General features: G+C 37.6%; 46 protein-coding genes and 1 pseudogene. 12 read left to right on the forward strand and 35 right to left on the reverse strand.

What is annotated here, in order from left to right:
* Positions 1-48: 48 nt before the first annotated feature.
* The 9 genes from GHT08_RS06230 to GHT08_RS06270 all read right to left on the reverse strand — a co-directional run bounded on the left by GHT08_RS06230 (position 49) and on the right by GHT08_RS06270 (position 7,355).
* On the reverse strand, positions 49-591 hold the full coding sequence (locus GHT08_RS06230; RefSeq protein WP_163580578.1) for a GNAT family N-acetyltransferase: 543 nt from the start codon (positions 589-591) through the stop codon (positions 49-51).
* Positions 592-609: 18 nt separating this feature from the next.
* Positions 610-906 (reverse strand): AzlD domain-containing protein, encoded by a 297-nt coding sequence (locus GHT08_RS06235; protein ID WP_163580579.1) that lies wholly within the window; start codon positions 904-906, stop codon positions 610-612.
* Positions 903-1,616, reverse strand: a complete 714-nt coding sequence (locus tag GHT08_RS06240) for an AzlC family ABC transporter permease (protein WP_163580580.1) — start codon at positions 1,614-1,616, stop codon at positions 903-905. The genes GHT08_RS06235 and GHT08_RS06240 overlap by 4 nt, the downstream gene beginning before the upstream one ends.
* A gap of 21 nt (positions 1,617-1,637) precedes the next feature.
* Positions 1,638-2,399: a type I methionyl aminopeptidase gene (gene map / locus GHT08_RS06245; protein ID WP_163580581.1), complete on the reverse strand. Its 762-nt coding sequence runs from the start codon at positions 2,397-2,399 to the stop codon at positions 1,638-1,640.
* Between the two features lie 202 nt (positions 2,400-2,601).
* The gene (locus GHT08_RS06250; RefSeq protein WP_018933651.1) at positions 2,602-2,706 is read right to left on the reverse strand and encodes a YjcZ family sporulation protein; all 105 of its coding nucleotides are present in this window, start codon (positions 2,704-2,706) and stop codon (positions 2,602-2,604) included.
* An 87-nt stretch (positions 2,707-2,793) separates the two neighbouring features.
* Positions 2,794-3,549 carry an SDR family NAD(P)-dependent oxidoreductase gene (locus tag GHT08_RS06255; protein WP_163580582.1) on the reverse strand — a complete coding sequence of 252 codons (756 nt, stop codon included), beginning with the start codon at positions 3,547-3,549 and terminating at the stop codon, positions 2,794-2,796.
* A 9-nt stretch (positions 3,550-3,558) separates the two neighbouring features.
* Complete coding sequence (locus GHT08_RS06260; RefSeq protein WP_163580583.1) at positions 3,559-4,695, reverse strand: trans-sulfuration enzyme family protein; 1,137 nt, start codon at positions 4,693-4,695, stop codon at positions 3,559-3,561.
* Between the two features lie 727 nt (positions 4,696-5,422).
* Positions 5,423-6,265, reverse strand: a complete 843-nt coding sequence (locus GHT08_RS06265) for a DegV family protein (RefSeq protein WP_163580584.1) — start codon at positions 6,263-6,265, stop codon at positions 5,423-5,425.
* 85 nt (positions 6,266-6,350) lie between these two features.
* A complete protein-coding gene (locus GHT08_RS06270) occupies positions 6,351-7,355 on the reverse strand; it encodes a DoxX family membrane protein (RefSeq protein WP_163580585.1) in 1,005 nt (334 codons plus the stop codon).
* A 69-nt stretch (positions 7,356-7,424) separates the two neighbouring features.
* On the opposite strand from GHT08_RS06270, the gene GHT08_RS06275 reads away from it, so the two are divergent.
* The gene (locus GHT08_RS06275) at positions 7,425-8,015 is read left to right on the forward strand and encodes an HAD family hydrolase (RefSeq protein WP_163580586.1); all 591 of its coding nucleotides are present in this window, start codon (positions 7,425-7,427) and stop codon (positions 8,013-8,015) included.
* A 90-nt stretch (positions 8,016-8,105) separates the two neighbouring features.
* Here GHT08_RS06275 and qoxD read toward each other — a convergent pair whose 3' ends face one another.
* From qoxD to qoxA, 4 genes are read right to left on the reverse strand one after another with little or no spacing between them, the layout of a single operon-like run.
* Positions 8,106-8,411, reverse strand: coding sequence for a cytochrome aa3 quinol oxidase subunit IV (qoxD, locus tag GHT08_RS06280; RefSeq protein ID WP_018933645.1), 306 nt, complete (start codon positions 8,409-8,411; stop codon positions 8,106-8,108).
* Positions 8,412-9,008 (reverse strand): cytochrome aa3 quinol oxidase subunit III, encoded by a 597-nt coding sequence (gene qoxC / locus GHT08_RS06285; RefSeq protein WP_163580587.1) that lies wholly within the window; start codon positions 9,006-9,008, stop codon positions 8,412-8,414.
* On the reverse strand, positions 9,005-10,951 hold the full coding sequence (qoxB, locus tag GHT08_RS06290; RefSeq protein WP_163580588.1) for a cytochrome aa3 quinol oxidase subunit I: 1,947 nt from the start codon (positions 10,949-10,951) through the stop codon (positions 9,005-9,007). The genes qoxC and qoxB overlap by 4 nt, the downstream gene beginning before the upstream one ends.
* 18 nt (positions 10,952-10,969) lie before the next feature.
* On the reverse strand, positions 10,970-11,986 hold the full coding sequence (qoxA, locus tag GHT08_RS06295) for a cytochrome aa3 quinol oxidase subunit II (RefSeq protein ID WP_163580589.1): 1,017 nt from the start codon (positions 11,984-11,986) through the stop codon (positions 10,970-10,972).
* A 278-nt stretch (positions 11,987-12,264) separates the two neighbouring features.
* On the opposite strand from qoxA, the gene GHT08_RS06300 reads away from it, so the two are divergent.
* From GHT08_RS06300 to GHT08_RS06325, 6 genes are all read left to right on the forward strand, one after another.
* Entirely contained in the window at positions 12,265-12,960 is a 696-nt protein-coding gene (locus GHT08_RS06300) for a response regulator transcription factor (RefSeq protein WP_163580590.1), read from the forward strand.
* Positions 12,950-14,353 carry an ATP-binding protein gene (locus GHT08_RS06305; RefSeq protein WP_163580591.1) on the forward strand — a complete coding sequence of 468 codons (1,404 nt, stop codon included), beginning with the start codon at positions 12,950-12,952 and terminating at the stop codon, positions 14,351-14,353. The genes GHT08_RS06300 and GHT08_RS06305 overlap by 11 nt, the downstream gene beginning before the upstream one ends.
* A 154-nt stretch (positions 14,354-14,507) precedes the next feature.
* Positions 14,508-15,512: a TIGR00341 family protein gene (locus GHT08_RS06310; protein WP_163580592.1), complete on the forward strand. Its 1,005-nt coding sequence runs from the start codon at positions 14,508-14,510 to the stop codon at positions 15,510-15,512.
* A gap of 115 nt (positions 15,513-15,627) precedes the next feature.
* Positions 15,628-16,812 carry a chromate efflux transporter gene (chrA, locus tag GHT08_RS06315; protein WP_163580593.1) on the forward strand — a complete coding sequence of 395 codons (1,185 nt, stop codon included), beginning with the start codon at positions 15,628-15,630 and terminating at the stop codon, positions 16,810-16,812.
* Positions 16,813-16,927: 115 nt separating this feature from the next.
* Positions 16,928-17,845 (forward strand): cation diffusion facilitator family transporter, encoded by a 918-nt coding sequence (locus GHT08_RS06320; RefSeq protein ID WP_163580594.1) that lies wholly within the window; start codon positions 16,928-16,930, stop codon positions 17,843-17,845.
* 18 nt (positions 17,846-17,863) lie between these two features.
* The gene (locus tag GHT08_RS06325) at positions 17,864-18,172 is read left to right on the forward strand and encodes an ArsR/SmtB family transcription factor (RefSeq protein WP_163580595.1); all 309 of its coding nucleotides are present in this window, start codon (positions 17,864-17,866) and stop codon (positions 18,170-18,172) included.
* Positions 18,173-18,787: 615 nt separating this feature from the next.
* Here GHT08_RS06325 and GHT08_RS06330 read toward each other — a convergent pair.
* The 6 genes and pseudogenes from GHT08_RS06330 to GHT08_RS06355 form a co-directional block, all read right to left on the reverse strand.
* Positions 18,788-19,228: a hypothetical protein gene (locus GHT08_RS06330; RefSeq protein WP_163580596.1), complete on the reverse strand. Its 441-nt coding sequence runs from the start codon at positions 19,226-19,228 to the stop codon at positions 18,788-18,790.
* Between the two features lie 68 nt (positions 19,229-19,296).
* Positions 19,297-19,740, reverse strand: coding sequence for a GyrI-like domain-containing protein (locus GHT08_RS06335; protein ID WP_163580597.1), 444 nt, complete (start codon positions 19,738-19,740; stop codon positions 19,297-19,299).
* 609 nt (positions 19,741-20,349) lie between these two features.
* The gene (locus GHT08_RS06340) at positions 20,350-21,765 is read right to left on the reverse strand and encodes a SpoVR family protein (protein WP_163580598.1); all 1,416 of its coding nucleotides are present in this window, start codon (positions 21,763-21,765) and stop codon (positions 20,350-20,352) included.
* A 171-nt stretch (positions 21,766-21,936) separates the two neighbouring features.
* Positions 21,937-23,130: pseudogene (locus GHT08_RS06345) on the reverse strand (protoglobin domain-containing protein); the annotation flags it as partial.
* A gap of 119 nt (positions 23,131-23,249) precedes the next feature.
* Positions 23,250-23,621 (reverse strand): rhodanese-like domain-containing protein, encoded by a 372-nt coding sequence (locus tag GHT08_RS06350; protein ID WP_163580600.1) that lies wholly within the window; start codon positions 23,619-23,621, stop codon positions 23,250-23,252.
* 111 nt (positions 23,622-23,732) lie between these two features.
* Positions 23,733-25,106: a dipeptidase gene (locus GHT08_RS06355; protein ID WP_163580619.1), complete on the reverse strand. Its 1,374-nt coding sequence runs from the start codon at positions 25,104-25,106 to the stop codon at positions 23,733-23,735.
* Positions 25,107-25,297: 191 nt separating this feature from the next.
* Between GHT08_RS06355 and GHT08_RS06360 the strand changes: the two genes are divergently transcribed.
* A complete protein-coding gene (locus GHT08_RS06360) occupies positions 25,298-25,936 on the forward strand; it encodes a DUF1307 domain-containing protein (protein ID WP_163580601.1) in 639 nt (212 codons plus the stop codon).
* Between the two features lie 297 nt (positions 25,937-26,233).
* Here GHT08_RS06360 and GHT08_RS06365 read toward each other — a convergent pair whose 3' ends face one another.
* The 5 genes from GHT08_RS06365 to GHT08_RS06385 form a co-directional block, all read right to left on the reverse strand.
* On the reverse strand, positions 26,234-27,367 hold the full coding sequence (locus tag GHT08_RS06365) for a bifunctional cystathionine gamma-lyase/homocysteine desulfhydrase (protein WP_163580602.1): 1,134 nt from the start codon (positions 27,365-27,367) through the stop codon (positions 26,234-26,236).
* A gap of 133 nt (positions 27,368-27,500) precedes the next feature.
* Positions 27,501-28,415, reverse strand: coding sequence for a PLP-dependent cysteine synthase family protein (locus GHT08_RS06370; protein ID WP_163580603.1), 915 nt, complete (start codon positions 28,413-28,415; stop codon positions 27,501-27,503).
* A gap of 14 nt (positions 28,416-28,429) precedes the next feature.
* Positions 28,430-28,897, reverse strand: coding sequence for an S-ribosylhomocysteine lyase (locus GHT08_RS06375; RefSeq protein ID WP_163580604.1), 468 nt, complete (start codon positions 28,895-28,897; stop codon positions 28,430-28,432).
* 7 nt (positions 28,898-28,904) lie between these two features.
* Complete coding sequence (locus GHT08_RS06380) at positions 28,905-29,552, reverse strand: class I SAM-dependent DNA methyltransferase (protein ID WP_163580605.1); 648 nt, start codon at positions 29,550-29,552, stop codon at positions 28,905-28,907.
* 648 nt (positions 29,553-30,200) lie between these two features.
* On the reverse strand, positions 30,201-30,875 hold the full coding sequence (locus GHT08_RS06385) for a YhcN/YlaJ family sporulation lipoprotein (protein WP_163580606.1): 675 nt from the start codon (positions 30,873-30,875) through the stop codon (positions 30,201-30,203).
* A gap of 180 nt (positions 30,876-31,055) precedes the next feature.
* Here GHT08_RS06385 and GHT08_RS06390 point away from each other — a divergent pair, with 180 nt between their 5' ends.
* Positions 31,056-31,289, forward strand: a complete 234-nt coding sequence (locus GHT08_RS06390; RefSeq protein WP_163580620.1) for a YhdB family protein — start codon at positions 31,056-31,058, stop codon at positions 31,287-31,289.
* 162 nt (positions 31,290-31,451) lie between these two features.
* On the opposite strand, the gene GHT08_RS06395 is transcribed toward GHT08_RS06390, so the two are convergent.
* The 3 genes from GHT08_RS06395 to GHT08_RS06405 all read right to left on the reverse strand — a co-directional run bounded on the left by GHT08_RS06395 (position 31,452) and on the right by GHT08_RS06405 (position 34,735).
* The gene (locus GHT08_RS06395; protein ID WP_163580607.1) at positions 31,452-32,663 is read right to left on the reverse strand and encodes an anti-sigma-I factor RsgI family protein; all 1,212 of its coding nucleotides are present in this window, start codon (positions 32,661-32,663) and stop codon (positions 31,452-31,454) included.
* The gene (gene sigI / locus GHT08_RS06400) at positions 32,660-33,391 is read right to left on the reverse strand and encodes an RNA polymerase sigma-I factor (RefSeq protein ID WP_163580608.1); all 732 of its coding nucleotides are present in this window, start codon (positions 33,389-33,391) and stop codon (positions 32,660-32,662) included. Before sigI ends, GHT08_RS06395 begins: the two co-directional genes overlap by 4 nt.
* 531 nt (positions 33,392-33,922) lie before the next feature.
* A complete protein-coding gene (locus GHT08_RS06405) occupies positions 33,923-34,735 on the reverse strand; it encodes a S1C family serine protease (RefSeq protein ID WP_163580609.1) in 813 nt (270 codons plus the stop codon).
* Between the two features lie 102 nt (positions 34,736-34,837).
* Here GHT08_RS06405 and GHT08_RS06410 point away from each other — a divergent pair, with 102 nt between their 5' ends.
* Complete coding sequence (locus tag GHT08_RS06410) at positions 34,838-35,386, forward strand: beta-class carbonic anhydrase (protein ID WP_163580621.1); 549 nt, start codon at positions 34,838-34,840, stop codon at positions 35,384-35,386.
* Positions 35,387-35,549: 163 nt separating this feature from the next.
* Here the strand turns inward: GHT08_RS06410 and GHT08_RS06415 are convergent, their stop codons facing one another.
* Complete coding sequence (locus GHT08_RS06415) at positions 35,550-36,380, reverse strand: aldo/keto reductase (RefSeq protein ID WP_163580610.1); 831 nt, start codon at positions 36,378-36,380, stop codon at positions 35,550-35,552.
* A gap of 79 nt (positions 36,381-36,459) precedes the next feature.
* On the reverse strand, positions 36,460-37,530 hold the full coding sequence (locus GHT08_RS06420; protein ID WP_163580611.1) for an undecaprenyldiphospho-muramoylpentapeptide beta-N-acetylglucosaminyltransferase: 1,071 nt from the start codon (positions 37,528-37,530) through the stop codon (positions 36,460-36,462).
* A gap of 74 nt (positions 37,531-37,604) precedes the next feature.
* Between GHT08_RS06420 and GHT08_RS06425 the strand changes: the two genes are divergently transcribed.
* The gene (locus GHT08_RS06425) at positions 37,605-38,957 is read left to right on the forward strand and encodes an MATE family efflux transporter (protein ID WP_163580612.1); all 1,353 of its coding nucleotides are present in this window, start codon (positions 37,605-37,607) and stop codon (positions 38,955-38,957) included.
* A gap of 415 nt (positions 38,958-39,372) precedes the next feature.
* Here the strand turns inward: GHT08_RS06425 and GHT08_RS06430 are convergent, their stop codons facing one another.
* The 3 genes from GHT08_RS06430 to GHT08_RS06440 form a co-directional block, all read right to left on the reverse strand.
* Complete coding sequence (locus tag GHT08_RS06430) at positions 39,373-40,797, reverse strand: aldehyde dehydrogenase family protein (protein WP_163580613.1); 1,425 nt, start codon at positions 40,795-40,797, stop codon at positions 39,373-39,375.
* Between the two features lie 111 nt (positions 40,798-40,908).
* The gene (locus tag GHT08_RS06435) at positions 40,909-42,519 is read right to left on the reverse strand and encodes a glycoside hydrolase family 43 protein (RefSeq protein ID WP_163580614.1); all 1,611 of its coding nucleotides are present in this window, start codon (positions 42,517-42,519) and stop codon (positions 40,909-40,911) included.
* Between the two features lie 416 nt (positions 42,520-42,935).
* A complete protein-coding gene (locus GHT08_RS06440; RefSeq protein ID WP_163580615.1) occupies positions 42,936-43,748 on the reverse strand; it encodes a DUF899 domain-containing protein in 813 nt (270 codons plus the stop codon).
* A gap of 666 nt (positions 43,749-44,414) precedes the next feature.
* Here GHT08_RS06440 and GHT08_RS06445 point away from each other — a divergent pair.
* Positions 44,415-45,374: a phosphotransferase family protein gene (locus tag GHT08_RS06445; protein ID WP_163580622.1), complete on the forward strand. Its 960-nt coding sequence runs from the start codon at positions 44,415-44,417 to the stop codon at positions 45,372-45,374.
* Between the two features lie 211 nt (positions 45,375-45,585).
* Here GHT08_RS06445 and GHT08_RS06450 read toward each other — a convergent pair whose 3' ends face one another.
* The 3 genes from GHT08_RS06450 to yhbH all read right to left on the reverse strand — a co-directional run bounded on the left by GHT08_RS06450 (position 45,586) and on the right by yhbH (position 48,966).
* Positions 45,586-46,776, reverse strand: coding sequence for a NupC/NupG family nucleoside CNT transporter (locus GHT08_RS06450; RefSeq protein WP_163580616.1), 1,191 nt, complete (start codon positions 46,774-46,776; stop codon positions 45,586-45,588).
* Between the two features lie 119 nt (positions 46,777-46,895).
* Entirely contained in the window at positions 46,896-47,384 is a 489-nt protein-coding gene (locus tag GHT08_RS06455; protein ID WP_163580617.1) for a DUF4367 domain-containing protein, read from the reverse strand.
* A gap of 427 nt (positions 47,385-47,811) precedes the next feature.
* Entirely contained in the window at positions 47,812-48,966 is a 1,155-nt protein-coding gene (yhbH, locus tag GHT08_RS06460; RefSeq protein WP_163580618.1) for a sporulation protein YhbH, read from the reverse strand.
* Positions 48,967-49,602 lie beyond the last annotated feature (636 nt).

The following is a 49,602-nucleotide window of genomic DNA, read 5'->3' on the forward strand; positions in this document are numbered from 1 at the left end:
TATTTGACATTGTACGCTAGACAACAAAAGGACTGTATCCAAATAAGGTTACAGTCCTCTTGCAATTAATTTATCTAAGAGAGAGTCAATATTCACAAAACCGTATGCTGTTTCCTGATATGTGCCATCACCAATCGTTGTTTGCTCTTGTTCTATTTTCTCAGCGCCAAAATTCAAGTAAAACTGATGAGTAGGATTGTTTGTTAATACCCAAATTAATAATGACTGGTAACCTAGTTCTTTCATTTCTTCCGCGAAAGCTTTTAACAAACGTTTTCCTAGACCTTTTCTTTGAAAGGATGGTAATAAATAAATCGCAAAAATTTCCCCATCATAACCAAAGCGATCAGTTCTTTCCTTGCCTCCTGAAATAAACCCGACAATTTCTCCTTCTTTCTCAATCACTGTCACTGGTTGTTGCTGTCTCGGCAACTTCAGGATGGTTTCCCAATAGATTTGTCGATGTTCAACTGTTGTATTGGATAAATCTTGTTCATTAATTAAATTCTGATAAGTTGCTTTCCAACTATGTACATGAACCTCCGCAATAGCTTGCGCGTCTTCGATACGTGCTTTTCTAATATGATACATGTGTTAACACCCTAACATTTAAATGGTTAAAAGAAACACTGTTAAAATCGCACTTAATACAACTAAAATAACATGAATTCGGAGCCAAGCCAGCAAAATTGCCACAATTCCTGCAACGACACCAATATATGGCTGGTCTGGCACGACTGTCATAATTCCCGGAAATATCAGTGCACCTAATGCTGCATATGGAATGGCTTGTAACCACTTATTCACCCAATCGGGAAATTGAATGAAATCAACGATAAAGGCTGGGATTATTCGGGGAATCACTGTGACAAGCGCCATTCCAATAATAATGACCCAAATCATCATAACTTCTCCTCCTCTAATACGAAAATACCGATAAATGCACCTAGGACAGTACCAACTACAATCCCCCAGCCATCTCCTATGTATGGGCTTACTATATAGTTGATCAACATTGCAACAATACTTATAATCGCAATCCGTTTATATTTTCGTATCGAAGGAATCAGTAATCCAATAAACATTGCATATAGCGCAACACCCATACTCTGACTTAAGTTTTGAGGAATAATATCACCGAGCACGCCACCAAGGAACGAGCCAAAAACCCAAGATAGATAGGAAGTCAGCATAATCGTTCCATAAAAAAAGTATCCATATGCCTGATTTCCCTGTTTTTTATATATAGATGAAACGGAAAAGGTTTCATCGGTTAAGCCCAATGATAAACCAAATTTCCACTTCATTGCATACTGCTTAATTTGATTAATAAAAGATAGGCTCATGACAAAATGACGGAAGTTTAAAACGAACGTCGCAATGATAATCTCCAGAGCACTGACACCAAGACCAATCATACCTGCGCCCATAAACTGAGCTGCACCAGCATAGACAAGGAGACTCATACCAGTAAGTTCCATTAATGTCATCCCAGCCTGCTTCGCTAAAACACCGTAAGCAATTGCTATCGGTAAATACCCTAAAACAATTGGTGATCCAGCAATGAACCCATCTCTTATCTGCATCTTAATTAACTGTTTCCCCTCTAGGCCCATGACAACTTTTACCCCTTTAGCTTATTCTTCGATATTGTCTTGATCTGTTAAAATAATTGGCCCTTCCTTAGAAATCACTAATGTGTGTTCAAATTGTGCGGAACGTTCCCCATCGACCGTACGTGCAGTCCAATTGTTATCATCCATTTTACTTTGCCATACACCTTCATTAATCATCGGCTCGATGGTGATGACCATACCTTCTTTAAGACGCGGTCCCTTGCCAGCCAAACCAAAATGCGGAATTTGTGGATCTTCATGAATCGTCGGACCAATTCCATGCCCTGTAAACTCACGAACTACTGAATAGCCTTCTGCTTCCGCATATTGTTGAATAGCATGACCAATATCACCGATTCGATTTCCTGGCATTGCTTGTTCAATACCTTTATATAGGGAAGTTTTGGTTACTTCTAATAAATTCTTTGTTTTTTCATCTGGTTCACCTACTACATATGTCCATGCAGAATCTGCCAAACCACCATTGAGGTTGACAACCATATCGATCGTCACAATATCACCATTCACTAGCTTTTCATCACGTGGAAAGCCATGGCAAATTTCATCATTTATAGAAGCACAAGTTGCATATGGATAACCGTTGTATCCTTTTTGTTCTGGAGTTGCGCCATGTTCAGCCAAAAAGGAGTCTACAAATACATCGATCTCTTTCGTTGTTACGCCTGGTTTAATTCGCTTTGCAATTTCTTTATGACAACTTGCCAGTAATTTACCAGCTTCGTGCATCATTTCTATTTCACGTTTACTTTTTCTAGTGATCATTTAAAACTTCCTTTCTAAATCCTTTGCCAATTTTCATCTCTATAAAGTTTATCATATTTTGCTGAAAAGATGTGTAAGAAAATACTCAGTAATTTTAATAATAGACAAGCTTAAAACATATTTAAAACCCGCTTCATTCTTGAAATGAAACGGGTCATGTTTTGTCAGGCTAACTATTGAGAAAGCCTATTCTCTTGTTAAATTAGTACGCGCCGTATCCCCAAGAAGCACCAATGATGATTAAGAGAATAAACAACACGACGATTAGCGCAAAACCTGAGCCATAACCATATTGTTGTGCACCCATCTATATCCCTCCTTATAATACTTACACTTATAAACTATGTAAGAGGAGAGAAAATGGTCAGTGTTATGACGGAAAATGGGTGATAACCTACTTAAAAATATCTTTTACACTGTAATATTCCCCGTTCTGTATCGATGGTTCATCTAATAATCGGTCGACTAATACTTTTGCAACTACATCTGTAGCACGGAGTTTATTTTCTGCTTTATAATTTTTAAATTGATCAACATCTACAAATTGACTTGGATCTGCAGAGCGGATTTCACCTTGCATATCAGTGTCCATAATACTTGGATCAAATAAAAAAACTTTATGACCAGTCCCTAACGTTTCTTGTTCCAATGCTACTGTATCCGTATAACGATCTAATCCCGCTTTTGTGCTTCCATACGCGTTCCAGCCGTATACGGAACGATTGGCTGCACCTGAAGTTACATTAGCAATAACCAATGATAAATCTGTGTCACGCCAGGCATCCAGCCATAAATTAGTTACTACCATTGGGGCTAATAAATTGACATGGACATGGTTAGTTAACTGTGTAATGTCTTGTTTCCCTGCTTGTTCAATCGGCGAAACTAATGCTGCATTTTGCACTAACTGCAATGATTCTACTGGCTGCTCCTTCAAAAAGGAAATGATGTTTAGAAACGTTACTTCTGTTTGTTTGATATCAGATAAGTCAACTTGATAATGCTTATAGCTGCCTGGTAAATCAGCATGTTCCAATTCTTGATTTTTTCCTCTGGCAAGTCCAATTACATGAACAGAAGCCTCCATTAGCTGTTTTGCTATCGATGCCCCAAGACCTTTTGACGTACCTGTTATAACGGCATATTTCATAGGATCACCTCATTTTTTTGATTGATCTAAAGCATGTTTCATCGTAGAAATAATATCCGCTGCATCTTCAATTCCAACCGAAATTCTGATTAAGCCTTTTGTTATTCCTAATGCTTGTTGAGACGACTCTGGCAAGTTTCGATGAGAAGTACCAATTGGATAGGATACCGTTGTTTCTACCCCAGCCAATGTCGCCACAGTTTTGACCCAATCTAATGACTCAAAAAAGGTTGCAATATCGGCATTGTTCGTAATGTCAATCGTCACAATAGCTCCATTGCCTTTTTCTGAAACAAATTCCGGGTAATAGACTTTATCTACAGCGGGATGTTCAGCTAATGCTTCTGCTAATTTGGCTGCATTTTTTACATGACGTTCCATACGAACACTTAATGTTTTGAGACCTCTAACTGTTAACCATGCTTCAAATGGACTTAAATTCGAGCCTAAATTGACCATTTTTGTTTTGGCTTTTGCAATCAAATCTTCGTCACCTGCTAACACACCCGCTGTAACATCACTATGTCCACCAAGATATTTGGTTGCACTATGTACAACAAGATTAACTCCCAATGCATAAGGTTGTACTAAATAAGGAGTGGCAAATGTGTTATCTATCATTGTCTTCAAGTTATACTTCTTAGCAGTTTCAACTACCTTATCTATATTTTCAACTCGTAAAAGCGGATTTGTAATCGATTCGGTATATAGTAATACTGTATTTTCTCGAATATTCTGTTCCAGACCATTTTCGAAGGAGACAAAACTTACTTCAATACCAAATGCGGTCAGTTCATTTGCTAGCAATTCATACGTACCACCATATAAGTCTTCTGACGCTATAATATGATCTCCTGCTTTTGCAATTGAAAGAATTCCAACCATGATCGCTGACAGTCCTGAAGAAGAAGCGATTCCTCCTGGTGCTGCCTCTAGTTTTGCTACAGCATGACCTAGTTCATCTGTGTTGGGGTTTCCTACTCTCGTATATAGATATTCTCGTTCACCCTTATAGAAATTTTCAATATCCTCTAAGTTTTCGAAGGTGAAAGCTGATGTTTGATGAATGGGTGTTACTTTTGTTGGTACACTTTCTTGTCTTTTCATTGTTACGTGCACAGATTTCGTGTCAAATCCTTGTCCCATTGTTGCTCGTCCTCTCTATCTAAACATTCTGACTTTTTTCTAATAATAATACTTTAACGCAAAAATCAAGTTTTTCCAATAAGAAAAACCTGATCTTTCCACCTTGCTTTAATGCAGAGTAGATACATACTGCGAAGTAGCGAAAACTGTTTGTTCGAAACTAAATGCACAGTCACCTATGAAGTAATTTTGACATATATCGTGATCATAACCTCCACTCCGGCTGCCCACTTCCCTTTCCGTGGGGGTTGCCCTTCAGCTAACTTTTTCGAGCCAAAATCGCTCGAAAAAGTGGATCTTCAGGTCAAACAATTCCCACAGGAGTGAAAGTGGGCGGCCTTCGTTAAGATATGCTCTACAACACTTATCCGAAATCAGCCAGTCGATTTCTCCACCATATGTAGCATAGGGTGCGACTATGCTACAGGGGCATTTACAGCCGATTAACACTGTGACAAAAGAAAAGTCTAGTTCCATGAGTTCATTTCTTTCTATAATCACAGAACAAAAATAGCGTAGGCAGAATACGGAGACTCCTGTGGGACAGCGAGAGCTGAAGATCCACTTTGTAAAGTGGTTTTCTTTGCAAAGTTAGCTGAAGCCGAGCCCACGGAAAGCGCAGTATTCTGCCGGAGCGGTTTGCATGCACTCTCTAAGTGAAGAATAATTCCTTGTCCTCGTTACTGCGCAGTTTATGGATAACCTGCAGCTATTTAACGCACATAGTTTAGTCCCTTAACCATGCCAAACACATAGTACCGTGACCGGTGTGGACACCTGCTACTGGAACGAGGGTTTGAATGTTAACTTTTAGTTCTGCATGTAGCTTTTCGATTTCATCTTTCCATTTATACGCTTGGTCTTTGACACCTGCGTGTAGGATACAAATTTCTTTTAAATGATATTTTTCCATTGCATCATCCAATAGTTGAAACATTTTTCGTTTCGCTCGCTTTTTAATCCGTACTTTATCTTTAACAACAACCTTTCCATCATCAAAGCCAAGTATTAAGTGAATGTTTAATAATGACGCAAATATTGATTGTGCCGCACTTACTCTACCACTTTTCCTTAGTTGGTCAAAGCTTTGTGGCATCAAGTACATTTGGGCAAACGCTGGATACGATCTTAATTGTTGGACAATATCAGTTACACTATAACCATCTCTTGCCATTTGCACACCATTTTCAATCATTTTGCCTAACGCAAAATCGCCAATTTTCGAATCAATTACTTCCACATCAAAGCCGACCATTTCAGATGCAGAAATCGAGCTTTGATAAGTCCCAGTAAGCTGACTAGAAGCATGAATTGCAATACCAAAATCATACTCCTCTTTTAATCGTTCATATAAGGTAATGAAGTCACCATAGGCTGGTTGACTAGTTTTTGCATCATCACCGTGCTCTTTTAACATTTGATAAAACTCTTCTTTCGTTAAATCCACTTCTTCTTTATATGTTTTACCGTTGATGATTACATTTAAAGGAATAATAAAAATATCATGTTGTTCCGCATATTCTTTATCTAAACCACATGAGCTGTCCGTAATCCATGCTATTTTCTTCAAGACACTCGCCCCTTTTCCTGCACAATGTGTGCAATCGTATTAGCGTCTATTTTACTTGATATCAGTAGTCAAGTAAATCGACAAATTACGCAAAACGGTAATAAATTAAGATAAAAGTAGCTAACACCAAAATAAAGTTTAAGAACACAAAGACAAATTGATCTACTTTTGTCTTATGTATACGAATCGGTGGATCATAAAATGATACTCCTTCAATAATAAAGATAATCAATACAATGTGAATCATAGCATGACCGATAATTTCTGTCATACCAAATAGTAATGTCGTGGAGATAAAGATCAGTGTAACAACCAAACCAAGAATTCGATTTAAAATCCCTACAACTAATAAATATCCAACGACAAATTCAACGAAAGCTGCCATTACAATAAAAACTTCTGGATCAAACCCAAAGGTTGGTACATGATGATTTACGACAATATCCAATGACATTGCCGGGTACACCCATTTTTCAACTGCGACCCAACAAAGACTTAATCCTGTTCCCAAATATAAGAAAGGAAAACCCCAGCCTTCCAGCTTTGTTTTTCCAATAAATAAAACAAAAATAATGGCTAAATAAAAGCCATAATCCAACATGTAAAACCAGCCATAATCTTGCCATACCATAATAAACAGTGCCAGCATGAAAAAGGCGGCCACTTTCGTACCAATATGATGAGGAATTAACAGGGAGACAATGATAATCCCCATTATTATTATTTGCCAGAAAGCTGTTATTTCAAACTCGGGAGCAAACATCGTTCCTGATACTAATTGAATAATGAATGCAATTGCTGTACCATATTTCAGAATATGACGAGAATATTTGCGAATACCATTAAGAAAATTGTCTATCTTCGTTGCATACGGTATTTTCAAAAAATAATCCATTACTTGTGATAAAATAGCTAAAGTAACTGCTACAACAATTGCAAATGTAATGAAAAATGGGGATAGTATTTGTTCAAGCGGAACTTTTTCTGGCTCGACTTCCGCAAACCATTTTACATGTGCAAAGGTAGTAATAGGTGTTGCTAGTAAAAGTGCTATAAAGAATGATACTAGTCCTTTTTTACGTAATAACATTGTGCTGCTCCTTTTAATAGAATGTCTGATGTTAATCATATCATATGGAAGAAAGGAAAGGATTTAATCTTGCATAAATTTCAACTTGTATTAGATATTGGCGGTGTCCTTGCTACCGATTTAGATCTCTTTTGGGAAGAACTCGTTAATCAGGCAGGTCTTCCTTATGATACAATCCGAGCCATTTATAAAACAGAAATTCGTGAACAGCTATGGCAAGGTGATATTTCCGAGCGTGATTTTTGGCAATGGCTCAACTATACTTTCCCCAAAATCAACCTGGAATATTTGCAAATAGTTATGCAGAAAAGCCTAGTCGAACTAGAAGGCATTCAGCATGTCGACAAATGGAGTACTGTAAGTGATATACATATTTTAAGTAATCACCGTTCAGAATGGCTCCAACCTGTTATAGATCGACTTCATCCTTTTTTAACTAGTACCACTGTTTCTGTAGATGTTGGGGTAGCAAAGCCAAACCCTGGAATCTATAATATTTGCAATGACCAATTAGACCCTGATCGACCGATTGTATTTGTTGATAATAAAAAAGAAAACTTGAGTCCTGCAGTTGAATTGGGCTGGCAAACGATTCATGCTGATCCAAGTAATGAATGGATTGCAAAAGTCGATCACTTTGTCCTAAGAAACGTTTTATAAGTTTATAGTTGTCCCTGATAATATACTATCAACTCTTACTAAAAAAGGGCTGCACTGAACCGTAGTGGTTTAGGCAGCCCTGATTATTGCTTAATGTAAGGATGCGTGTCCGGATGTTAATACCCAAATAGAACCGAAAACGATAATTAATGCCAAGATGATACTGTTTACCATATTGACGACATTAATGATCCCTTCTTTCCCTTCTGTCACGTGCATAAACATAAAGAGTTGAATGATCGCCTGAAATAGCGCCATTACTCCGATAACCCACAAAATCACATGGCTGGAGAAATCGGTGTAAAATGCTACAAAAACGGCTAGTAATGTTAGTGCAATCGACAGAATGAAACCAACTAACAGATTCCATGGAAACCCATGATTTTTTGCACTCATTTACATCACCATTCCTTTCAAGTAGACAAATGTGAAAATGAAGATCCACACAACGTCTAAAAAGTGCCAGTATAAACTTGCAATAAATAACTTACTGGATGTTTTTACCGTAATCCCTCGACGAACAAGCTGTACTAGTAATAAACTAATCCAAATAATCCCGAAGGTTACGTGTGCCCCGTGAGTACCTAATAGTGTGAAAAAGGCAGCAGTAAATCCACTTGTTTGAATCGTTGCACCTTCATGAACATAATGAATAAACTCATTAATCTCCATGTACAGGAATCCTGCTCCAAGTAGTAAAGTCACGATCATCCAAATTAGTAATCCTCTTTTATCATGATTACGCATCGAATGAATTGCTAATCCACTTGTGAAACTACTTGTTAACAAAATAAAGGTTTCGATCAAGACATCTTTTAGTATAAAGATGTCTTGACCCGCTGGCCCGCCAGCTGTGTTATGCTCTAATACGAAGTAAGAAGCAAACAATGTGGAGAAAAGAACAATTTCAGCACCAAGGAAGACCCAAAAACCTAAAATATTCATTTGAGTTTGTTCTGATTGATATTCTAACGGTGTTGTATGGGATGTCATTGTAAATCACCTCTCCACTCTCTTTCTTCCTCTTCTAATTCTTCTACAGGTATATGATAACCATCATCATAATCAAAGGTATTAGCAACTAAGCCAACGATAATGCCAATCGAAGCGATAATTGCCAACGTAAACCATTCAAATACTAAGAAAAATCCGACCAGACCAAATGCTGCTGCTAACACAATCGGTGTCCATGAATTACTTGGCATATGAACAGGTTTTAAGTCTGCTTTTTTCAAACCAGTTTTACCTTTTTTCTTCTTATACCAGAAGTCATCTAAGGTTTCTACTTCTGGTACAACCGCAAAATTATAATGTGGTGCTGGCGAAGCTGTTGCCCACTCTAGTGTACGAGCATTCCATGGATCGTTTCCTACATCTCTGGAAGCATAGCGGAAACTCCAGTAGATGTTGTAGCATAATGCTGCAAACCCTGCTGCCATCACTAGTGATCCAATCGCTGAGAAACCTAGCCATGCACCCCATCCAGTACTTTCTGCATAAGTGTACATACGACGGGACATACCGTCTAGTCCGACAAAGAACATTGGCATAAATGTCATATTGAAGCCAATTACAAATAACCAGAAATGCCATTTACCGATTTTTTCGTTAAGCTTGAAGCCGAACATTTTTGGCCACCAGTAGTATAGTGCCGCAAATACCGCGAATACTACTCCTGGAATCAATACATAGTGGAAGTGTGCCACTAAGAACATCGTATTATGGTATTGATAATCTGCCGCTGCCATGGCAAGCATAACACCAGTTACCCCACCAATAGTGAAACATGGAATAAATGCTAATGACCATAACATCGCTGTCGAGAACTCAATCCGACCCTTTCGTAACGTAAATAACCAGTTAAAGATTTTCACACCTGTCGGAATAGCAATCATCATTGTCGTTAGTGAGAAAATTGAGTTCACCGCTGCACTGTTCCCCATTGTATAGAAGTGGTGTACCCAAACTAACATACTTAAAAATGCAATACCGGCTACGGCATAAACCATTGATTTATATCCGTATAAATTTTTCCGTGCAAAGGTTGCAATCACTTCTGAGAACATACCAAATGCCGGTAATACGACAATATATACCTCCGGATGTCCCCATAACCAGAACAGATTGAGCCATAACATCGGATCGCCGCCAGCTGCTACGGTGAAAAAGTGTGTGCCGAATAAACGATCTAATGTCATGTAAAGCAATGCGATTGTTAGGATCGGGAATGCTGCCACGATAATGATCGATGTGATAAATGTGGACCACGTAAATATTGGTAGCTTCATCCAAGACAAACCTGGTGCACGCATTTTAATAATTGTCACGACAAAGTTAATACCTGTTGCTAACGTACCAATTCCGGCTATTTGCAGAGAAAGTGCATAATAGTTATTCCCGACACCAGGCGTGAATTCTTTACCTGCTAATGGAAAGTAAGAAGTCCATCCAGCGTCAGGTGAACCACCAATAACAAATGAAAGGTTAAATAACATCGCCCCTGCAAAGAATATCCAAAAACTGAATGCATTCAATTTCGGAAATGCCACATCGCGTGCTCCAATTTGTAACGGAACAACGACGTTCATAATACCAATCAACATCGGCATCGCCATGAATAGAATCATGATAACACCATGTGTTGTAAATATTTCATCATAATGCTGTGCATCTAAAAGACCCAACTCTGGCCTAGATGTTTGTGCCTTCATTAAAAGTCCATCCACGCCACCTCTGAAGAACATGAGCACTCCAGATAAAATATACATTATACCGATTTTTTTATGATCAACAGTTGTAAACCATTCACTCCACAACCATTTCCATCTTTTTAAATACGTAATTAGAGCAATTAGACCAACCATTGTCAGACCAATTGCAATTTGTGATGCAAAAATTAAAGGATCACCTGTTACAAAAAATTCATCTAATGACATGTTGTTCACCACCTCTTATTAATGATGTGAGTGATCTGTTGTTTCAGACTCACTGTGTTCCAATTCTTCGTGATCGTGTTCATGATCTTCTGTATCTTGCTCCGCGCTATCGACTTCTCGATTCTCGTCTATTTCCTGATATATATCATCATGTTCCCCATGTGTAATCCGATATTTTTCCGGATCAATATATTGTTCAGAACCACCATGTGCATGATCAATCCAATCTAAATGGGTACCATTGAAAGTCATTCGTCCTAATAGACCAGGCTCTAATATTTGACTATAGGTGTCTTCTGTTAATTCATTTGCTGTATTTTTTACATCATTCACCCATTTGTTAAAGTCTTCTCGCGTTTGTGCTTGAACTTCAAATTCCATATGAGCATAACCTTTACCATTAAAGTTAGTATTTCTACCGTAATAAGAACCTGGCTGATCTGCTACCATATATAGGTTTGTTTGCATATTAGCCATCGTGTACTTTTGACCTGCAAGCTCTGGAACCCAGAACGATTGCATGGTACCGGCTGAAGTCATTTTAAATTGAACAGGATGGTCTTCTGGAATATTAATGTAATTAACTGTCTCAATATCCTGATCTGGATAGCTGAATATCCATTTCCAATCAGCTGATGTTACATGAATAACAAGCGGCTCTTCCTCTTCATACCCTTGTGGAACATCCTCGACTTGATAAATGGTCTTCGTTGTTGGAATCATCAAAGCAATAACGATTAGTACTGGGATCGTAAACCAGGTTATCTCAAGAAGATGGTTTCCTTTCTCTTCTTCTGGTTCAAAATCGCCATCGTCCTTGCGAGCTCGGTATTTCCAAACAATATAGCCAAATAACACAAAAACAACGACTACAATGACTAACATAAAGATAATCGAATACACAATTAAATCCGTTAAACTTCTTGCAATCGGCCCTTTAGGATCAAATACAAGTAGTTTTGATTCACAGCCTGCAAGTAAAACAGGAATTAACAATAAAGTGAGAGCATATATGAGCTTCTTCATTGCATTCATGGTGTTTCTCCTTTCGTCTAAAAAACATTTCTATTACTTTACATACCCTTTAGTTTGATAAGTAAGATTACATCTGTTTTACATTGTGACAGCTAAATGTGATGAAAGTATGATAAAGCTACAAATGTCATAATTTGTTCAAAATAATGTGAGTGGAGATCAACCTCTTCCGTCTGTTATCACACTTAACTCGACGTTGTAACATCATCCAGTTTACTAATAGCGAATTTTTCTATACTATTTGAGTAGAGACAAAATTGAAGTTAAGAGGGATAACTATGAAGACGATATTAATTGTCGATGACGAACAACAAATGAGAATGATGTTAACCTTATATTTAAGAAAAGATTTTAAACTAATAGAAGCGGAAAATGGCAATGAAGCAATTGCTGCGTTAAAACAAAATGAGATTGATCTTGTCTTGTTAGATATTATGATGCCTGAATTAGATGGTATAGAAGCGTGTAAGCAAATGAAAAAACATAAGCCAGATGTGCCGATCATCTTACTTACCGCATTAAATGAAACCTCTCAAAAAGTAGAAGGTCTAACAATTGGAGCAGACGATTATGTAGTGAAACCTTTCGAACCAGAGGAATTGATAGCGAGGATTCATGTTCAACTCCGACATTTTCAAAAAGAAGGAGAGCAGGCAACAATCATCCAGTTTAAAGAATTAAAGATTGATCCCGTTTCCCATACTGTTACGGTTAATGGAAAGGAAGTTAAATACAGTCCTAAAGAGTTTGATTTACTTTATTTAATGGCCTCTCATCCAAATCGGGTTTACACCCGAGAACAACTACTGGATTTGATCTGGGGCTTAGATGAGATTGTTGATATTCGAACAGTCGACTCACATGTACGCTATGTAAGAGATAAATTGAAGAAAGCCGGCATCACCAATCAGCCGATAGTAACGGTTTGGGGTGTTGGTTACAAATTTGACTGGGAGGATCACAATGAAACTTAATAGTGTTGTTTTTAAGCTTGGAGCGACCATCTTATTTTTACAACTTATTATTTTAATTCCACTTGGGTATATTATTTTACAGCTTATTTTAAACTACTCGATGAATGAGACGGAGCAACAACTTGTGCAACTGTCAGAAAAATATGCCACACAAGTAAACAGTATCGATGATCCAGAAAATCTTCAATTATTGGAACACCTCGCTGATATGACCGATACAAGTGCGGTGATTCTCGATCAAAATGGGGAAATGGTTTTGCAAACAAACTGGCACGATGATATAACCGATGAAGTACTCGCAAATCCGCAAATAAAACAGCTAAGGGCCGGAGAAACTATTGTAGAAGATTACACGTTTAGCAGTACGACTTATTTAAAAGTAGCCCAACCGATCACAAATCAGGATAATATCCAGGGAAGTGTCGTTTTATTCTCTTCATTCGGACTTATTAGTAATTCGATTCATAATATTATCTTTTTTGTGATTTTGGCAAGTCTCGGAGCAGTTGCCTTAGCAATCGGGTTCACCTTCTTTATTTCGAAAAAATTAGGTGCACCATTAATCGCGATGGAGAAAGTCGCAAAACAAATAGCAGAAAAAAAGAATTTTTCTTTACGTGTTGATTATAAAGCGAATGACGAAATTGGTTCTTTGGCACATGCCATCAACCATTTATCCGAAACATTGGAACGTTATCAAACAAATCGCAATGAATTTTTCTCGAATATTACACATGAACTGAAGACACCGTTAACCTACGTAAAAGGATATGCCAACGCCGTTCGTCACGAGATGTACCAAAGTAAAGAAGAACGGGATGAATTTCTTGAAATTATCGAGAATGAAACAGATCATATTAGTAATTTAATGGACGACCTCACAGACTTATCTAAAATTGAAGAAGGAAAAATTGATCTTAATAAAGAAGATATCAATATGAATAAATTAGCAGAGGAAATGATAAAGCGATCTCAGTTCAGGGCTTCTGAGAAGGGATTATCATTACATCTTGAGATACCCGACAGTACCACCTTTTTATTTGCAGATAAAAACAGACTTGATCAAGTGTTAACCAATTTAGTTGAAAATGCTGTTCGCTACACTGAAAAAGGCAGTATTACACTAGCAGTAAAAGAGGAACGGAATGACGTCATCATGCAGGTGAAAGATACAGGTATTGGGATAAAAAAAGAGGACATACCTTACTTGTTTGAGCGCTTTTACCGTGTAGATAAGTCTCGTTCCCGAGCAAATGGTGGAACCGGATTAGGATTAGCTATCGTAAAAAATCTCGTCGAAATGCATGATGGAGACATACATGTTGATAGTGAATTAAATAAAGGAACAACGATTACCTTACGCTTCCCAAAGGAAGAACAACTAAATGATTAATTACTATACATCAGGTAGAAGATAGAATGAAGCTTGTTTATATAGAAACGGACATTAGAAACTGGTGATTATTTTACCATTTAGCATACCAAATGTCTGCCTCATCATGACCTTAAGGTTGGTTTACACACTCATAATGGAAAGGACGAGCATCATGGAACTTCAGTTGATTGAAGTCTATATCCCTGCCCATCGATTTGAACGATTTCTAAATGAAGTTGAAGAATACCATGTCATCGAGAAATGGTATACGAAAATATCAGAACAAGAACAGTTAGTCAAAATACTAATCGAGAAAAAATATGCAGAGGAGATTTTAGATTTTCTCGAAGTAAATGACCGTGGTCAAGAAAATATACGAGCACTACTCTATAATATTTCGACATATGTACCAAGAATTGAGGTTGACGAGGAAGAAGAAGAAAAAGAAGATCCTGAAGAAAAACAAAAAGAAATTACCCGTGCCAGTCGCCATGAACTGTATAATGTCGTGCAATCATCCAGTACTTCCAGTGTCAATTATTTGTGGATGCTACTATTATCTTCTGTGGTTGCTACAGCTGGGATTGTCAAGGATAGCCCTGCTATTGTTATTGGAGCAATGGTAATCGCACCACTGATCGGTCCTTTTACCGCACTTGCTTTTGCTGCAACATTAGGTGATTATAATTTGATGAAAAGGTCTATTCTAACATGTTTATATGGTTTAGCGATTCCAGTAGGGATAGCAGTTATTTTCGGGTTACTCTTTACTTTGCCGGTTCATAGCGATGAATTTTTGGCACGGACAAACATTGAATTAATGGACATTGTCGTAGCGCTCGCCGCGGGTACTGCAGGTGCGATGTCATTTGCAAAAAGGGTATCAGAAGCACTTGTTGGGGTAATGGTATCTGTGGCATTATTACCACCTGCTGTCGTCTTAGGAATGATGCTAGGAGCTCTAGAATTTCAACAGGCATTAACTCCATTAATTCTCTTAATGGTCAATATAAGTGCGATTCTCTTCTCAGCTATCGTTGTTTTTTGGACGAGTGGCATTGAACCGGTAAATTGGAGCGAAATTCAAGTTGCCCATACATCGAAAACCTATGCGCTTATATTTGTCAGCAGTGTTATTATTATCTTAGCTGTGATGATCATTATTATTCAATTTTAACAATCCCTTCTTTTAGCGCTTCAATCTTTAACAAAAACTTTACAATTCATTTCTTGTTGAGATATCACGGTACTGCTATACTTTACAGAGAAATTTTGATTTCAAGGGGGCTTCTATGACTACAGTTCGCGATTATCTCATCATTTTATGGATTGCAACACGCTTAGGCATTACTTCATTTGGCGGGCCTATTGCACACCTCGGCTATTTCCATGAAGAATACGTGCGCCGGAAGAAGTGGCTCGATGAGAAAGCTTATGCAGATTTAGTTGCATTATGCCAATTCCTTCCTGGTCCTGCTAGCAGTCAAGTAGGTATTGGAGTCGGAATCATTCGTGGTGGTGTATTAGGCGGAATTCTCGCCTTTATTGGCTTTACCTTACCATCTGTCATCGTACTTATTTTATTTGCTTTGGCTTTACATCAGTTTGCTTTTTATGATGCAAGCTTTATTCACGGTTTAAAAATAGTTGCTGTCGCTGTTGTTGCCCATGCCATTATGGGAATGGGTGCTAAATTAACACCGGATTTACCACGAAAAGCGATAGCCTTAAGCGCAGTTGCCATCATGCTCTTATTACAAACAACGATGACACAGGTAATCATCATTTTGCTCGCTGCGGTAATTGGTATTTGCTTTTTTCAAAAACAAGAAAACCAAGAACAACCTGAACATTTACATTTAAGCTTATCTAAGAAAACAGCTATTATTAGTATTTCGTTATTTTTTATTTTATTAGCAACGCTTCCGATAGCTAGCCAAATAACCGATTGGCAATGGTTAGCGATGTTTGACAGCTTTTACCGCTCAGGTGCTCTTGTATTTGGTGGCGGACATGTGGTTTTACCGTTATTAGAGCAAGAATTTGTGCCAACTGGTTGGGTAACCGAACAAGAATTTTTAGCAGGTTATGGGGCTGCACAAGCAGTACCTGGTCCACTCTTTACCTTTGCTGCATACCTTGGAACGGTCATCGGCGGTATACCTGGTGGACTACTTGCAACAGCTGCTATCTTTCTGCCAGCCTTTTTACTGATTATCGGTACTTTACCTTTCTGGCATGCATTACGCCATATTTCTTCAGTACGTGGTGCCTTAGTTAGTGTCAATGCAGCCGTTGTTGGCCTGTTAATTGCAGCCTTTTATCAGCCAATCTGGACAAGTACTATTTTAGATACGAAAGATTTTATCTTAGCTGCCATCCTTTTTAGTTTATTAGCATTTTGGAAGTTACCATCCTGGGTAGTCGTTATCATTGGCTTAATTGGTGGCATCCTATTACCATATTTACCTTTTTAGTGATCGGATTATTCCGGTCACTTTTTTCTCGACACTCGAGATTTTCTTGCACATTTTCTCTATACATTTTATAATATGAATATATGTTCATGTATTATATCGAGGAGGGTATTGTATGGGACATCATCACGGACATGGTCATAGTCATGATCATCATCATACCAACAACAAAAAAGCATTGCTGATCAGTTTTATATTGATATCGATATTTATGGTAGTCGAAGTTATCGGTGGTTTTTTAACCAATAGCCTAGCCTTATTGTCAGACGCTGGTCATATGTTGAGTGATGCTTTCGCTTTAGGATTGAGTTTATTTGCATTTAAATTAAGTGAAAAAGCTGCTAATGCTCAGAAAACATACGGTTATAAACGATTTGAAATTTTAGCAGCATTTATTAATGGTGTCACACTTCTAGCGATTTCTATTTACATTTTTTATGAAGCATATCACCGCTTCCTCGAACCGCCTAATGTAAGTCCGATGATGCTTTGGATTGCGATAATTGGCCTAATCGTTAATATTAGTGTTGCCTTTATATTAATGAGTGGTGGTGATACGAAGGATAACTTAAATATGCGCAGTGCATTGTTACATGTACTCGGCGATTTACTAGGTTCTGTTGGAGCGATTATTGCTGGACTCTTGATTATGTTTTTTAATTGGAATATGGCAGATCCGATTGCAAGTATAATTGTTGCTGCTCTTATTTTAATTAGTGGCTATCGGGTAACTCGTGATTCCTTTCATATTTTAATGGAAGGTACCCCTAATTATCTATCTTATGAGGAAATTGAAAATAAACTGGTCCAATTAGATGGCGTTATTAATATACATGATTTACACGTCTGGATGATCACATCAGATTTTCCTGCGTTAAGCTGTCATATGGTGGTAGAGGAAAATATCGACCGAGATCTGCTATTAAAAAAAGCTGCCCAAGTATTACATGATGACTTTGAGATTCATCATACAACTATCCAAATGGAAGGTAGAGATGCAGAAATGGAGCATGATGAAAACAATTGCAATTGATTACAGGAGGGCTTAGGTATGTCAGATGAAAGCTATCGACCATTAGACGAGGAAACACTTTTTTTAGTATCACAAACTTTTAAAGCACTGGCTGATCCGACCAGAATCCGTATCTTACATTTGTTATTTAATCAGGAATTGTCAGTCTCGAACATTGCACAACAACTAGACCTTAATCAATCAAATGTCTCCCATCAATTACGTTTTTTAAAGAATTTACGTCTTGTAAAATACAGACGTGATGGCAAGACCATTTATTATTCTCAAGACGATGAACATGTGATGAAAATATTACAGCAATCCATTGATCATGCGACCCATCATTAAGAAAAAACGGGAAAGCCCGCCGGTCCTTTATTAAATGCTAATTAGATTTCGATTACTTTGGTATTAATTATGAAATACGTGAACAGCATAACCGCCACTCCGGCTATTCACTTCCCTTTCCGTGGGGTTTGTCCTTCAGCTAACTTTTTTGAGCAAAAACCTCTCAAAAAAGTGGATCTTCAGGTCAAACAATTCCCACAGGAGTGGAAGTGAACGGCCTTCGCTAAGGTCTGTTCTACAATTCTAGCATGAAGTAACATAGCTGCTTTTATACTTATGGATAGCGATTCTCGCTCTTATCCATTGTATAAAAGGCAACCTATTACTTCTGACAAGAATTGTTGCACCTTCTCATAGCGGAGACTAATTACGGAGACTCCTGCGGGAACAGCGCGAGCCGAAAATCCACTTTGCAAAGTGAATTTCTTGGCAAAGTTAGTTGAGGCCGTGCCCGTGGAAAGCGAAGTAATTAGTCGGAGCGTTGGCAAATACACTTAAAATATGTCAAAATAACTACTTCTTTAAACACGGTCATTGCGCTGATTATATACTTTCTTACCTTTTAAAAAAGCAATAACACATGCGCTTGAAACGCATGTGTCATTTGTGCTTTATTTACACACATGTAAAGGATTGAATTCTTTCTGTATCTATTCCGAAGTATATCCAGTTAAATCCTGTCCAGCGGTAACCGGCAACTGACCGTCTGCCGATATACGTTGGATAAAACCAGAATGAGTTATAGCGGCTCAGCCAAACATACGTATATCGATATAGACAGCCTCGCATTGAACCGGGATCAACTGCATACAATTGTGGTCCGTCACCTAGTTGTTGTGTTTGCTGTGGTATTTGTGCCGGTGGTGGCCCTGTTGGCGGCATACCCTGTGGCCCCTGTCCAATATTTGGTGGGGTAAATGGTGGTGGAGCAGAAGGACCTTCGCCCGGTCCTGGCCCTGTACCAGGAAAGCCTCGTTGAGGAAACTGACCATAGTCTGCATACACATTCCCATATTGATCATACATATATGGATGAGATGGATAATATTGTTCCATGATGTTCAACCTCCTATCACTAACACTATATGTTAGTCACGAGGTTAGGTAATTTGTCCATATTAAAATTAGGCGATTCCATTTATTTTAATATACAGATCATGTGAAGTTTCTGTACCTTGAATGGTATAACCAATATCTATTTTCATCTCTTCTAGGGCCAATTCATGTTCTTTACCATATTGATACATCTCACCAAAGGTCTGTGCAATCGAAACTAAACTGCCCTCGTGCTTGTGATGTAAATAACTCGCTGAAGAAATCACCATTTTCTCCAGCCCCTCAGGTGCCTCAGCATCTTGTTCTACTTCTACACAGATACATTGGGTATAGGTATGTTCAAGTTTCTCCAGACTTATATCCATCATGATGTCCGTTTTTCTCTGGTTTATTTCCGTTAATCTGCTTTTAAATTCTTCCCACTTTACTGGCATATCACGGATCAGCCCTTGCCAATCTCGAGCAACTGTAATCCCTATTACTGACATTTCATCTTTTTCCACAATATTCATTTTTTCTCCCCCCCTCCTCCTTATATGATAAGGAAAGCGCAGAGCGCCCGTCTAGAAACGTAGCGGCTTCAGAATCAACTGAGATACAGGAATCACGGTGAGTTTATGAACCGATGATGACTTATCGTGAAGTCGCCTAGTTTCTGGGCGCTTGCGTAGACACGCAACCAATTTTTATACTTTCTTTCCTGATAAGAAAAACCAGCAAACCCCGTCGATCCTTTATTAAAGGCTAATTGGATTTCGATTACTTGGTAGTAATGATGAAATATTTGAATAGCTTGACCACCGCTTCGGCTGCCCACTTCCCTTTCCGTGGGGTTTGTCCTTCAGCTAACTTTTTCGAGCCAAAACCGCTCGTAAAAGTGGATCTTCAGGCCAAACGGTCCGTAGCGGTTGACTTGCACAAGCTAGCTTTCAAAATGGCAACTCTATATGTATAGCTATTCTTGCTTCTTAAAATATACGTGATGAATCACCTTTTCCTATCATACTTGCTTATAAAAGTTGTGATACCAATGTTTATATACTTTTTTCTTAAAAGCAAAAAAAGAACCAGTATTTAATACTGATTCTTTATTTCTACAAGCCCCCTTATAATTCCTGCTTTTACGAGATGAACTTTTTCATCACCTTTGTACCATTACAAGAAAATAAACATTCTTTATCTTCCATTATGGTTTCAAGATGAACGTCTCTTCCCCATAATTGATAAATATATGGTAAGGTTTTCTCTAAGTAACGGACATCAAGTTCTACACCTTCATAATGATGACGAATATATAATTCTCCGTTTCGCATATAATCACCATCAACGACTGTCAAATAAGGAAATCCCCCGTTTAGCCTGGTAGAAATCAACTGATCACGTACTTCTTCCCACTTTTTATCAACTATTTTATATTCTGGTCCTTGTTTTTGAAAAAGATATAGATCTTCCTTCTCCACCAGATCTTTTGTTAAATAATTGCGCATAAACGAGATATCTGATTCGATTTCGCGCACTTCGAATATTTTTTCCCTTCCTGAACCGGATTCTACTCCAAACTGTTTCATTTCTTCAGAAGGGTTGTTGTACCGTGCTTCGATATCTTCAAACATTTTTACGCCGAGGTAATATGGATTAATCTGTGTTGTCGATGGTTGAACAACACCGGCATTGAGAGAGGCAAATTCCACTGTTTCATCACTTGTTAAATCTAACTCTCTTACAATTCGTTGATGCCAGTATGTCGCCCAGCCCTCATTCATAATCTTCGTCTCTAATTGCGGCCAAAAATACAACATTTCCTCCCGCATCATAGTTAGAATATCGCGCTGCCAATCCTCTAATTCTCTACTATGCTCTTCAATAAATAATAAAATATCTTTTTCCGGGTGAGGCGGGAAAGCCTTTTTCTTTTTAGTTGCTTGCCCCGAATTTAAAGAAGACTGGTCTAGGTTCCATAAATCATCATACTCTGTTCTTCTAGGCTTTAGTATTTCTTCTTCTTCCTCATTTTTTTGCCAATCTAATTGTGCTTTTAACAAGGTAGGGTCGATGTGCTCCTGAATCGAGAGTACCGCATCAAGGAATTTTTCGACTTCCTTAATCCCGTGTTGCTTCTCGTATTTTGCCACACGTTCAGCAGTCGCAGCCATGCTTTCAACCATATCACGCTTCGTATTTTGAAACCGTACATTATTTTTAAAAAAGTCACAGTGTGCTAATACATGAGCAACAATCAATTTATTTTGAATCAAACTATTGGAATGCAATAAAAAAGCGTAACATGGGTTCGAATTGATCACCAATTCGTATATTCTACTCAGTCCAAGATCGTATTGCAGTTTCATCCGATGAAATTGTTTTCCGAAACTCCAGTGCGAAAATCTGGTTGGCATTCCATACGCACCAAATGTATATAGTATTTCTGGTGGACAAATCTCATAGCGCATCGGATAAAAATCGAGACCAAACCCTTCTGCGATCTCGGTGATTTCGTGAATTGCTTTTTCCAATTTCTTTTTCTCTTCTGCTTTCAAACAAAACACCTCCACTATAATATATGAGAGGTGTTCGAAAATAGGACACCCATTATGAGATTTGGTGTGCTATCTGTTATTCGTCATTTCTACTAAATTTTCAATCGCAGTGGAAATCTGACCAAAGGAATGATTAACATCATCCAGTTTATGAAAGAACTTCTCAATTTCAGTTTCAATGGTATTATTTTGACCTTTGGACTGATTCATCTTGTCTACTAATTCTTCAAAAAAATGATAAATAGTCTTCATGTTCTGGGTACTATTAGTAACAGAGCCTTGGACCTCATCTACATATCCTATCACTTTCCCTACCTGTGCATTGGTTTTCTCGATAAGTCCAGTTACATCGCTGACAGAGTTCTTTGTTTGCTCAGCAAGTTTACGTACTTCATCCGCTACAACTGCGAAACCTTTTCCATCTTCACCAGCACGGGCAGCCTCAATTGCTGCATTTAATGCAAGTAAATTCGTTTGCTCAGCAATATCTGTTACCATACTAACAATCGATTCAATCTGATGCGATATTTCTGCCAAACTACTACTTTCATCTTTAATACCCTGCATTTTATCTTCCATTTCTTCCATGTGTTTTTCTTGTAATTGCAGATCTTTTCTCCGTTCTTGAGATGTTTTTTCGACGTTTTCAGACGTACTTGTTCCTTGCTGAGCGTATTGTAAAATATCTTCTAATTGATGTACCAGCTGTTCTGTAGAAGCTTTTGATTGTTGAAAAACTGCCGCTAAATCTTCAGATGTTGCATTAATTTGTTGATGTAATTTTTCCTTCTCAGCTTCTTGACGATCATGTAGCTGCTGGACTTCTGTTTGATAAGCTTCTAACACAAGTTGTTGCTCGAGGTTTAATATTTTCGATGTCGCTGCAATCGCCTGATAAAAATAAGCTTTATCTGTAATTTTTTCATAAAAAATAGCCATTAATGAATTTAATAAATCTTGAAAGGCACACATATACCATTTTGGTTGTAAGCCGATGCGAAAATGAATGTTGGCAATTTTCATTCTTGTTTCATAAAACGATTGATCGATCGTGCCATTAAACATTTCTTGGACATGCTTAGTTAATGTCTGTTTTAGACGGTCTTTCGAACTGTTATCCTCGATGATTTCCATCAAAGATACTTCATACTCAAGATTCCTGTAAAATTGTTCTACAATTTCTTCGATATGTCCCTCAACCCAAGGTTTTAGCTTTCTAAGGGTAATGAGATCTTCTTTAGTTAGATTAATCATTTGTAATTGTCTGTCGTACAAACTACCTTTTTCAACATCTAATGTTACATCTACTAGCTGATCATTTGGTTGAGCAATGCCCTTTTGCTTTTTCTTAAAGAAATTTTTCATTGATATTCCCCTTTTGGTGCTATAGTTTTACGCCAATTTTATCATAATGAATAACACTCATAGTCAAAAAAAAATAAACCTTACTCATTTTCATACTTAAGTAAGGTTTATTTACCAATTTATGCTAGTTTACCTATTTTTTTCTTACATCTACATTTCGTAAGAGTATATCCTGTTATTTCAAACCCTTTTTGTTTCAAAAAACGAATTGCTAAATTCTTCTCGACACGGTTGGAAGCAACAATATGAACTGACCTAGAAGGAATTTCGTGAAAATGTCTTCTTAGGTAAGGAATTGGAATTACAACCGCTTCTGCTACTTTATCATTGTCTGCCTCTTGATAATCACGAATATCTACCGTTAATTTTTCCCGATTTCGCTTCTTATCTATCTCCACACACGGTATCCCTTTAATCGGTACATAACGTGTATAGAATTGATGGCTCACCATAACGATGATCAGTAATAAAACAATCCAAAAGATTGACATGTTATGTTATCCTCCATTACCTATGATGAATGGTTCACAAATCTTATGCCATTAAAGTATATTCTCACCATAGTTTATCACTGTAAGACCATCACTGATCATAGTCTCACTTTATTGTTTAAGATTTTTAACTTTCTCCCAATAATGGACAATCGTCTTCATTCCTTTATCGAAATGGGCAACTGGAAAGCTTTCATTTGGTGAATGCAAGCGGTCATCCGGCGTTCCGAATCCCAGTAATACCACAGGAATTTGATAAATCGAGTCAATCCATTCTACAACAGGGATAGAGCCCCCCATTCTAACATATACTGCTTCTTTTTCAAAAGTTTCTGCAAAGCTCTCCGCTGCTTTCGTAATTAACGGATGGTCAGGATCCACTTTATATGCTTTTGCTGATAATGGTTCCCGTTTAATGGTTAACTCCACACCTTTTGGTACATGTTGCTCCAAATGCTTTACTAATAAATCTTGGATTTCTTGCGGATCCTGTCCTGGTACCAAACGACATGTTAGTTTAGCGGTAGCAGTTGACGGAATAATCGTTTTGGTTCCCTCTCCCTGATAACCACTATATAAACCATTGATTTCTAAAGTCGGTCTGGCCATTGTGTGCTCTTTTGCCGTATAGCCTTTTTCTGAAACAGTTTCTTTCACTCCAGTAGACTCTTCGTAATCTTCACTTGGGGCATCTTTAATTAACGTACGTTCCTCATCGGATAAAGGTTCAACCTGATCATAAAAATGAGCAACTTGGACGACTTCTTCTTCATTCTTCATCGTAGCTAACAACTGCGCCAATGCTATTGCGGGATTTTTTACCGCACCACCGTATAGACCTGAATGCAGATCATTGTCAGGTCCTTTCAAAGTAAATTCCAATCCGGTGAAACCTTTTAATCCATATAGAATAGTTGGTTGATCCTTAGCAACCATCCCTGAATCAGAAATGACCGCAAAATCAGCTTGGAATTTTTCTTTTTGTTCATGTAGAATATCATAAAGATTGGCACTTCCGATCTCTTCTTCTCCCTCTACACAAACTTTAACATTGATTGGTAATGAGCCTGTTGATTGTAGAAATGCTTTCAAGACTACAAGGTGCATAAAAACTTGCCCTTTGTCATCACTGGCACCACGCGCGTAGATCCTTCCATCTCTAACTTCAGGCTCAAAAGGTTCACTTTTCCACTGATCGAGTGGGTCTGGTGGCTGCACATCATAATGGCCATAAAATAAAACAGTTGGTGCTTCCTCTCCAGCATTCATCCATTCAGCATATACAAGTGGATGACCTTTTGTTTCTTGGACTTCGACGGTTTCAAAGCCTGCGTTCATTAAATAATCGGCTACAAACTTTGCTGCTGTTTTGACATCCTCTTTATGAGTTGAATCTGTGCTGACACTTGGTATATGTAAAAAATCTTGAAGCTCTTTTAAATGTTGCTCCTTATATCTCTCAAGGTACTCCATTACTTCTTTCATATTGATCACATTCCTTTCCCTTCTACCTTTCCATAGTTTAACATGGAATTGGTGAATCATTCATTAAAAAAGTTTAAAGCAAAAAAAGAGTGTTTTAATATGGTAATTGTTGCTAAAAAGGAATAATTAATTTATTATGGTGTTTATGCACCTAACATTTTACTAAATTTCAAAAGAAAGGAAGAGATTAATTGAAAAAATGGATGATGTTTTGTCTTACATTACTTATCAGCATTACGCTAGTTGCTTGTAATTCTGATGATGTTGACAGTAACGAAGAGGATACTGAGAGTGACAGTACTGAAACAACTGAAAACACTGAAGAGGAAGTAGTCGAGGAGGAGACTGATGCCGAAGAAGTGGCGGAAATCGACGACTTAAACGAAGATAATATAGAAACTGATAACGATACTGCTCCTTCTGAATTAGATATTGATCCCGATGGTGAAAATAATGTAACGCTGCAACTTGACCAAGAAGGTATGGTCTCTAAAATTGCTTATAAAGCCGAAGGGGACCGAGTTATCGAACAAACAGCAGATAGTATTATTCCTTATGATCTATTAGAAATAGCAGATAAAGAGGAAGCGGAAGCAATGTTCGCAGAAGGTGTGGCTCAGTATCAAGATGTAGAAGGTGTATCACATAGCATTGATTATCAAGACGATCAAATCGTCGAGACGACAAAAGTAGACTTTGAAACAACTGATCCGGATGACTTTGCAGAATTATCAGGGGCAATGATGGAAGATGGAGCTAGCGATTTTATTAGCCTGCAAAGATCGGTGCAAATGCTGCAAGAACAAGGATATGAGATTATAACAGAATAGCATTAGATACATAATGGGACTGAGCGGACATTTAGTGCGTTATTTGACTGAAAATCACCTGTTTTCCCATGTTAGCGGACATTGAATCCCTTATTTGCTTCATTTTGCCTTCCATTGACACTATTTTCGATGAATAGCGGAATAGATGTCCGCGACCACCCTAAAAACGACATTTTTGTCATAAATAGCGGAACAAATGTCCGAGCTCAGCCCAGTTTTACTTGAGAGTCCACGTTATTATGCAATTTATGAAAAAAACACTTACCTCTTGAAACAAGAGGTAAGTGTTTTTTGATGTTAGTCTAAACCTTTTGCTAAGTCTTCTATTAAATCATCAACATCCTCAATTCCGATGGATAGCCGAATTAATCCATCAGTAATGCCTAATTGTTCACGACGATCTTTTGGAATTGAAGCATGTGTCATACGTGCTGGAATCGAAATTAAACTTTCTACTGCACCAAGACTTTCCGCTAAGGTGAAATAATCAGCTCTACTCAATACTTGATCCGCTTTTTCGCCACTTCCGACATCAAATGCGATCATACCACCGTATCCTTCTGCCTGTTGTTTAGCAACATCATGCCCTGCATGTGATGTTAAACCAGGGTAATATACTTTTTCGACATTTGGATGTTGGTCAAGATAAGCAGCAATTTTGTTTGCATTTTTCTCGATTGCTTCCATTCGCAATCCTAATGTTTTGATACCGCGCATTAATAACCATGAATCCTGTGGACCTAAAACAGCACCAACAGAGTTTTGAACAAAGTGAATTTCTTCTGCTAGATGTTCGTCTTTTACAGCAACAAGCCCTGAAACCACATCACTGTGTCCACCGATATACTTCGTTGCACTGTGTAAGACAATATCTGCACCGAAGTCTAATGGATTTTGCAAATAAGGTGTCGCGAATGTATTATCAACCACTAATAAAAGGTTATGCTTATCAGCAATTTCTTTCATTTTTTTCAAGTCGGTTACTTTCAATAGTGGGTTAGTTGGTGTTTCAATATATAGCATTTTAGTATTGGGCTGAATCGCTGCTTCTACCGCTTCGATATCACTTGTATCAACAAAAGTGTGTCCCAATTCAATACGATTCAAAACTTTTGTTGTTAAACGATAGGTTCCACCATATACATCGTCTGTTAGTACGACGTGATCACCAGCTTTCAGTAACATCATCACAGTTGTAATTGCAGCCATTCCTGATGCAAAAGCAAAGCCTGCATTACCATTCTCTAGCTCTGCAGTAACTGTTTCCAGTGCATGTCGTGTCGGATTACCTGTTCTGGAATATTCATAACCAGTGTGTTTTCCAGCTTCAGGTTGTCTATACGTACTTACTTGATAAATCGGTACAGATACAGCACCAGTTCTTTCATCTCCTGTGATACCACCATGTACCATTTTTGTTTTACGTTTCATAACTATTCCTCCTACGAATCAAACATATAATTGTGATACGTCCTCTCAGTGGGATGGATTATTCTTCACTGAGGGCCTACCAAACAGATTCGGGTGTTATCCTTCTTCTTTGAAAAACTTCGGACGGCTAGCATCATTGATAAATATCTTTACTTAAATATCGCTCACTACTATCAGGAAAAATGGTAACAATGTTGCTGCCAGGTTCTGCTTTTTCCGCTTCTCGTAAGGCGGCAACCATTACTGCTCCTGATGAGCTCCCTACTAGCAAACCTTCTTTTTCTGCCAGTTGCTTTACCATATCAAACGCATCAGCATCATCAATAGTATGGATTGCATCAAATAATGCACGATCCATATAGTCTGGTAAAAATTCCATACCAATTCCTTCCGTTTGATGTGCGCCTGCTTCGCCTCCAGCAATAATCGATCCTTCAGGTTCCACAATTACTGTTTTTGTTTCTGGATTTTGATCTTTAAAATATCGAGCAGCTCCCATAAAGGTGCCACCTGTTCCTGCACCTGCAACAAAAATCGATACCTCATCATTTAAGTCTTGCTCAATTTCTGGTGCGATTGTCTTGTAATAAGTTTCTGGATTTGCTGGATTTTCAAATTGTTGCGCGGCATAACTGTTCGGGATTTCTGAAAGTAGCTGTTTTGTTTTCTCGATTGCACCACGCATCCCCTCATTTTTAGGGGTGTGGATAATTTCTGCTCCTAAAGCTTGCATTAATACTTGCTTTTCCTGACTAAAGTGTTCAGGAACAACAAAAATAACGCGAAATCCTCTATTAACTGCAGCTAAAGCAATTCCGATCCCTGTATTACCAGCAGTTGGTTCGATAATCGTTCCACCTGGTTGCAATTCACCAGATTCCAATGCTGTTTCGATCAAATTGATTCCTAAACGATCTTTAATACTGCCACCAGGATTAAAGAATTCTAATTTCGCAAAAAGTCGTACACCGTCTGGGAGTTCGAAATTCGATAACTCCATTAACGGTGTACCGCCGATCAATTGTTGTATATTTTTATAAAGTGCCAATCTTAATCCCTCTTTTATTCAGCAAACACGATGTGCCATTCATCTTTTCCAGCTAACATGTTCTTAGCAATGTCTTTTGCCCCTTCTAAGCTGTGGTTAGCTGCCCAGCCACATTGGACTTCATTACATGCTGGTACTTCTGTTGCTTCTAATACATCTTGCAGTGTTTTATCTAACGCTTCTACAACATCCTCAAAACTGTCATTGTTTAGAATAGCAAGATAAAAACCAGTTTGGCAGCCCATTGGACTGATATCCAACACATTGTCCATATGGTTGCGAATATTTTCTGCCATTAAGTGTTCAATTGAATGCAATCCTGCCATATCCATATGGTCCTTATTTGGCTGACAGAAGCGAATATCATATTTATAAACTTTATCCCCATTTTGTCCTGTAGTAACCCCTACAAGGCGTACATATGGTGCTTTTACTTTCGTATGATCTAAATTAAAACTTTCAACATTCATTTTTTTAGTCATCTTTCCATCACTCCTCTTCGAATTTTTTAGCTACAAATAACCAGACAAATTTATTTCGTTGTTTCGCTTCAAAATAAAATCCATTTTGTTCAAAAAGCTGTCGAATTTCCTCTAATTGAGGATAGTATTCTCTGCTTAAATCCTCCAGTAAATCGTGATAGCCTAACTCATGTGCTTCTTGTTTAATTTGTTGTTCTGCCTGTTCATTTTCATAAACCGTATCAGCAAATACAACGCGTCCACCATTAGCTAACAAGGAATAAAATTTAGCAACCGCTTTGTTCTTCTCAACTTTCGTTAAATGGTGGAAAGCATACGTACTAATAATCGTATTCACCGGCTTACTTGGTAATGGAAACTCAAGAAAATCACCTTCGTATAAATCTAATTGAGGCAATTTTTCTTTCGCTAATTCCCTCATCGGATCAGATGGTTCAATACCAATCACAGGTAATCCTTTCGCTAACACTTTTTCTGTTAAATTACCCGTGCCAACCCCGAATTCCATTACCGTTCCTTCTGCTAGCTGAGCAACTTCATTTAATATTGTATCATATCCTTCGAATACATCTCTATACTGAGGGTCATGACCCGTAACTGCCTCATCATACGTAGAAGCCCACTCTTCAAACACACCCAAAAACTCTCTCCCCATGGTAAACTCCTCCATCTATGTTAATCCATACTATTTTACTCTGTTTTATCGGAATTGACACTAATATAGCATAAATACCCTTAATATGCAAAAATACGACACGGATAAGAAAAAATCGCAAACCCCGCCGTTCCTTTATTACTTTAGTAGTAATGAGGAAATATTTGAACAGCTTGACCACCGCTCCGGCTGCCTCCTTCCCTTTCCGTGGGGTTTGCCCTTCAGCTAACTTTTTCGAGCCAAAACCGCTCGAAAAAGTGGATCTTCAGGCCAAACGATTCCCACAGGAGTGGAAGGGGGCGGCCTTCGCTTTATACATGTGCTACAACATTTGTCAGATCTGGCAGTTTGAGTTGTCATCCCTGTGAAAGTGCAAGTTATGGCATAGGAAATTACTAATAAGTTTTATAAAACCCAATATCCTTTTTCTATTATTCGTTGTAGAAGAAGAATAGCGAAGGCGACCGTTTCGACTGGAGCGAATCAACTGAGATAAAGGAATCACGGTGAGTTTACGAACCGATGATGAGGCGATTCGTGAAGTCGCCTAGTTTTTGGGCGCTCGGAGTTAGACATTCTGCGCAAAATTTATACTTTCCTTACAAGAAAAAAAAGAGCAAGTATCCGCAGATACTTGCTCTTCCTTAATTATTGTTCATCATTCGGGAAAACTCTTTCGATCATATTTCCAATACGTCTGAAAAAGCCTTCTACCGGCTCGCCTCTGTCTACATCATTAGCATACTCATCTGCTAAGTCAAAGAAATCTGGGTTTGTTGAAATATAAACATTGTCAATATCATTGTTAACAGATTTAACTGCTTCTGTGATATCTTTCCTTGTTTCTTCCGTTAATTCGTCATTGTTTCGGTTAGGGTTATCATTATTTGTTCGTTTATCCCATGATGCCGCTACATATGCATTATTATTTGTTGTTAATACATATACACGGTCAATTTCCGGAACTTCTGACTGAATTTGTTCAGCAGCTTCATCTGCTACATCATAGTTAGTACCATTACGTCTGGAGTTAGTCATATTATCGGCATCTCTGTTCGTTCTGCCATCAAACATGAATTGGTTGTTGTCATTTGCACGTGTATTACGGTTGATATTATCTTGACCACGGGCTGGATCTGTAGTTTGATTTCTATTATTAGCTCGATCATTAGCTGGATCATTAGATGTTTGATTGTATCCTATCGGTTGTGCTGGATTACCATTATATTCTCCATTTTCTTGGCCATATTCATTTCCGCCGCAAGCTACAAGTGTTAAGGTTGTAGCAAAAGTCAGCGCTAAAGCAGGCTTTGATAACTTCATCTGTTTCCCTCCTTTTTTTATGATCATCAATAGTATGGATTGAAACAAATTGACTTATGTTAATTAATATTTGGTAACGAGACCAACAGTTCTTTAGACTTTTTCATTGTAAACCGCACACACTAATTAATGATTCCCCAACTAAAATGTATACAACCAATATAAAAAAAGGGGGATTATCTGTTGAATATTGACTACGATAAAGCATTATATTATACGTTATGGGGGCAATGGGATGATTTGCTTGTGTTAATGGTCCGTACTAATGATGACTTGCTGTCAAAAAAAATTGAACAATTTTTACATGCTTATCACTACCCAAGCTCACAGGAATACCTGATCAATTCTCATGAACAACTAATGCAATATATTGACCATGCATTAGTCAGCCAAATGAGCCTAACTTCACAGTAGAAAATCGTCGAACCAAGAGACACTCCTAATTCGTGGAGCTTGTTCTATTATGTAAAAAGGCTTGTCGCCAAGTTTTAATGGTGACAAGCCTCCTTATTTACAAGCAGCTGGAAGTTAAACAATATAAAAACTGCCACCTCTAAGAACGATGACAGTTAAAGCTTACTTGTTATGGCCTTTACCAGGATGCTTTTTTTGCGATTTATCTTTTTTATTTGATTTGTTGTTATCATTAACTTTTGATTTATTCTTTTTATTCGATTTGTTATCCTGTTTACCTTTTGATTTTTTATCTGTATTACCTTTGTCATGGTGTTTATTCTGATTCTGCTTTTTTCCTTTTGACTTTGTTTTGGACTTTAGGCCTTTACCATTATCGTTTTTCTTTGCTTTGTTTTTTTCACTCACTTTTTGACCGTTATTATCTTTCTTTTTGCCATTATTCGTTGAGATTTGTTCTTTAGCACGTTCACTTGCATTAGCAGGTAAAATCACAGGATCGTTTGTTTCTTTTTTTGATTCGCCTTGATTAGTTTCCTCAATGGCTTCTTCATTCTCTTCATCTTCCGTTTCATCAATTTCGATTTCTTCTTGAGTAGTCTCTTGCTCTTGGTCTTGCTCATTATGATTATAAAAATTTTCAATTAGTTCTCTTTCCTCGGTATTTAAGGAAGTTTTAGGCGTATCATTTTCAGTTGCTAATTGCTTGACATCTGATCCTCCACTTACCTCTAACGACTGTGCTGCTAATTCGTTCATTGATACATGTTCTAGTTCAGATTGAGTTCTAAGTTCTTCTGAAACTTCATAAATGGCCACTTGGTATCCTAGATGTTGATAATAACTACCTAATTCATCTTCAAAATGATGGTCCTGTTTTTCTTCATCAATATAACTTACGGCCATTAAAACCGGACGATCAGCCTCTGCTTCTTCTGTGTCCATTGTTATTAAGTTAAGAATTTCATCTGTTAAAGATGTTATAGTACGGTTTTTAACCTCCAAATTATCCATCAATTGCTCAGCATCCTCATTCATCGGTTCAACGTCCAGCACATGATAATTTTCGTCAATCGTAATATTCATGCTTGGATTGATATCAATACTAACTACTGCATAAGCCTTTTCATCTGCTACCCATATGTACAATGGGCTTATCAACAGTAAGCATATTAACACCATAGGAACAAGTTGCCACTTTATTGATCCTTTAAAAAACAGAAAAAATGATTGCCAGATGGATTGTTTTTGTTGATACAAGGTTTCCATACCAATATCTTTTTCCTTCATTGGTATTGCTTTGTGGAACACACCATCTTTGTCCATCACGATTGTATACCGCGATTTATGTTCCACAATTATTCCTTTTTTCACAGATCTACCCCCTCAAGGTATTCTCTTAGATATACATAATCACCTGTAAGGATAATAAAGACCGTTAATATATACTTTCGATTTCTCTCCAATGTTTTTTTACTGACAGGTACAAGCTTTAATAATTGTTTAATGGGTACTCTTTTTTTACGAAGTACATATTCTTTTAATTCCGGGTCATTTATTAATTGTTTTGCAGCATATACTGCCGATTCTCGAGCATCTTGATGTTTTGGTGATATTTCGGTAAGTTCTTTGAACGAAATTTTAAACTTCTTCAGATGGTCTGATAATTCAAGAATTTCTTGCTTACGATTCCAGGATTCTTCTTCCAATTCAAATATTTTTTTTGCCTCTGATATTTGTAACGGACTTTCTTCCAATTCATCTTCGTCATTCATATTTAAGGCCGGATACATATATTGTCGTTGTTCTTTCCGGATATAGTCAATTACTTTGCGTTTAATAATCACTTGAGCAAATGCTAGAAATGAAGAACCTTTCTCCTTTGAATACATTTCTATTGCTTCATTAAAAGCAATCATCCCGACACTAAACTCATCATTTTGTTTTTTGATATATCTTTTACATACATCGGAAACGCATTTTGCAATAAACGGTTGGTATGCTTCGATTATATCATTTCGTAAATGCTCATCACCTCGCTGTATCAATTCAATTTGGTCTTCTAATCTATATTCTTTATCGATTAACTGGCTTTCTATCATATTCGGCACCACCAGTCCTTTATAAATTCGTATTGTATTTATGATTTTTTGTCTGTTATCTATAAAAATTAAGTATATTTTCACCAGTTTATTTTGTCACTTTATCCAGAATAAAAGAAAATTTTGTTTCTATCTACCATGATTCAATTACAATTCATTAAATTTTATTTTCAAAAAATAGATACATTTCCTTATTGTGATAAAATATTCACAGAAATTTCTTCACAGTAAGTAGTTCATTTGAACCTATCACTTTAAAATAGCTGGGATCAATATCTTTTTCCAAGGTGAGAAAAAAACGCTCAGTTTACATCACTAGATGTTCAAGATTTACGATTCCTCTAGCAGCCTTTATGAAATTATTTCAACTGCTTGATCACCACTCTGGCTACCCAGGGGTTTGTCCTTCAGCTAACTTTTTTTGAGAAAATTGTATAGCGACTCTTGCTTATAAAAGCTTTGATATCAACGGTTATATACTTCTTTACTTATAATAAACAAACTCCCAGCAATACTGAGAGTCTAAACGAATCATTGATTGATATTCATATATTCTATCGGCACGGCTAATCCTACTCGGCCGTGTTCCTCATTCTTTTGAGTTGCAAAAACAACCGCAATAACTTCGCCTTGCTCATCCAATACCGGACTACCACTATTCCCTCGATAAACTGGTGCATCTAACATATAAACTGGCTTCTCCCAAGTAGACAGTTGTGTCTTTCCTATTAAGTCTCCTTCATTGGCAATACCATTAAAACGTAGCGGATTACCGATAAATAGAACATTTTCCAGTTGATCTTCACTATTTTGATCGCTTAGTTCCAAGTAGGGGAGATTTTCCGCCTCTATGTCCAATAGAGCAAGGTCCATTTCTGGATAGGTTTCTATTACTTCACCATTATACAGACCTTCTTCCTGAAAAGCGACAGTGATCCTTGGCTGGTCCTCTATTACATGATAGTTAGTAATGATATAACCATCATCCGATATCGCAAAACCAGTTCCTTTGTTGTCCTCTCCTTCAATTACAACAACTGCTTCTCGATATTTTTGCACAGTTTCGTCCTGCATTAAGCGTGCAGATGTTTGAATAAACTCAATAGCTGGAATCGAAAAAGTTTGTGGAAGGATTGCAATGACTTGAATAAACATTGCAATTGCTATTAGCCATATTCCCCACCTTGGAACAAGTGGCTTTTTTTTCTGCTCTGTTTCTTTGTTCTCTTTTTCTTTCAGCTTTTGGCGTTCCTCTTGCACTAACTCATACATTTCTTCAGGATCCAACTCTTCGTATAAATCTTCATCTATAATATCCCATTCTTTATCATTCGAATGTTTCATATTACACCTCATCAAAAGCGATCTGTTGTTATCATTATATCATTTTGATTGATGAAAATCCTATCTTGTTTTATATTAGTTATTAATAAAGGAAGGAGTGGCATAATGTTATTAGACGAAATTCTTGATTATAATAAAAAATTTGTCGAAGAAAAAGGCTATGAGGTATATGAGACAGACAAATTCCCAAACAAACGGGCAGTCATTTTTACATGCATGGATACTCGTTTGGTTGAATTATTACCAAAGGCACTAAATTTACATAATGGTGATGTGAAGATGGTAAAAAATGCAGGTGCTATATTAAATGACCCATATGATAGTACTATGAAAAGTATCCTAGTAGCAATACACGCTCTCCAAGCAGATGAAGTATTCGTGATCGCCCATCATGGTTGTGGAATGAACGGTTTCGATACGGACAGCTTTGTAGATTTAATGAAAGAAAAAGGTATTGAACAAACTGCCATTGATAGTCTTGATAAGGAACCAAAAGAGTGGTTAACTGGTTTTAACGATGTTAGCGCCAATGTTGAACAATCTGTGCGTATTATTGATAACCACCCATTGTTACCAGAAGAAGTACCTGTACACGGTTTAATCATAGATCCAGCAACAGGGAAATTAGATTTAGTAAAAAAAGGATATTAAGAGGAAAGGCTTGGTGCTAACCAAGCCTTTTCATTGTTTAAATTTTCGATCGTATTAATACACATTTCTAATTATTGGAATGATTCTCTATTTTCTTTGATCTCACTTATGAAATATACTTTTTGGGAATCCTCTATTCTTTCTATAAAGTTAGACTATCCTTTTAAACTCCGTAATCAAATTCATCTGGATGGGCACCTATTCGTTTGTTGGTATCCATACTTTGGATTTTCTCAATATCTTCATCTGTTAATGCAAAGTCAAAAATATCAACGTTTTCTTGTTGGCGTTCCTTATTAACAGACTTCGGGATCGTAATGATGCCACCTTGATATTGCCAGCGCACAATAATTTGAGAAGGCTTTTTATTATGTTTTACTGCTAATTCCTGTAATACAGGATGATCAAAATAACGCGCCTTACCTAATGGTGCCCACGCTTCTACTTTTATATCGTGTTTTGCACAAAAATCTCTGACTGCTTGTTGTTGTAACTGGGGATGTAACTCCACTTGATTCACTACAGGAGTAACTTTTGCTTCTTTTAACAATTCCTCTAAGTGATGTGGCTCAAAATTACTTACCCCAATTGCTTTCGCCTTACCATCATGATAAATTTCCTCCAGCGCTTTGTATGTCTCCGTAAATTTACCTGGTACTGGCCAATGTACTAAGTATAAATCAACATAATCCATTTGCAGACGTTCTAAACTACGCTTAAATGCTGCTTTTGTTTCTTCGTATCCTTGCTCGTCATTCCAAACTTTGGTCGTCACAAAAATATCTTCTCGAGGAATACCACTATCTTTAATTGCTTGACCTACGCCCTCTTCATTGGCATAGAGTGAAGCTGTGTCAATATGACGGTATCCTAATTCTAACGCTGATTTTACCGCATGATAGACCTCATCTCCTGGCTCCGCTTTGTAGACACCAAGTCCAACTGCAGGTATTTCTGTTCCATTGTTCAGTTTTAAAGTAGTAGTTAAGCTCATTTGTAGAAACGCCTCCTTTTTTAATCAACCATTCACTTACTATTTTAATATGCTGTTGACATTTCCTAAAGTAAACTGCTTAATTAGCCTGATTTTTAATTATATCAATAACCTTTTCTTTCGCTTCACTGGAGCGGTATTGATTCATTTTGTCTTTTATTTCAAATTTATCTTTTTTCAATTCCAAAAGCGAAGTAACCAATGAATCCGTTGATAACTCTTCTTCCTCTAACACTTTTGCATAACCTTGTTTTTCAAAAGATTGGGCATTGACAATCTGGTCTCCACGACTTGCTTGACGTGACAATGGAATCAACAGCATTGGTTTATTTAGTGCCAAAAATTCAAAAATCGCATTAGCACCCGCACGCGAACAAACCAAATCTGTAATCGCAAGTAAATCTTTCAATTCATCTTGGACATATTCATATTGGACATACCCTTCTTGCTCATACGTCTCATCAATATTATCCTTCCCACAAATATGGACAACTTGAAATTGCTTTAACAATTCTTCTAAGCCTTCACGTACTGCCTCATTAATCTTTTTCGAACCAGCACTACCACCCATAATTAATAAAACATTTTTCTTGTTAGAAAAGCCGGTCATGTCAAAACCTTTTTCCCTGCTGCCAGTAAAAAGCTCTTCCCGAACAACGGCACCGATCCATTCTGCTTTTTGTTCAGGTAAATATTGTACTGTCTCTGGAAAAGTTGCTAACACTTTTTTTGCGAAAGGAATCGCTAATTTATTAGCAAGCCCTGGTGTATAATCTGATTCATGAATAACAGCAGGTACACCTCTCATGCGTGCTGCTACTAATACAGGAACAGATACAAACCCACCTTTGGAGAAAATGACAGCAGGTTTCTTTTTGCCAATTATCCGATGTGCTTGCCATGTCCCTTTTAGTACTTTAAATGGGTCTTTAAAATTTTCCTTAGAAAAATAACGACGTAGTTTTCCCGTAGAGATCGGATGATATGTCACCCCTTCTAAAGGTTCAATTAAATCCTTCTCAATGCCATTTTTCGAACCGATATAATCTATTGTCCAACCATCTTTCAAAAACTCAGGGATAATCGCTAGGTTCACCATGACATGCCCAGCAGTACCACCACCGGTAAAAATAATTTGTTTAGTGGTCATAAATAAAAACCGTCCTCTCTATTAACAAAATATGTTATAATCCTTCTACGACTGTAAAAAAAGGAAGAATGAATATGTATCAAACTAAAACACTCAAAGAAAAAATAAGACTCTTTATGATTATACTGATACCGATTCTAATCACGCAAGTAAGTATGTATGCAATGAACTTTTTTGACACGATTATGTCTGGTAGAGCGGGTGCTGCAGATCTTGCTGGCGTAGCGATTGGCTCGAGTTTGTGGGTACCGGTACAAATGGCGATTGTCGGTATTTTAATGGCAATGTCCCCGATCGTTGCTCAGTTAACAGGTGCTAATGAAGAAGAGAAAATTCCTTTCACTGTCCAGCAAGGGATTTATTTATCGATTGGATTAGGTGTTGTAGTTACGTTAATCGGTGCTTTTTTGATCGATCCTATTTTATCATTGATGGATTTGGAGGATCGAGTACAACATGTTGCGAAGTACTATATCATTTCGATTGGATTAGGGATGATTCCGCTTTTTGTTTATAACTTATTGCGTTCTTATATTGATGGACTAGGGCATACTAGAATTTCGATGGCAATCATTTTAATTTCCTTACCTTTAAATATTTTATTTAATTATATATTTATTTTTGGTAAATTAGGTTTGCCTGCATTAGGTGGAATTGGTGCTGGCATTGCTTCGGCTTTAACTTTTTGTGTCAATTTAATTTTATCCATATTGATAGTCCATTATGTCCGGCCATTTCGCGGTCACAAGATTTTCCATCGATTGATAAAACCATCTGTTAGAGAATGGTTGAGCCAATTACGACTTGGAATTCCGATCGGCTTTTCGATTTTCTTTGAAGTTAGTATTTTCTCTGCGGTAACCTTCATGTTAAGTGTTTATAGTACCAATACGATCGCCGCACACCAAGCAGCGATTAATTTCGCTTCGTTTTTATACATGATTCCATTAAGTATTGCGATGTCCCTAACGATTGCTGTTGGTTTTGAAGTTGGTGCTAAAAGGGTTCAAGATGCGAGGACCTATTCTTATATGGGAATTATTTCTGGTGTAGTGATCGCTTTTTTAGCTGGCGGTATTATTTATTTAATGGACGATCAGGTTGCTCGCTTATATAGTGATCATCCCGAAGTAATTGAACTTACTAAGCATTTCTTGTATTATGCGATCTTTTTCCAATTTGCTGATGCCGTTGGTGCACCGGTGCAAGGAATTTTACGTGGATATAAAGATGTTAACATTACCTTCTGGATGTCTCTCATATCTTATTGGTTAATTGGATTACCTAGCGGCTGGCTCTTCGCTAATTATACGAACCTAGACGCCTATGGCTATTGGTTAGGATTAATCGTTGGACTATCAGCAGGTGCGATTACGTTATTCGGACGGATGTATTACCTGCAAAATAAGCTAGCAAAACAAGTGTAATGTAATTTGGACACTTTTTGTATTTTTCTGGACACTTTCTAGTAAAATCTGGACACTATCGTCATTTTTCTGGACACTTTCAGGTACATTCTGGACACTTTTCCCCATTATCTGGACACTCGTCGAGAAAAACCGTGAAAGCCCACCCGATCCTGTCCAAAGTAGATATTTTGACATGAATAATAGGCGTAACAACCGCTGCGGCTTGCCCGCATCGTTTTCCCGCGTGTCTTCAGCTAACTTTTTCAAGCGGTTTTTGCTTGGAAAAGTTAGCTGAAGGTAAAAGGAAAGCGGGCAGCCGGAGCGATGCTTTCCGTCTACATATCATTTCAAAATGACCACCTATGATACAAAAACATTATCATGCCGCTTATAATATACTTTCCTTATAAACAAAAAAGGTGTAGTTTGGAAGCTACACCTTCAAATTCATTACAATTAATCTCTCTTCGGTCATTTCTTCGATTGAATATTTCGGTCCTTCTTTACCATTCCCACTATCCTTTACACCACCATATGGCATGAGATCGACGCGATATTGCGAACCATCATTGATCATCAATCCGCCTACTTCCACATGTTTCGCTGCATAATAAGCTGTATCGATATTTTGTGTGAAAATTCCACCTTGTAAACCGTAATCCGATTGATTGATTTCCTGAATACACTGCTTAATGTCTGAAAAAGGTATGACACTTGCAATAGGTGCAAAAACCTCTTCACAAACTACACGCATTTCTGGTTTGACATCAGTCAGAATAGTAGGTTGCAGTAATGTACCTTCTCTTTCACCACCAGTAAAAATAGTTGCACCTTTTTTCACTGCTTCTTGAATCCATTCTTCAGCACGTTCTGCCTCAATTTCTGCGATCATTGGACCGACATCTGTTTCTGGATCAGTTGGATCTCCTATTTTCAACTCATCCATATGTTCTTTTAGTTTATCTAGAAATAGCTCCTGCACTTCTTCATGCACATAAATTCGTTGTACAGAAATACATACCTGTCCAGCAAAAGCGAAGGATTGTGCTGCTATTGTTTTTGCTGCTAACTCCACATCAGCTTCTTTATCAACTATCACAGGTGAGTTATTGCCTAATTCTAATATTAGTCGGTTCAAGCCTGTTTCTTGTTTTAATTTCAAGCCTACCTTAGCACTCCCTGTAAACGTGTAAAGAGCGATACGCTCATCTTTCATCATTTGATTACCTACTGTTGAACCGGAACCAACTACTACTTGCAATAATCCTTTCGGTAAACCTGCTTTATCTAGAATTTCTGCTAATTTTAAAGCTGAAATCGGGGTTTTACTCGCTGGTTTTAACACGACTGCATTACCGGCAGCAAGAGCAGGGGCTACTTTATGCGAAACGAGATTAAGCGGAAAGTTAAATGGACTAATCGCTCCAACTACCCCTACTGGCACTTTGATCGTAAAAGCCATTCGATTTTCTGAACCCGGCGCTGCTTCGACAGGTACACCTTCACCATGGATACGTTTTGCCTCTTCTGCTGCTACTAAAAAGGTTTGAGCAGAACGATCAATCTCAGCTCTTGCCTGTTTTAACGGTTTACCTGCTTCTTTCGTAATGATCATCGCCAACTCTTCTTTTTGGTCAGCGATAAGTTGAGAAGCTTTATGTAAGATTTGATAGCGTTCATATGGAGAAAGCTTCTCCTGTTCAAATGCTTTAGCGGCACTAGTAATCGCTTTGTCAACGGCCTCTTCGTCTGCTTTCGCAACACGTGCATATACTTCTTGAGAATATTTATCTACTACATCTTGCCCTTCATTCGTATCTACCCATTTACCATCAATAAAAAGTTGAAACTGCTGCATCAGCTTAACACCTCTGTTTTCAGATTTATGAATGTTATTCCTCTTTTTTACTATCTTAAACGTTTGATAGCAAAAAAAGAAGCCTCACACATTATGAGACTTCTTTCAAAATTATTCTGCTGGATCATAAATGAAATAATCGAAATCAGCATGTTTGTTTTCACCTGATGTGTCTTGACATTGCATACCTACAAATGCACCAGTAAAGAATCCACCACCTTGAATATAATCATCTGATAGCTTGTAGGATTCAAATTCAACCGGTACTGTATGCCAAGTTTCTCCGTCAAAGGAATAAGAATACGTGTAAATAGCTGTTTTTACATCCACGCGTAAATAAACATATTCAACATCCTCAGGAATCTCAATTTCATTTCCTTTAATCGGTTGTCCAAATGTAAAATTATCGCAAGTCATTAACTCTAAGATCCGACCTTTTTCTTCATGCCACGAGATTTGGAAAGAAGTCCAATTCTCTGTATTGTAGTAATTGACAAGACCCGCTGATTGCTGGAAATCATCAGGCTGGAACGCTACTTTTGTTTCCGCTCTGAAATTAAAGTGTTGCCAGCGTCTTGCGATAAAGGATTGTGTAAATAATGAAGTAAGTGATTCTTTACCATATAAACGTAAATGACCAGGATTATCCTTCAATGAAACGATATCTTCACCTAACGGAATACGTAAACTTTGGAAATGAAGGTTTAATTCATCAGAATCGAAATCATCTTTTGTTGGATAATCTGGATCCCATTTTACTTCTTCGATATCTGGGCCTTCAATTTCTAAGGAAGGCTGGTTACCACCAACAACATACGGCCAATCATTTTTCCACTCTACACGCTGAATCGCTGTTTCTCGACCTAATGGACAGTACCCACGAGGATCTAATAATGGTTGTCCTTCCCTCGGCAACACGCGTCCAGTTAAATGAACAAGGAACCATTCATCTGTATGTGTCTGTACAATCGACGCATGTCCTGCTTTCTGTAATGGATTTCTTGGATACGGCCACGACGTAATAAGTGGATTTTCTGGATGCACTTCATATGGTCCTGTCAGTTCTTTTGAACGTGCGATGGTTGCACAGTGATCGAATTTCGTACCACCTTCTGCAGTTAATAAATAATAGTATCCATTCCATTTATATAAATGCGGTGCCTCCGTTAATTTTATATCAGTCCCTTTGAAAATAACTTGCTTTTTACCAACAAGCTTCTGCTGACTGTGATCATATTCCTGTAAAACAATTCCATAGAAGTTATGATGTCCAACGCGGTGATCCCATTTCATATTGACTAAGTATTTTTTACCGTCATTATCATGGAATAGAGACGGATCAAAACCTGAACTGTTTAGATAAATTGGATCTGACCATTCACCATCAATCGTGTCACAAGTTGCCAAATAGTTATGAGAATCTTTCCAGTTACCGTTTACAACTTTCACATCTGTGTAGATTAAATAGAATTGACCATCATAATGAGATAACTGTGGTGCCCAAATACCGCCAGAGTTAGGATTACCTTTCATGTTTAATTGACTAAGTCTATTAAGTGGTCTTGATACTAAACGCCAATTTTTTAAATCTTTCGAATGATAAATACCTACACCTGGGAACCATTCAAATGTAGATACAGCGATATAATAATCTTCCCCTACTCTGCAAATACTTGGATCTGGATTAAAACCTGTTAAAATTGGATTTTGAATTGTAGCCATTGTTTCACCCCTACTTTGTTTTGTAAACGTTTAATTTTACAATCCATAGTATAGCATAAAACTCGCACAAAGTATAATGGATAAACTAAGTTTTTGTGAAATTTTTGTTCAACGATTATATACTTCATGAAAACATACATTTTTTCTTGTTGAATAACAATAGTAATATGTATTTTATATCTAAGTGTATTATCAATCATTAGGGTGAGTGACTTCTATAGATGTTAACTTCATTTATTATATATGATAATTCATGGTGGTCTATTGGTGGATAACTGTTAGCACCTGCTTAATCGGTAGGTGCTTTATTAACCCTAAGGTACTATCGTCAATACTCACGGCCCTTTAAATTCCATTCATCCCTCATTTCTAAAACGTTTGACAACTATTAATTATATACTGATGAACTACATTGATTACAAATCGCTCTTTTTTGAATGACAACAGGAGTCCGACTCTTCAGGGTGATCATATTCGTCATGACGGCGGAGCCATGTCTTGCCATTGCCATCACTTCGTCCAGGTGGCTGTTCCCAGTCCTCCTGCCTGCCAAGAGCTGTTAAATCAAGGTAGTTGAAGATACCAAGTATTAGGTCAGTTCCACGGGCGTAAGTCGTATAGGTGTGAAAAATTCTTTCACCATCGCGAAGAAAGCTGCTCACGCCAGGCACTTCCATTGACTGTCCCGAATCAACAGGTATTCCCTTCTGAACAAGCTCGTCTTTTGTCAGGTAGTTGTATTCAATCGGAGTGATGGATTCGTCCAGCGTAACGTGAAAGTCATAGTTAAAGTCGCTATCGTAGGACGAGTACCAAGGAATATTCCAACCCATGCGCTCCTTGTAGCGTTGGAGCTTAGGAAACGGAGCACGGGAGATCAGAGCCAGTGAAGTGTTGCGTGCATGCAGATGCGCAAGATGGCCGATATTGTCCGCAGCCAGCGAGCAAGCCGGGCAACCTGCTTCCCAATCAGGATCGAACATGAAGTGATGAACGATAAGTTGAGGACGCCCTTCAAACAGGTCAAGCAGACTGGTCTTACCATTCGGACCATTTAAGACATAGTCCTTATTAATCTCTACCATAGGGAGTTGGCGGCGCTCGGTATTCAACGCATCCCGTTCCCTAGTGAATTCCTTCTCTTTGGCCAGTAATCTCTTACGAGCCACAAGCCATTCGTCTCGTGACACGACACTTGGTAGTTGCAGATGATTTTGCGTTTTTTTCATATAGTCTTCTCCTTTCTTTTGCTTTCTTAAGTTTATCACGCACAATGGCTATGGACTTCTTCTCGATTGCTAAAAACATTACCTTTATTTCATTCAACGCTCTTTCATTCAATTAATTGGCCCATTTTTGAATAGCATGACTGACGATTTTTTCCGACTTTACTTTATTTTAACTTAACGCCTTCAATCAAAGCGAGTACCCGATTATCTTTAAGGCTAGTGCGATTTCATTCAAAAATAACCTCTCCTCTTTTTTCCATTATTCTACAACGTTTCCATGAGAAAAACACCTACTTTTGTGTAGGAGCTTTCTTCATTACATCCTCTATAACATCTTCTAACGTTGACTGAGCCAGCATCTCTAAAATTCTCTCATTGGATCCATCTAAAGCACCTTCTTTTTTTTGATAGATCAATTGAATGTGGTCTTATTCAATATAATAAAAGAGTGACATCTATCACCAATCTTTGTGATGGATGCCACTCTTTTTATTTTTTGCACTAATTTTTTCCAGAATTCATTATCCATCATAACAAATTATAAAAAAACAGTCTATATTTTTCGTTAGATTTTTAATATAGTTTAGTTGCCGGCAAAAACATTACAAGGAGTGTTGTCCATTGAATTTTACGTGTCACCTCAATCAATCTGATTTACAGGACTATATAGAAAAGGTCTTCGGTACCAGCTATTTGGTTTCTAGTGTAACGAAAATACATGGTGGTACACAAAAGGTGGTCTATAAGATCGAATGTACCAATGGATTTTCTTGTGTTATGTATGTGTGGGATCTTACGATGAATTATTTCTCAGAAGAAATAGTAAACGAAGATATAACTGAGCGATCCTACGGCAGTGAGTTATTTGAATTAAACAATAAGTTTTTAACACAACTAGGAATACGTACACCCACTCTTTATGATCTAAATAATGAAAAAAGTCGTTACTCTTTTGATTATGCCCTTGTTGAATATATAGATGGGCAAACAGCAGAAACCTATTTCCATCAGCATGATTCATTAATTCAAGATAAATTGTTTCAGCGGATTGGGGATTTGCTGGATAGCATGCATTCCAACGACAGCCACACGTTCGGTAAACTGAATCATAAGGGGGCTAACACGACAAATTGTCATCTTTTGAAAATGGAAAACGCTAAAAGGCAGCTATCCTATGCCTCCCAATACGTAGAAAGCATTCGGACTAATCACAGCAAGCTGCTCCATGCTTTATATGAGCTTGAATCAAGGATTGAACCTAGAAGTCGTTATGGATTTATACATGGGGAACTGGGTCCTGACCATGTATTAGTTAATGACCATTTAGATCCATATTTGATCGACATCGAAGGGGCTTCATTCTTTGATATTGAGCATGAACACAGTTTTTTGCAATTACGGTTTGGGGATTATTACCGTTATTTGAAGAATGATAATCTCGATCCTAATCGGATGTTATTCTATCGATTCCATCATCATATATCATTAATTTCAGGTGGTTTAAAGCTTCTTAACAGGGGATTTCCTGACCAGGAATTTGCGAAAGGGCTCATCAATCACCACTCCCGATCTGCCCTGAGATTCATTCTAGGTAAGAAAAGCGCAGAGGCCCGATTAGAAACGTAGTGACTGGAACGAATTAACTGAGATAAAGGAATCACGGTGAGTTTACGAACCGATGATGACTTATCGTAGGGCAATTCGTGAAGTCGCCTAGTTTCTGGGCGCTTGGAGCTAGACATCTGCGCAAAATTTATACTTTCTTATCATGTTAAAAAGAGGGATACATATTAGAAATGTCTAATATGTATCCCTCCAAATTTTTATCTTGATCCTCTTATAAGAATAGACCTGCAATTGTTGCAGATAGGATAGAACCTAATGTTGCACCGATCAGTAATTTCATACCGAATTTAGAAACGGATGCACCTTTTTCACTATCAATCCCTTGTACTGTACCTGCAATGATACCGATAGAAGAGAAATTAGCGAAACTAGTTAGGAATACCGTAACAATCCCAACCGTTTTTTCTGAAAATTGACCAATTAACGGTTCAAGTTCTAACATGGCTACAAATTCGTTTGTAATAATCTTCGTACCCATAATACCACCAGCTTGGACCAGTTCTCCAGGAGCAATACCCATTAGGAAACCAATTGGATATAATACATAGCCCAAAATTTCTTGTAAGGTAGTACCTGCAAATATTCCTGCAATTGCCCAATTCACTAATTCTAAAGCCGCAATAAAGGCGATTAACATGGCAGCTACGATTAAAGCGATTTTACCACCATCTAATGCACCATTCCCCATTGCTTCAAAAAAGCTTTTAGCATCAGAAACATTTTTTACATCTACTTCATCATTTTCATCGTCCACTTTAACTGGTGCAATAAGGGATGCAATAATAAGGGAACTGAACATATTCAATGGAATAGCTACTAAAACATACTGTGCCGGTAGCATTTGAATATATGCCCCGATAATGGAAGCTGAAACAGATCCCATTGCTGAAGCACTTACAATATACAAACGATTATTATTTAAATGATGGAACTGTGATTTAATCGCAATAAGTGCTTCGGATTGACCAAAGAACATACTGTTTACTGCATTGAAAGATTCTACTTTTGGTAATCCAGTAATTTTGGATATGAGCCAGCCGAAATATTTAATAATGAATGGCAGGATTCTTAAATAAGTAAGTACGGATAATAAGGTTGAAAAGAAAATAATGACTAACAATACATTGAAAAAGAATACTGATGCACCTTCTTCAATAGCTAGTCCTCCAAGTACGAAGGCGACACCTTCGCTCGCAAAGTCAATTAACTTATTAAACACATCAGAAATAAAATTAATGATTGCCTCACCTATTGTTGTCATAAACATAAACCATGTCGTTACAACTTGTGCTAATAGCATGAGTCCGATTCCAACAAAATTAACATTTTTACGGTCATTAGACATCGCGTATGCAATAGCTAGTACTATAATGATTGCTAAAATTCCTAATATAATTCCCACAAAATTTCCTCCTTTAAAATAAACACAATTATTCCTACCTTACCCAATCACCTGTAGAATTACACCTTATTTTAGCATGAAAATGTTTTCTTGTGGGAGTGTTAATTAAAGTCTAAAAATTATGAAGATTGAAAAGATTTAGCTACTTGCACAAGTTCTTCTTCAGAAAGCGACTCTTCACTCGGTCGGTAAATCATTTGATATGTAATACCATCTTTTTCCCAGTACAATGTTTGGGAATATGGATGATCCTGATAATAACCTTCCATTGAATCGCTTATCGAAATGGTTTTGAAATCACTTTCTTCTTGATAGTCTTCTCCATTAATTAACTGTATGGTAAAAATGTCGTTAGCTTTAGTAAACATGGTAATATCAAATGCTTCATTATCAAGCTCTTCTAAATAGAAACGATCTGTGACAAGTATCTCAGCAGCAATTGGAACATACAATGGTAATTCTGCGGTAAATTCGAGGTTTTCCATAGCTTTCTCTACCTCATCTTTGTCATATGAATAAAACCCTTCAGGTATCGCGGATTGTCCATTACATCCTACTAAAACAAGAATTATTATGCTTGCTGTCATCACTTGCTGAAAAAACTTCATACTTGCCTGCCTCCATAAATTCATTAGTATACTATTAGACGATTAATAAGCGTAATAAGTTTCACTAAAGTAAACATCTAAATAATTCGTCAACTTTTAGCACTTATTATAGCATGTTTCGTGAATATTAGTCATTTCTTCCCAAAAAGAAAAGCGCAGAGCGCCCGCTTAGAAACGTAGCGACTGGAGCGAACCGATGATGACTTATCGTAGGGCGATTCGTGAAGTCGCCTAGTTTTTGGGCGCTCGGAGCTAGACATCTGCGCAAAATTTTATACTTTCTCGTCCAAAAAGAAAAACTGAGCAATCCACTCAGTCCTTATCACTAAATGTTCAAGATTTAAGCTACTATCAACTGCTTGACCACCACTCCGGCTGCCCACTTCCTTAGCTCAAAACAAAAGCGCAAGCGTAAAAAACGCCGACACTATTTAGCATCGACGTTACTTTTATGGAAGAAGTGCTTCATCGCATAGAAAACATCTTCTCTATTTTTCAGCACGTATTGTTTGAATCGAGGGTGATCAACATCTTTGAACGCTTGCATTAATGTGGAATACCGGTTATATTGATTTACTTCCCCATAGCAAAACATACTAGCACTCTCTAATAACTGATAAACGGCTTCTAATGATCTCCGATTATCAGAGGTTAAATTATCACCATCTGAAAAATGAAATGGATAAATGTTATAACGGCTTGCTGGATACTTTTCATTGACAAGTTCTAATGCTTTTCGATAGGCAGAAGAACAAATCGTTCCACCACTTTCTCCTTTAGTAAAAAAAGATTCTTCATCTACCACCTTTGCTTCTGTATGATGGGCAATAAATTCCACATCTACTGTTTCGTATTTTTTCCGTAAAAAGCGAACCATCCAAAAGTAGAAACTGCGAGCCACATATTTTTCGAATTGCCCCATCGAGCCACTTGTATCCATCATGGCTAACACCACTGCTTTTGATTCCGGTTTTTCAATATTATCCCATGTTTTATAACGTAAATCATCTGGATATATCGGTGCAAAAGAAGGATTCCCTTCTAGAGCATTTCTGCGATAAGACGCTAACATCGTTCTTTTCTTATCAATGTTTCCTGTTAAACCTTTTTTGCGTATATCACGAAACTCCACATCAGTGATCGTAATGTTATCTTGTTCTTTCTCCATCAAATTGGGCAATTCTAGTTGTGAAAAAAAAGCTTCCTCTACTTCCTCAAAATCTACTTCTGCCTCATAATAGTCTACTCCAGGTTGATTTCCAGCTTTCTCACCTTTTTGTCCCTTTTTTGCTTTTTGTGGGTCTTGAGCAACGACATCTCCTACTTCACTGTCTCCATCTCCTTGACCTACATGTTTGTTTTTAGATTGACTGTAGCGTATTTTATATTCGTCCAAGGAGCGAATTGGTATTCGAATAATTTCTTTTCCTCGAGACATGATAATATTTTCCTCGCTAACAATATCTGGTAGTTTCTTTTTTAATACTTCCTTTATTTTGTCTTGATGTCGTTTTTGATCATCAAACCCTTTTCGATGGAGGGACCAATCTTCCTCTGCGATCACAAAGTTACCATCAGCCATCGAATTCCCTCCTTCGCTTGTATTATTTTATTGTATGCAACGAAAAAGAGAATGATTAAGCATTTTTAACAGAAATTAAATGGATTATAATGTAATAATTTTACCAATGGTGCATAAAGAATTTAGCCTAGTAGATACAAAGGTCAAAGTAGTGAAAATACTGTTTGTTTTAAACTAAATGCAAATTCACCTATGAAGTAAGTAATTTTGACATATATCGTGATCATAACCACCACTACGGCTGCCCACTTCCCTTTCCGTGGGGTTTGCCCTTCAGCTAACTTTTTCAAGCCAAAACCGCTCGAAAAAGTGGATCTTCAGGCCAAACAATTTCCACAGGAGTGAAAGTGGGCGGCCTTCGTTAAGCTATGCTCCACAACACTAATCCGAAATCAACCAGTCGATTTCTCACCATATGTAGCAGGAATTACAGCCGATTAGAACTATAGTAAAACTATAAAGTTTAGTTTCATAAGTTCATTTCTTTTTATAATCAGAGGACCAAAATAGCGTAGGCAGAATACAGAGACTCCTGTGGGACTCACGAGAGCTGAAGATCCACTTGGTGAAGTGCCTTTCTTCACCAAGTTAGCTGAAGTCGAGCCCACGGAAAGCGCAGTATTCTGCCGAAGCGTT

Source organism: Gracilibacillus saliphilus, assembly GCF_010994085.1.
Classification (GTDB): Bacteria; Bacillota; Bacilli; order Bacillales; family Amphibacillaceae; genus Gracilibacillus; species Gracilibacillus lacisalsi.

Bases quoted from the DNA above. Each gene is read 5' to 3' on its own strand.
- GHT08_RS06230 (WP_163580578.1), bottom strand. From the start codon at position 591: ATGTATCATATTAGAAAAGCACGTATCGAAGACGCGCAAGCTATTGCG.
- GHT08_RS06235 (WP_163580579.1), bottom strand. From the start codon at position 906: ATGATGATTTGGGTCATTATTATTGGAATGGCGCTTGTCACAGTGATT.
- GHT08_RS06240 (WP_163580580.1), bottom strand. From the start codon at position 1,616: ATGGGCCTAGAGGGGAAACAGTTAATTAAGATGCAGATAAGAGATGGG.
- map (WP_163580581.1), bottom strand. From the start codon at position 2,399: ATGATCACTAGAAAAAGTAAACGTGAAATAGAAATGATGCACGAAGCT.
- GHT08_RS06250 (WP_018933651.1), bottom strand. From the start codon at position 2,706: ATGGGTGCACAACAATATGGTTATGGCTCAGGTTTTGCGCTAATCGTC.
- GHT08_RS06255 (WP_163580582.1), bottom strand. From the start codon at position 3,549: ATGAAATATGCCGTTATAACAGGTACGTCAAAAGGTCTTGGGGCATCG.
- GHT08_RS06260 (WP_163580583.1), bottom strand. From the start codon at position 4,695: ATGGGACAAGGATTTGACACGAAATCTGTGCACGTAACAATGAAAAGA.
- GHT08_RS06270 (WP_163580585.1), bottom strand. From the start codon at position 7,355: ATGTTATTACGTAAAAAAGGACTAGTATCATTCTTTATAGCACTTTTA.
- qoxD (WP_018933645.1), bottom strand. From the start codon at position 8,411: ATGAGTGCAAAAAATCATGGGTTTCCATGGAATCTGTTAGTTGGTTTC.
- qoxC (WP_163580587.1), bottom strand. From the start codon at position 9,008: ATGACATCCCATACAACACCGTTAGAATATCAATCAGAACAAACTCAA.
- qoxB (WP_163580588.1), bottom strand. From the start codon at position 10,951: ATGTCATTAGATGAATTTTTTGTAACAGGTGATCCTTTAATTTTTGCA.
- qoxA (WP_163580589.1), bottom strand. From the start codon at position 11,986: ATGAATGCAATGAAGAAGCTCATATATGCTCTCACTTTATTGTTAATT.
- GHT08_RS06300 (WP_163580590.1), top strand. From the start codon at position 12,265: ATGAAGACGATATTAATTGTCGATGACGAACAACAAATGAGAATGATG.
- GHT08_RS06305 (WP_163580591.1), top strand. From the start codon at position 12,950: ATGAAACTTAATAGTGTTGTTTTTAAGCTTGGAGCGACCATCTTATTT.
- GHT08_RS06310 (WP_163580592.1), top strand. From the start codon at position 14,508: ATGGAACTTCAGTTGATTGAAGTCTATATCCCTGCCCATCGATTTGAA.
- chrA (WP_163580593.1), top strand. From the start codon at position 15,628: ATGACTACAGTTCGCGATTATCTCATCATTTTATGGATTGCAACACGC.
- GHT08_RS06320 (WP_163580594.1), top strand. From the start codon at position 16,928: ATGGGACATCATCACGGACATGGTCATAGTCATGATCATCATCATACC.
- GHT08_RS06325 (WP_163580595.1), top strand. From the start codon at position 17,864: ATGTCAGATGAAAGCTATCGACCATTAGACGAGGAAACACTTTTTTTA.
- GHT08_RS06330 (WP_163580596.1), bottom strand. From the start codon at position 19,228: ATGGAACAATATTATCCATCTCATCCATATATGTATGATCAATATGGG.
- GHT08_RS06335 (WP_163580597.1), bottom strand. From the start codon at position 19,740: ATGAATATTGTGGAAAAAGATGAAATGTCAGTAATAGGGATTACAGTT.
- GHT08_RS06350 (WP_163580600.1), bottom strand. From the start codon at position 23,621: ATGTCAATCTTTTGGATTGTTTTATTACTGATCATCGTTATGGTGAGC.
- GHT08_RS06355 (WP_163580619.1), bottom strand. From the start codon at position 25,106: ATGAAAGAAGTAATGGAGTACCTTGAGAGATATAAGGAGCAACATTTA.
- GHT08_RS06365 (WP_163580602.1), bottom strand. From the start codon at position 27,367: ATGAAACGTAAAACAAAAATGGTACATGGTGGTATCACAGGAGATGAA.
- GHT08_RS06375 (WP_163580604.1), bottom strand. From the start codon at position 28,897: ATGACTAAAAAAATGAATGTTGAAAGTTTTAATTTAGATCATACGAAA.
- GHT08_RS06380 (WP_163580605.1), bottom strand. From the start codon at position 29,552: ATGGGGAGAGAGTTTTTGGGTGTGTTTGAAGAGTGGGCTTCTACGTAT.
- GHT08_RS06385 (WP_163580606.1), bottom strand. From the start codon at position 30,875: ATGAAGTTATCAAAGCCTGCTTTAGCGCTGACTTTTGCTACAACCTTA.
- sigI (WP_163580608.1), bottom strand. From the start codon at position 33,391: ATGATAGAAAGCCAGTTAATCGATAAAGAATATAGATTAGAAGACCAA.
- GHT08_RS06405 (WP_163580609.1), bottom strand. From the start codon at position 34,735: ATGAAACATTCGAATGATAAAGAATGGGATATTATAGATGAAGATTTA.
- GHT08_RS06415 (WP_163580610.1), bottom strand. From the start codon at position 36,380: ATGAGCTTAACTACTACTTTAAAACTGAACAATGGAACAGAAATACCT.
- GHT08_RS06420 (WP_163580611.1), bottom strand. From the start codon at position 37,530: ATGACCACTAAACAAATTATTTTTACCGGTGGTGGTACTGCTGGGCAT.
- GHT08_RS06425 (WP_163580612.1), top strand. From the start codon at position 37,605: ATGTATCAAACTAAAACACTCAAAGAAAAAATAAGACTCTTTATGATT.
- GHT08_RS06430 (WP_163580613.1), bottom strand. From the start codon at position 40,797: ATGCAGCAGTTTCAACTTTTTATTGATGGTAAATGGGTAGATACGAAT.
- GHT08_RS06435 (WP_163580614.1), bottom strand. From the start codon at position 42,519: ATGGCTACAATTCAAAATCCAATTTTAACAGGTTTTAATCCAGATCCA.
- GHT08_RS06440 (WP_163580615.1), bottom strand. From the start codon at position 43,748: ATGAAAAAAACGCAAAATCATCTGCAACTACCAAGTGTCGTGTCACGA.
- GHT08_RS06455 (WP_163580617.1), bottom strand. From the start codon at position 47,384: ATGAAGTTTTTTCAGCAAGTGATGACAGCAAGCATAATAATTCTTGTT.
- yhbH (WP_163580618.1), bottom strand. From the start codon at position 48,966: ATGGCTGATGGTAACTTTGTGATCGCAGAGGAAGATTGGTCCCTCCAT.